General features: G+C 42.6%; 50 protein-coding genes and 2 tRNA genes (2 of these 52 running past the window's edge). 11 read left to right on the forward strand and 41 right to left on the reverse strand.

Translation table 11 applies throughout. The features are described 5' to 3' along the window. The 14 genes from pnp to rlmE form a co-directional block, all read right to left on the reverse strand. Positions 1 to 84, reverse strand: the 5' portion of a protein-coding gene (gene pnp, locus Q7657_RS20705; protein WP_008988411.1) for a polyribonucleotide nucleotidyltransferase. 2,043 nt of this gene lie to the left of the window's left edge; only the first 84 of its 2,127 coding nucleotides appear in the window; its start codon is at positions 82 to 84; its stop codon lies beyond the left edge, outside the window. Positions 85 to 476: 392 nt separating this feature from the next. Further along, positions 477 to 746, reverse strand: coding sequence for a 30S ribosomal protein S15 (gene rpsO, locus Q7657_RS20710; RefSeq protein ID WP_005301136.1), 270 nt, complete (start codon positions 744 to 746; stop codon positions 477 to 479). A 197-nt stretch (positions 747 to 943) separates the two neighbouring features. Beyond that, positions 944 to 1,894 carry a tRNA pseudouridine(55) synthase TruB gene (gene truB, locus Q7657_RS20715; protein ID WP_107166816.1) on the reverse strand — a complete coding sequence of 317 codons (951 nt, stop codon included), beginning with the start codon at positions 1,892 to 1,894 and terminating at the stop codon, positions 944 to 946. Between the two features lie 2 nt (positions 1,895 to 1,896). Beyond that, complete coding sequence (gene rbfA, locus Q7657_RS20720) at positions 1,897 to 2,295, reverse strand: 30S ribosome-binding factor RbfA (protein ID WP_008988413.1); 399 nt, start codon at positions 2,293 to 2,295, stop codon at positions 1,897 to 1,899. 92 nt (positions 2,296 to 2,387) lie between these two features. Continuing rightward, the gene (gene infB / locus Q7657_RS20725) at positions 2,388 to 5,114 is read right to left on the reverse strand and encodes a translation initiation factor IF-2 (RefSeq protein WP_107166817.1); all 2,727 of its coding nucleotides are present in this window, start codon (positions 5,112 to 5,114) and stop codon (positions 2,388 to 2,390) included. 26 nt (positions 5,115 to 5,140) lie between these two features. Then, entirely contained in the window at positions 5,141 to 6,628 is a 1,488-nt protein-coding gene (gene nusA, locus Q7657_RS20730; RefSeq protein ID WP_008988415.1) for a transcription termination factor NusA, read from the reverse strand. A 22-nt stretch (positions 6,629 to 6,650) separates the two neighbouring features. Next, positions 6,651 to 7,106 carry a ribosome maturation factor RimP gene (gene rimP / locus Q7657_RS20735; RefSeq protein ID WP_053987907.1) on the reverse strand — a complete coding sequence of 152 codons (456 nt, stop codon included), beginning with the start codon at positions 7,104 to 7,106 and terminating at the stop codon, positions 6,651 to 6,653. Positions 7,107 to 7,296: 190 nt separating this feature from the next. Then, a tRNA-Met gene (locus Q7657_RS20740) sits at positions 7,297 to 7,373 on the reverse strand. Between the two features lie 57 nt (positions 7,374 to 7,430). Then, a tRNA-Leu gene (locus Q7657_RS20745) sits at positions 7,431 to 7,515 on the reverse strand. 11 nt (positions 7,516 to 7,526) lie between these two features. Beyond that, positions 7,527 to 7,868 (reverse strand): preprotein translocase subunit SecG, encoded by a 342-nt coding sequence (gene secG / locus Q7657_RS20750; protein ID WP_008988417.1) that lies wholly within the window; start codon positions 7,866 to 7,868, stop codon positions 7,527 to 7,529. Between the two features lie 276 nt (positions 7,869 to 8,144). Then, a complete protein-coding gene (glmM, locus tag Q7657_RS20755) occupies positions 8,145 to 9,482 on the reverse strand; it encodes a phosphoglucosamine mutase (RefSeq protein WP_107166818.1) in 1,338 nt (445 codons plus the stop codon). A gap of 65 nt (positions 9,483 to 9,547) precedes the next feature. Beyond that, on the reverse strand, positions 9,548 to 10,381 hold the full coding sequence (folP, locus tag Q7657_RS20760) for a dihydropteroate synthase (RefSeq protein WP_107166819.1): 834 nt from the start codon (positions 10,379 to 10,381) through the stop codon (positions 9,548 to 9,550). Positions 10,382 to 10,448: 67 nt separating this feature from the next. After that, on the reverse strand, positions 10,449 to 12,404 hold the full coding sequence (gene ftsH, locus Q7657_RS20765) for an ATP-dependent zinc metalloprotease FtsH (protein WP_053987910.1): 1,956 nt from the start codon (positions 12,402 to 12,404) through the stop codon (positions 10,449 to 10,451). A gap of 49 nt (positions 12,405 to 12,453) precedes the next feature. Continuing rightward, positions 12,454 to 13,083, reverse strand: coding sequence for a 23S rRNA (uridine(2552)-2'-O)-methyltransferase RlmE (gene rlmE / locus Q7657_RS20770; RefSeq protein WP_053987911.1), 630 nt, complete (start codon positions 13,081 to 13,083; stop codon positions 12,454 to 12,456). Between the two features lie 212 nt (positions 13,084 to 13,295). On the opposite strand from rlmE, the gene yhbY reads away from it, so the two are divergent. Then, positions 13,296 to 13,592, forward strand: a complete 297-nt coding sequence (yhbY, locus tag Q7657_RS20775) for a ribosome assembly RNA-binding protein YhbY (RefSeq protein ID WP_008988422.1) — start codon at positions 13,296 to 13,298, stop codon at positions 13,590 to 13,592. Between the two features lie 129 nt (positions 13,593 to 13,721). On the opposite strand, the gene greA is transcribed toward yhbY, so the two are convergent. Then, a complete protein-coding gene (greA, locus tag Q7657_RS20780; RefSeq protein ID WP_008988423.1) occupies positions 13,722 to 14,195 on the reverse strand; it encodes a transcription elongation factor GreA in 474 nt (157 codons plus the stop codon). A 581-nt stretch (positions 14,196 to 14,776) separates the two neighbouring features. On the opposite strand from greA, the gene Q7657_RS20785 reads away from it, so the two are divergent. Then, complete coding sequence (locus Q7657_RS20785; RefSeq protein ID WP_053987912.1) at positions 14,777 to 15,829, forward strand: porin; 1,053 nt, start codon at positions 14,777 to 14,779, stop codon at positions 15,827 to 15,829. 160 nt (positions 15,830 to 15,989) lie between these two features. After that, positions 15,990 to 17,393 (forward strand): serine-type D-Ala-D-Ala carboxypeptidase, encoded by a 1,404-nt coding sequence (gene dacB / locus Q7657_RS20790; protein WP_107166820.1) that lies wholly within the window; start codon positions 15,990 to 15,992, stop codon positions 17,391 to 17,393. A gap of 67 nt (positions 17,394 to 17,460) precedes the next feature. Here the strand turns inward: dacB and Q7657_RS20795 are convergent, their stop codons facing one another. The 10 genes from Q7657_RS20795 to murJ all read right to left on the reverse strand — a co-directional run bounded on the left by Q7657_RS20795 (position 17,461) and on the right by murJ (position 32,277). Continuing rightward, positions 17,461 to 18,312, reverse strand: coding sequence for a magnesium transporter (locus Q7657_RS20795; RefSeq protein WP_107166821.1), 852 nt, complete (start codon positions 18,310 to 18,312; stop codon positions 17,461 to 17,463). Between the two features lie 441 nt (positions 18,313 to 18,753). After that, positions 18,754 to 21,972 carry a carbamoyl-phosphate synthase large subunit gene (gene carB, locus Q7657_RS20800; protein ID WP_008988427.1) on the reverse strand — a complete coding sequence of 1,073 codons (3,219 nt, stop codon included), beginning with the start codon at positions 21,970 to 21,972 and terminating at the stop codon, positions 18,754 to 18,756. Positions 21,973 to 21,989: 17 nt separating this feature from the next. Further along, on the reverse strand, positions 21,990 to 23,129 hold the full coding sequence (gene carA / locus Q7657_RS20805) for a glutamine-hydrolyzing carbamoyl-phosphate synthase small subunit (protein WP_107166822.1): 1,140 nt from the start codon (positions 23,127 to 23,129) through the stop codon (positions 21,990 to 21,992). 543 nt (positions 23,130 to 23,672) lie between these two features. Beyond that, complete coding sequence (gene dapB, locus Q7657_RS20810; protein WP_053987916.1) at positions 23,673 to 24,482, reverse strand: 4-hydroxy-tetrahydrodipicolinate reductase; 810 nt, start codon at positions 24,480 to 24,482, stop codon at positions 23,673 to 23,675. Between the two features lie 113 nt (positions 24,483 to 24,595). Then, positions 24,596 to 25,543 carry a 4-hydroxy-3-methylbut-2-enyl diphosphate reductase gene (ispH, locus tag Q7657_RS20815; RefSeq protein WP_107166823.1) on the reverse strand — a complete coding sequence of 316 codons (948 nt, stop codon included), beginning with the start codon at positions 25,541 to 25,543 and terminating at the stop codon, positions 24,596 to 24,598. A gap of 12 nt (positions 25,544 to 25,555) precedes the next feature. Then, on the reverse strand, positions 25,556 to 25,990 hold the full coding sequence (gene fkpB, locus Q7657_RS20820; protein ID WP_053987918.1) for an FKBP-type peptidyl-prolyl cis-trans isomerase: 435 nt from the start codon (positions 25,988 to 25,990) through the stop codon (positions 25,556 to 25,558). Between the two features lie 231 nt (positions 25,991 to 26,221). Further along, a complete protein-coding gene (gene lspA, locus Q7657_RS20825) occupies positions 26,222 to 26,749 on the reverse strand; it encodes a signal peptidase II (protein WP_107166824.1) in 528 nt (175 codons plus the stop codon). Further along, a complete protein-coding gene (gene ileS / locus Q7657_RS20830; RefSeq protein ID WP_107166825.1) occupies positions 26,749 to 29,589 on the reverse strand; it encodes an isoleucine--tRNA ligase in 2,841 nt (946 codons plus the stop codon). Before ileS ends, lspA begins: the two co-directional genes overlap by 1 nt. A 5-nt stretch (positions 29,590 to 29,594) precedes the next feature. Continuing rightward, the gene (ribF, locus tag Q7657_RS20835) at positions 29,595 to 30,557 is read right to left on the reverse strand and encodes a bifunctional riboflavin kinase/FAD synthetase (protein WP_053987921.1); all 963 of its coding nucleotides are present in this window, start codon (positions 30,555 to 30,557) and stop codon (positions 29,595 to 29,597) included. A 160-nt stretch (positions 30,558 to 30,717) separates the two neighbouring features. Further along, positions 30,718 to 32,277 (reverse strand): murein biosynthesis integral membrane protein MurJ, encoded by a 1,560-nt coding sequence (gene murJ, locus Q7657_RS20840; protein WP_053987922.1) that lies wholly within the window; start codon positions 32,275 to 32,277, stop codon positions 30,718 to 30,720. Between the two features lie 208 nt (positions 32,278 to 32,485). On the opposite strand from murJ, the gene rpsT reads away from it, so the two are divergent. Further along, positions 32,486 to 32,746: a 30S ribosomal protein S20 gene (gene rpsT, locus Q7657_RS20845; protein WP_008988436.1), complete on the forward strand. Its 261-nt coding sequence runs from the start codon at positions 32,486 to 32,488 to the stop codon at positions 32,744 to 32,746. 141 nt (positions 32,747 to 32,887) lie between these two features. Further along, positions 32,888 to 33,517, forward strand: coding sequence for a DUF502 domain-containing protein (locus tag Q7657_RS20850; RefSeq protein ID WP_107166826.1), 630 nt, complete (start codon positions 32,888 to 32,890; stop codon positions 33,515 to 33,517). A 57-nt stretch (positions 33,518 to 33,574) separates the two neighbouring features. On the opposite strand, the gene nhaR is transcribed toward Q7657_RS20850, so the two are convergent. From nhaR to nhaA, 3 genes are all read right to left on the reverse strand, one after another. After that, positions 33,575 to 34,462 (reverse strand): transcriptional activator NhaR, encoded by an 888-nt coding sequence (nhaR, locus tag Q7657_RS20855; RefSeq protein WP_107166827.1) that lies wholly within the window; start codon positions 34,460 to 34,462, stop codon positions 33,575 to 33,577. A gap of 108 nt (positions 34,463 to 34,570) precedes the next feature. Continuing rightward, the gene (locus Q7657_RS20860) at positions 34,571 to 34,825 is read right to left on the reverse strand and encodes a hypothetical protein (RefSeq protein ID WP_008988439.1); all 255 of its coding nucleotides are present in this window, start codon (positions 34,823 to 34,825) and stop codon (positions 34,571 to 34,573) included. A gap of 1 nt (position 34,826) precedes the next feature. Further along, the gene (gene nhaA, locus Q7657_RS20865) at positions 34,827 to 35,996 is read right to left on the reverse strand and encodes a Na+/H+ antiporter NhaA (RefSeq protein WP_008988440.1); all 1,170 of its coding nucleotides are present in this window, start codon (positions 35,994 to 35,996) and stop codon (positions 34,827 to 34,829) included. 522 nt (positions 35,997 to 36,518) lie between these two features. On the opposite strand from nhaA, the gene Q7657_RS20870 reads away from it, so the two are divergent. Continuing rightward, positions 36,519 to 37,661 carry a Na/Pi symporter gene (locus Q7657_RS20870; RefSeq protein ID WP_061014876.1) on the forward strand — a complete coding sequence of 381 codons (1,143 nt, stop codon included), beginning with the start codon at positions 36,519 to 36,521 and terminating at the stop codon, positions 37,659 to 37,661. A 76-nt stretch (positions 37,662 to 37,737) separates the two neighbouring features. Here Q7657_RS20870 and Q7657_RS20875 read toward each other — a convergent pair whose 3' ends face one another. The 4 genes from Q7657_RS20875 to rppH all read right to left on the reverse strand — a co-directional run bounded on the left by Q7657_RS20875 (position 37,738) and on the right by rppH (position 42,340). Then, positions 37,738 to 38,589 (reverse strand): thymidylate synthase, encoded by an 852-nt coding sequence (locus tag Q7657_RS20875; RefSeq protein ID WP_053987925.1) that lies wholly within the window; start codon positions 38,587 to 38,589, stop codon positions 37,738 to 37,740. A 105-nt stretch (positions 38,590 to 38,694) separates the two neighbouring features. Beyond that, positions 38,695 to 39,498 carry a sulfite exporter TauE/SafE family protein gene (locus tag Q7657_RS20880; RefSeq protein ID WP_053987926.1) on the reverse strand — a complete coding sequence of 268 codons (804 nt, stop codon included), beginning with the start codon at positions 39,496 to 39,498 and terminating at the stop codon, positions 38,695 to 38,697. Between the two features lie 25 nt (positions 39,499 to 39,523). After that, positions 39,524 to 41,770, reverse strand: a complete 2,247-nt coding sequence (gene ptsP, locus Q7657_RS20885; RefSeq protein ID WP_107166828.1) for a phosphoenolpyruvate--protein phosphotransferase — start codon at positions 41,768 to 41,770, stop codon at positions 39,524 to 39,526. A 42-nt stretch (positions 41,771 to 41,812) separates the two neighbouring features. Next, positions 41,813 to 42,340 carry an RNA pyrophosphohydrolase gene (gene rppH, locus Q7657_RS20890; RefSeq protein ID WP_008988445.1) on the reverse strand — a complete coding sequence of 176 codons (528 nt, stop codon included), beginning with the start codon at positions 42,338 to 42,340 and terminating at the stop codon, positions 41,813 to 41,815. 624 nt (positions 42,341 to 42,964) lie between these two features. Between rppH and mutH the strand changes: the two genes are divergently transcribed. Further along, positions 42,965 to 43,645, forward strand: a complete 681-nt coding sequence (gene mutH, locus Q7657_RS20895) for a DNA mismatch repair endonuclease MutH (RefSeq protein ID WP_023930997.1) — start codon at positions 42,965 to 42,967, stop codon at positions 43,643 to 43,645. An 18-nt stretch (positions 43,646 to 43,663) separates the two neighbouring features. Here the strand turns inward: mutH and Q7657_RS20900 are convergent, their stop codons facing one another. Beyond that, positions 43,664 to 43,966 (reverse strand): DUF6482 family protein, encoded by a 303-nt coding sequence (locus Q7657_RS20900; protein WP_045068878.1) that lies wholly within the window; start codon positions 43,964 to 43,966, stop codon positions 43,664 to 43,666. A 164-nt stretch (positions 43,967 to 44,130) separates the two neighbouring features. Between Q7657_RS20900 and Q7657_RS20905 the strand changes: the two genes are divergently transcribed. Continuing rightward, on the forward strand, positions 44,131 to 45,165 hold the full coding sequence (locus tag Q7657_RS20905; RefSeq protein WP_107166829.1) for an NADP(H)-dependent aldo-keto reductase: 1,035 nt from the start codon (positions 44,131 to 44,133) through the stop codon (positions 45,163 to 45,165). Positions 45,166 to 45,220: 55 nt separating this feature from the next. On the opposite strand, the gene Q7657_RS20910 is transcribed toward Q7657_RS20905, so the two are convergent. From Q7657_RS20910 to xerD, 7 genes are all read right to left on the reverse strand, one after another. Further along, positions 45,221 to 45,463 carry a hypothetical protein gene (locus Q7657_RS20910; RefSeq protein WP_107166830.1) on the reverse strand — a complete coding sequence of 81 codons (243 nt, stop codon included), beginning with the start codon at positions 45,461 to 45,463 and terminating at the stop codon, positions 45,221 to 45,223. A 274-nt stretch (positions 45,464 to 45,737) separates the two neighbouring features. Then, complete coding sequence (locus tag Q7657_RS20915; protein ID WP_107166831.1) at positions 45,738 to 47,057, reverse strand: sigma-54-dependent transcriptional regulator; 1,320 nt, start codon at positions 47,055 to 47,057, stop codon at positions 45,738 to 45,740. A 342-nt stretch (positions 47,058 to 47,399) separates the two neighbouring features. Next, entirely contained in the window at positions 47,400 to 48,908 is a 1,509-nt protein-coding gene (gene lysS, locus Q7657_RS20920; protein ID WP_008988451.1) for a lysine--tRNA ligase, read from the reverse strand. Between the two features lie 32 nt (positions 48,909 to 48,940). Further along, positions 48,941 to 50,039 (reverse strand): peptide chain release factor 2 gene (gene prfB, locus Q7657_RS20925; RefSeq protein WP_107166832.1). Its coding sequence is split into 2 segments (ribosomal slippage): positions 48,941 to 49,963 and positions 49,965 to 50,039, totalling 1,098 coding nucleotides; the frame shifts between segments, so codons are not numbered across the junction. A gap of 177 nt (positions 50,040 to 50,216) precedes the next feature. Continuing rightward, entirely contained in the window at positions 50,217 to 51,941 is a 1,725-nt protein-coding gene (gene recJ, locus Q7657_RS20930) for a single-stranded-DNA-specific exonuclease RecJ (RefSeq protein ID WP_107166833.1), read from the reverse strand. Between the two features lie 114 nt (positions 51,942 to 52,055). Further along, positions 52,056 to 52,784, reverse strand: a complete 729-nt coding sequence (gene dsbC / locus Q7657_RS20935; protein WP_107166834.1) for a bifunctional protein-disulfide isomerase/oxidoreductase DsbC — start codon at positions 52,782 to 52,784, stop codon at positions 52,056 to 52,058. 160 nt (positions 52,785 to 52,944) lie between these two features. After that, positions 52,945 to 53,841, reverse strand: coding sequence for a site-specific tyrosine recombinase XerD (gene xerD / locus Q7657_RS20940; protein WP_008988455.1), 897 nt, complete (start codon positions 53,839 to 53,841; stop codon positions 52,945 to 52,947). A 213-nt stretch (positions 53,842 to 54,054) separates the two neighbouring features. On the opposite strand from xerD, the gene fldB reads away from it, so the two are divergent. Beyond that, the gene (gene fldB, locus Q7657_RS20945; protein WP_107166835.1) at positions 54,055 to 54,576 is read left to right on the forward strand and encodes a flavodoxin FldB; all 522 of its coding nucleotides are present in this window, start codon (positions 54,055 to 54,057) and stop codon (positions 54,574 to 54,576) included. A 65-nt stretch (positions 54,577 to 54,641) separates the two neighbouring features. Here the strand turns inward: fldB and brnQ are convergent, their stop codons facing one another. After that, complete coding sequence (gene brnQ, locus Q7657_RS20950; protein ID WP_107166836.1) at positions 54,642 to 55,958, reverse strand: branched-chain amino acid transport system II carrier protein; 1,317 nt, start codon at positions 55,956 to 55,958, stop codon at positions 54,642 to 54,644. A gap of 392 nt (positions 55,959 to 56,350) precedes the next feature. On the opposite strand from brnQ, the gene Q7657_RS20955 reads away from it, so the two are divergent. Both Q7657_RS20955 and srmB read left to right on the forward strand, forming a co-directional pair. Further along, the gene (locus Q7657_RS20955) at positions 56,351 to 57,061 is read left to right on the forward strand and encodes a tRNA1(Val) (adenine(37)-N6)-methyltransferase (RefSeq protein ID WP_107166837.1); all 711 of its coding nucleotides are present in this window, start codon (positions 56,351 to 56,353) and stop codon (positions 57,059 to 57,061) included. Positions 57,062 to 57,257: 196 nt separating this feature from the next. Next, positions 57,258 to 57,671 carry the start of an ATP-dependent RNA helicase SrmB gene (gene srmB / locus Q7657_RS20960; RefSeq protein ID WP_053987938.1) on the forward strand. The gene runs 822 nt beyond the window's last position, so the window shows 414 of its 1,236 coding nt (coding positions 1-414); it begins with the start codon at positions 57,258 to 57,260; the stop codon falls past the right edge of the window.

Genomic DNA, 57,671 nt, shown 5'->3' on the forward strand with positions numbered 1-57,671 from the left:
AGCCGTCGCTTGACGTGCCATAACACCAGTCTCAAGAGTAACCGTGTGGTTACCGTACTGGAAAGTCTTTACGATAGGATTCACGTGAATTTCCTTAATTTATTCCGCTTTCTATTTGCTCGCTAATTATAACGGAGACAAACAACAGCGTCATGTGATGATACCCACTTTCATGACATTTCACGTATCGCGACTAAGGAAATAATTCATAACAATGAAGCATTTCATTAGCCGCGACCTAAAGGTCGACGAAAACGACTCGTGATGTACAAAAATGAGATAACTAACAAACAGTTTGTATCTTTATCTATTATATTCCAGCTTTAGCCTGCATATAACAAACATCAGATTAATTTCGGTACAGATAGTAGCCGAAATTGAGGAAAAGAACAGGGGAAAAAATATAAACTGCGGGGCGTCTTATCTTTTTAAAACAAAAAGAAAGGAGCCATAAGGCTCCTTTCTAAAAAGCAATCTTAGCGACGTAGGCCTAGACGCTTGATTAGGTCTTGGTAACGATCTAGGTTCTTACCTTTTAGGTAGTCTAGAAGCTTACGACGACGAGAAACCATACGTAGAAGACCGCGACGGCTGTGGTGGTCGTGCTTGTGGTTAGCAAAGTGACCTTGAAGGTGGTTGATTTGTGCTGTTAGTAGCGCAACCTGAACTTCAGGAGAACCAGTGTCGTTTTGACCTTGTGCGTATTCTGCAACGATTGCTGCTTTAGTTTCTGCATTCAGAGACATAACTCATTCCTAATACAAAGATGTTTTAATTTGTGTCAGCCAATCTCTGATTCAGCCGACACCCGAGCCGCGGATTATACTGGTCGATATAGATAACTACAAGCGAATAATTAATAACCACGGCGATAATTAAGCGATTAACCGAGCGATAAATCATATTGATGTCACCATCGATGATTTATCACTTCAAATTGCGCTTAATCTTGTTGATGCTCGTTCGCCATCACACGTTTTGGTGCCAACATGCCTTTTGCATCAATCACACCAACACCGATGAACTCACGCTCTTGACCCACAGTAATACGCACTAGCGTACCTTCGGCAGGCACTCGGCCCGCTTGAACAGGATTACCATTAAGCACATGCACAGCAATAGCTGGCAGGATATTCACTTCTGGTAAGTCTTGTACCGCAGTATCTGTTGGCAGCAATAATGGATCTAATACCGTTCCCGGCTCTACATCATTGGCTTTAGCGTCATCAAGCATTGCTTGAAGTTGCTCAATTGTCACCATACGTTCGTAAGGGAAATTCGAGACTCCTGTACGACGTAGCATGATCACGTGAGCGCCACAGCCCAGCATTTCGCCAAGATCATCAACGATGGTGCGAATGTAAGTACCTTTTGAAACATGAAGCTCCATTTCCACTTCATTATTTTCAAAACGCAGTAAATCAACAGAGTAAACGGTGATTTTACGAGACTCACGAGGAACTTCAACACCTTCACGAGCATATTCGTAAAGCTTACGACCTTGGTACTTCAGTGCAGAGTACATCGATGGAATTTGATCTGTTGTACCACGGAATTTCGCAATACAACGCTCAAGTTGACCTCGATCCACTTTCACTTCGCGTGTTTCAACCACTTCACCATCAGAGTCAGAGGTATCAGTACGCTCACCGAGTTTTGCGATCACACGGTAGCGTTTATCTGAATCCAATAAGAACTGTGAGAACTTAGTCGCTTCACCAAAACAAATCGGCAGCATACCCGTCGCCAAAGGATCGAGCGCACCGGTATGGCCCGCCTTTTGTGCAAAGAAGATACGCTTTACTTTTTGCAGCGTATCGTTTGAGCTAATGCCTGTCGGTTTATCGACTAAAATCACACCGTTAATCGGACGACCTTTACGACGACGTGCCATGCTTATTCCTCGTCTTTCGCTTCGTCTTCGTCACCACGACGCTCTTCGTCAGAACGTACTGCATTGGTCACAAGGTTTGAAATACGCATACCTTCAGTTAGAGACTGATCGAAAATAAAGTTCAGCTCTGGTGTTACACGTAGACGAATTTGCTTACCCAATAGTGAGCGAATGTATGGTGCTTTTTCACGAAGAATAGCTAGGCTTTCTTCTTCCGTTTGATCACCAATCGTTAGGAACGTGATGTATACCTTTGCGTAACCCATATCACGAGATACGTCTACGCTAGAGATAGTCGTCATTGCTAGACGAGGCTCTTTTAATTCGCGTTGTAGGATCAACGCTAATTCTTTTTGTAGCTGCTGAGCTACACGCTGTGTACGGCTAAATTCTTTTGCCATTTTTTTGCTCTCTCTAAGAATTAGGCTCTTGAAAGAATGGGGAGCCGAAGCTCCCCATAATCATTTTGCTTAATAGTTAGCGACTTTGATGATTAATCAAGAGTACGCTTAACTTCAACAATTTCGTAAACTTCGATTTGGTCACCAACGCGAACATCGTTGTAGTTCTTAACGCCGATACCACATTCGTAGCCGTTCTTCACTTCGTTTACGTCATCTTTAAAGCGACGTAGTGACTCAAGCTCACCTTCGTAGATTACTACGTTATCACGTAGAACACGGATAGGGTTATTACGCTTGATAGTACCTTCAGTTACTAAACAGCCTGCAATTGCACCTAGTTTCGGTGACTTAAACACGTCACGAACTTCTGCAAGACCGCTGATCTCTTGCTTAAACTCAGGAGCAAGCATACCACCCATCGCAGCTTTAACTTCATCAATTAGCTGGTAGATGATTGAGTAGTAACGTAAGTCTAGGTTTTCAGTTTCAATAGTACGACGCGCAGAAGCATCAGCACGAACGTTGAAACCAAGAATGATAGCGTTAGACGCTGCTGCAAGTACTGCATCAGTTTCAGTAATACCACCAACACCAGAACCTACAATGTTCACTTTAACTTCATCAGTTGAAAGTTTACGTAGAGAATCTGCAATCGCTTCTACAGAACCTTGAACGTCAGCCTTAAGCACAACGTTTAGCTCTGCAACTTCACCTGCAGTCATGTTAGAGAACATGTTCTCAAGTTTCGCTTTCTGCTGGCGAGCAAGTTTAACATCACGGAATTTACCTTGACGGTAAAGTGCAACTTCACGTGCTTTACGCTCATCACGTACAACAGTCGCTTCGTCACCAGATGCTGGTACGCCTGAAAGACCTAAGATCTCTACAGGAATAGATGGACCTGCTTCTTCGATCTCTTGACCAATTTCGTTACGCATCGCACGAACACGACCGTACTCTAGACCACAAAGAACGATGTCGCCCTTACGTAGCGTACCTTCTTGAACTAGTACAGTTGCAACCGGACCACGACCTTTATCAAGACGAGATTCAACTACCACACCTTTCGCCATGCCTTCTGCAGCAGCAGTTAGCTCAAGCACTTCTGATTGAAGTAGGATTGCTTCTAGAAGACCATCGATGTTTGTACCCTGTTTTGCAGAGATGTGAACGAACATGTTCTCACCGCCCCACTCTTCAGGGATTACGTCGTATTGAGCTAGCTCATTCTTAACGTTGTCTGGGTTTGCGTCTTCTTTATCGATCTTGTTCACAGCAACAATCAGAGGAACACCTGCCGCTTTCGCGTGCTGGATCGCTTCGATTGTTTGAGGCATTACGCCATCGTCTGCAGCAACAACAAGAACAACGATATCTGTCGCTTGAGCACCACGAGCACGCATTGCAGTAAATGCTGCGTGTCCAGGAGTATCAAGGAAAGTGATCATGCCGTTTTCAGTTTCAACGTGGTAAGCACCGATATGCTGTGTAATACCACCAGCTTCACCTGAAGCAACGTGCGCTTTACGGATGTAGTCAAGTGTTGACGTTTTACCGTGGTCAACGTGACCCATGATTGTTACAACTGGAGCACGAGAAACTTTAGCAAGGTCATCTGAGTTACGATCAGAAAGTACCGCTTCTTCAAGCTCGTTTTCTTTACGTAGGATAACTTTGTGACCCATTTCTTCAGCAACAAGTGCAGCTGTTTCTTGGTCGATAACTTGGTTGATAGTCGCCATTGCGCCCATCTTCATCATCACCTTGATAACTTCAACGCCTTTTACAGACATCTTGTTAGCAAGTTCAGAAACAACAATTGTTTCGCCGATAACAACGTCTTGCTTAGCAACTTGCGCTGTTTTATCGAAACCATGCTGCATTGAGCTTGGCTTGTTAACTTGTTGCTTACCGCGACCACGTTGGTTACGACCACCGCGAGCACCGCGTTCATCTTGCTTCGCAGCAGGCTTTTTCTTCTTACGACGGCGAGAAGATTCTTCTTTACGGTCTTGTTCATCTTCTGCAGCACGTGCGTAAGTTGATGTCGTCGTATGGTAATCAGATTTTTCCATACTTTGATCAGGGCTAATCCCTTGATTTTGGTTCTTTTCTGCCATCTTGCGAGCCTCTTCTAGCTGACGCTGACTTTCTTCTTCGGCTTTTCGCTTGGCTTCCTCTTCCAGACGACGCTGTAGTGCCTCAGCATCTAGTTTAGCCTGTTTGTCAGCGACGGCGCGCAAAGCTTTCTCTTCAGCCTTACGCTTATCCTGTTCGATACGCTTCGCTTTTTCCTCAGCGTCACGCTTTGCTTTTTCTTCCGCTTCTCGTTTTGCAGTTTCAGCTGCTTTACTTTGCTCTTCTGCGGCACGCTTAGCTGCTTCTTCAGCTTCACGTTTAGCGGCTTCTTCAGCCGCTTTTTGGGCAATTGCATCTGCTTCGCGTTTCGCTGCTTCTTCCGCTTCACGCTTCACAGCTTCTTCTGCTGCGCGTTGTTCTTCTTCTAAAGCTGAACGCTTAACGTAAGTGCGTTTTTTTCGCACTTCAACTTGAACATTTTTGTTCTTGCCACCGCTACCAGACACGCTAAGCGTACTGCGTGTCTTGCGTTGCAGAGTAAGACGAGTTGGAGCTCCGTCAGTATTGCTGCTACCTCCATGCTCCTTTTGGAGATGGTTTAGTAACGCCTGCTTTTCGGTTTGGCTTACATTTTCATCAGCTTTCTTCGCAATACCTGCTTCAGAAAATTGCTGAAGTAAACGGTCAATTGGCGTACCAATTTCTTCCGCCAATGTTTTAACGGTAACCTCTGACATAATGCTCCTCCCTTGCTTTATATTGATTACGCTTCGTCGCTGAACCAGCAAATGTTACGTGCAGCCATGATTAGCTCACCCGCTTTTGCGTCGTCTACGCCTTCGATATCGGTCAAGTCATCAGTTCCCTGATCAGCAAGATCCTCAAGCGTACAAATACCTTTTGCTGCTAGTTTAAATGCTAACTCGCGCTCAAGGCCTTCAAGACCTAATAGGTCTTCAGCTGGCTCAGCACCGTCAAGCGATTCTTCTTTAGCAAGCGCAAGTGTCGTTAATGCAGCTTTTGCACGACTACGTAATTGTTCAATTAGGTCTTCATCAAGACCTTCAACTTCCATTAGCTCACTTACTGGAACGTAAGCAATTTCTTCTAATGTAGTGAAACCTTCTTCAACCAATACCGTTGCGAACTCTTCATCAATATCAAGGTGCTTAGTAAACACTTCAATTGACTCTTTCGCTTCTTCTTGGTGTTTCTTCTGAAGATCTTCAACAGTCATTACATTTAGTTCCCAACCAGTAAGTTGAGATGCTAGACGTACGTTTTGACCGCTACGACCGATTGCTTGTGCAAGGTTATCTTTTTGCACAGCGATATCCATCGTGTGGTTATCTTCATCAACGATGATTGAATCAACTTCTGCAGGTGCCATCGCATTGATAACGTATTGCGCAGGATTCTCATCCCAAAGCACGATATCAATACGCTCGCCACCAAGCTCACCAGAAACCGCTTGAACACGTGCGCCACGCATACCAACACACGCACCCACTGGGTCAATACGCTTATCGTTAGTTTTTACTGCGATTTTTGCACGAGAACCAGGATCGCGTGCTGCGCCCATTAGCTCAATTAGCTCTTCGCCCATTTCTGGCACTTCAATACGGAATAGCTCAGAAAGCATTTCTGGCTTAGAACGTGTCATGAATAACTGGAAGCCACGCGCTTCTGGCGCAACTTTGTATAGTAGACCACGTACACGGTCACCCGGACGGAAGTTTTCACGTGGTAACTGGTCATCACGTTGGATAACAGCTTCTGCATTGTTACCAAGATCGATGATCACAGCATCACGGTTTACTTTCTTAACGATACCAGTGATCAGCTCACCTTCGTTATCGATAAATTGCTCAACGATTTGTGCACGTTCAGCTTCACGTACTTTTTGTACGATCACTTGCTTCGCTGTTTGCGTAGTGATGCGATCGAATGTTACTGATTCGATTTCATCTTCTACGTAATCACCTTCAACAAGCTCAGGATTTTCAAACTGCGCAGCTTCTAGCGTGATTTCTAGCGTAGGTTGAGTCACTTCTTCTACAGCTTTCCAACGACGGAAAGTTTCGAACTCACCTGTTTTACGATCGATCGTAACACGTACATCGATTTCTGCTTCATGCTTTTTCTTAGTCGCTGTTGCAAGTGCAATTTCTAATGCTTCAAAAATACGCTCACGAGGAACAGCTTTTTCGTTGGATACCGCTTCTACGACAGCCAAAATTTCTTTGTTCATTTCTAATGCCCCAATTTAGCGGTTAGAATTTTGGAACCAGGTTGGCCTTGGAGATATTGCTCAGTGCAAAGGACTCTTCATTGCCATCTACGTTAAGAGTGATCAATTCGCCATCTACAGCGACAATGTCACCTTTCCACTTACGACGGTTACCCATCGCCATTTTTAGCACTATGCTAGCTTCATGGCCAACAAACTGCTCATAATGTGCTGCTTTGAATAGTGGTCTTTCCAATCCAGGGGAAGATACTTCCAAGTTATAAGCAACAGTAATTGGATCTTCAACGTCCATTACTGCACTAATTTGGCGACTAACTTCAGCGCAATCTTCTACATTGATACCATTTTCATGGTCAATAAATACGCGAAGTGTGGAGTGCTCACCAGCACGAATGAACTCTAAACCAACGAGTTCATAGCCTAAAGCAAGAACCGATGGCTCAAGCATTTCGGTTAATTGTGTCTCTAAAGCTGTCAAAACAACCCCCCTGGAAACAAAAAAAGGGCATTAAAGCCCAGTAGATACCTGAATGGTCATGTTTCAGATAATAAAAAACCCCGAATTACGGGGTTTTTTATTACTGGACCCTGATTACTGTGACGCATAAATTGCTGTCTCAGTAAGAAAACAGACATTCGCATTTAAGAGTAGTCTATTTTCGGGAAAGTGGTTGCGGGGGCCGGATTTGAACCAACGACCTTCGGGTTATGAGCCCGACGAGCTACCAAGCTGCTCCACCCCGCGTCCGAATTCAAACGAATTATATCGTTAGGGCGTTACTATTTCAAGTAACCAGTATAATGGTGCCGAGAAGGGGACTTGAACCCCTACACCTTGCGGCACTAGCACCTCATGCTAGCGTGTCTACCAATTTCACCATCTCGGCTAAATCTTTAATTACTGAGGGATCTCATCGTGTGATGGTGCTTTCTCAGTATTTGTTTTTTCAACAACTGGCTGTGTTGTTGCAGGTGCTGTTAGGTTTTCCCAACCACTGCCCTCTGTTGCTTGCTTAGCACTCATGTTGCCAAGAACAAGACTGATCACAAAGAAAATTGCAGCCAAAAGTGTTGTCATACGGGTTAAAAAGTTTCCAGAGCCGCTAGAGCCAAACAATGTGCCTGATGCTCCAGCCCCGAAAGAGGCTCCCATATCTGCGCCTTTACCTTGCTGTACCAAAACTAGGCCAATTACACCAAGCGCGGCGACAAGATAAATCACAAGTAGAATTTCGTACATGGCTTCCACCTATGGTTAAATTGCTATGCCAGCTTTGCTCTAGGCAGGGCCAGCGCACTCCACATTCCAAGGAGCGAATGCATACTAGCGAAACCCTATCGTAGTGACAAGCAATATTTAATGAAAAAAGCTTTCACCAGCATCACTTGCACAACATTTAGCCAAAACAAACTGAACACAAAAATATAGGCAGAGTATCGTACTACTCTGCCTTCTACATGAAGCGATAAATATATTTCAAAAACAGACAAATATATATTTATCACATTTTGCAAATTAACAGTTTTCTTTTACTGCTTTTGCAATATCAAGCGCATACTGCTGAACAGCAGCCGCATCTTGACCTTCAACCATAACACGAATGAGTGGCTCGGTGCCTGATTTACGCAATAATACGCGACCATTATCACCTAATTTTTCTTCAACTAATTTCGTTGCACTAGTCACTGCTTCAGATTGAAGTGGATCAGACTCACCTTTAAAACGTACATTTTCCAGTACCTGTGGGAACATCGTCATGCCGTCACACAGCTCTTTTAGGCTCATCTTGCTCGCTACAATTGATGCCATTACTTGAAGACCAGCAACAATACCGTCACCTGTTGTTACCTTATCTAGCAAAATAACGTGACCTGAGTTTTCTGCACCAATTAACCAATCGTGCTTTTGAAGCTCTTCCATTACGTAGCGATCGCCAACTTTAGCGCGCACAAATGGAATACCTAAGTTTTTCAGTGCAACTTCCATACCCATATTTGTCATTAGGGTACCGACTACACCCCCTTTCAATTCACCACGGCGTAGAGCATCACGGGCAATGATGTAAGCAATTTGATCACCATCAACTTTGTTTCCTAGCTCATCAACCATGATCACACGGTCGCCATCACCATCTAGCGCAATACCAAAGTCAGCTTTCTCTTCTAGTACTTTAGCTTGAAGAGCTGCAACATTTGTTGCGCCTACTTTATCATTGATATTCACACCATTCGGTTCACAACCAATGGCAATCACTTCAGCACCAAGCTCTGCAAATACTTTCGGTGCAATGTGGTAAGTTGCGCCGTGAGCACAATCAACAACAATTTTAAAACCTTCTAGGCTTAAGTGTGTTGGGAATGTACCTTTACAGAACTCAATGTAACGGCCTGCAGCGTCATCAATACGGTAAGCTTTACCTAATAATGCTGACTCAACACATGTTAACGGCTTTTCCATTTCAGCTTCAATCGCAAGCTCAATCTCATCTGGTAATTTAGTACCTTGAGCTGAGAAGAATTTAATACCATTGTCGTAATAAGGATTATGAGAAGCAGAAATAACAATACCAGCCTCAGCTCGGAAAGTGCGAGTAAGGTAAGCAACGGCTGGTGTTGGCATTGGCCCCGTAAATGCAGCTTTTAAACCTGCTGCTGCTAAACCTGCTTCAAGCGCAGATTCCAACATATAACCTGAAATACGTGTATCTTTGCCGATAAGTACTTTTTTAGTACCTGTTTGCGATAATACTCGACCAGCAGCCCAACCTAGCTTCATTACAAAGTCAGGTGTAATTGGTGATTCACCAACGAAACCACGGATACCATCAGTACCAAAGAACTTACGTTCAGTCATATCTTGCTCCTAGCAATTTTGAATACTACTGCGACTTTTTCGTTAATTAATAGCCACAATTCTTTTTACTTAGATTGTTGCAACACCATATTACAGACTTTCATCACTTCGACTGTTTCTTTGGCGTCATGAACTCTAATAATTTGTGCGCCTTTCATTGCGGCAATAGTAGCACAAGCTAAACTACCTGCGAGACACTCTGAAGGTTGCTTACCTAACAGATTAAATATCATTGATTTGCGAGACATACCAGCGAGAACGGGTAAGCCCAACTGATGAAAATGCTCAAGATGAGCAAGCATTTCATAGTTATGCTCTAAGGTTTTACCAAAGCCAAAACCTGGGTCGAGAATTAACTGTTGGCGCTCAATACCAACCGCTTGACATGCCTTAATACGTTCATCAAGAAAAACAGAAACATCTTCAAGCAGATTTTTGTAATTAGGTTTATGCTGCATTGTACGCGGTTGCCCCTGCATATGCATCAAGCAGATAGGCACATTAGCATTCGCAGCTACCATTAATGCATTAGGCTCTTGTAATGCGCGAACGTCATTAATTAAATCGGCACCGGCATTAACCGCTTCATACATCACATCCGCTTTACTGGTATCAATTGAGATCCAGCAATCAAACCGCTGACGTATGGCTTCAATCACAGGGACAACACGCTCGAGTTCTTCATGTAGTGCAACATCTTTAGCACCTGGACGGGTAGACTCACCACCAATATCAATAATTGCAGTACCCGCAGCAAGCATGCTTTCGACGTGATATAAGGCATGATCAATACGATTAAACTTGCCACCATCTGAAAAAGAATCCGGTGTTACATTTAAAATACCCATCACTTGCGGTGTCGATAAATCTAACGTTTTATTACGACTGGTTAATTGCATTCTCGTTCCATTTTATTCAGATAATAAAAAGCCCCGACCGAGGCCAGGGCTTTTCTTTAGCGTGATATTAAGCCTGAGGTTTAGTATCAGTATCGTCTTCTTTCGTTAACGCATCGATACCATCGCCAATCGGCTCTTCAGGCGCAATCTCAGTTTCAGGTGCTTCTTTCGCTGATGACTTAATTGTATCGTCTTCATCCGCCCAACCTTTCGGTGCGCGAATTTCAGCTTTACGCTCCATCAAGTCATCAATCTGACCTGCATCGATTGTCTCATACTTCATCAATGCATCTTTCATTGCATGCATGATATCCATGTTATCTTCAAGGATTTGACGAGCTCGCGCATAGTTACGATCAATAATTTCACGCACTTCATTATCGATAAGCTTCGCAGTGTCATCTGACATGTGTTTACTTTGTGTCACAGAGCGACCAAGGAACACTTCACCTTCATCTTCTGCGTATAGCAAAGGACCTAGCTTGTCAGAGAAACCCCATTGCGTCACCATCTTACGTGCGATATCTGTTGCACGTTCGATATCGTTCGATGCACCTGTCGATACTTTATCGCGACCGTAAATTAGCTCTTCAGCTAGACGACCACCGTAAAGGCTAGAAATCATCGACTCCAAGAACTCACGTGAATGACTTACACGATCTTGCTCTGGTAGATACATAGTCACACCTAACGCACGACCACGTGGAATGATTGACACTTTGTAGACTGGATCATGATCCGGTACTAAGCGACCAATAATTGCGTGACCTGCTTCATGGTATGCTGTTGATTCTTTTTGATCTTCAGACATAACCATTGATTTACGCTCTGCGCCCATCATGATTTTGTCTTTCGCTAGTTCAAATTCAACCATTGAAACTGTACGCTTGTTACCACGAGCTGCAAACAATGCCGCTTCGTTTACAAGGTTTGCCAAATCAGCACCAGAGAAGCCCGGTGTACCACGAGCGATTAACGATGCATTCACATCACCATCAAGCGGTACTTTACGCATGTGAACTTTAAGGATCTGCTCACGACCACGTACATCAGGTAAACCAACCACTACTTGACGGTCAAAACGACCTGGACGAAGTAATGCAGGGTCTAATACGTCAGGACGGTTGGTTGCAGCGATAACGATGATACCTTCGTTACCTTCAAAACCATCCATTTCAACTAGCATTTGGTTAAGTGTTTGCTCACGCTCATCGTGACCACCACCAACACCAGCACCACGTTGACGACCAACAGCATCGATTTCATCGATAAAAATGATACAAGGCGCAGCTTTTTTCGCTTGTTCGAACATGTCACGGACACGAGAAGCACCCACACCCACGAACATTTCAACGAAGTCAGAACCTGAAATCGTAAAGAACGGTACTTTTGCTTCACCAGCAATTGCTTTTGCTAGCAATGTCTTACCTGTACCAGGAGGACCAACCATTAATACACCAGTTGGGATTTTACCACCTAGCTTTTGGAAACGGCTTGGATCACGTAGGTAATCAACCAGTTCTTTAACGTCTTCTTTCGCCTCATCACAACCTGCAACGTCTGCAAATGTTGTTTTGATTTGGTCTTCGCTCATCATACGCGCTTTAGACTTGCCGAACGACATGGCACCTTTGCCACCGCCGCCCTGCATTTGGCGCATAAAGAAAATCCAAACACCAATAAGTAGAAGCATTGGGAACCAAGAAATGAAGATAGAAGCCAGTAAGCTTGGCTCTTCAGGTGGTGTACCTTCAACAGCTACGTTAGCGTTAATTAAATCGTCTAACAGTTTAGGATCATTTGCGACAGGTAAGTATGTTACGTAGCTCGCATTATCACGTTTGGTTACAGTGATTTCACGATCATTGAATCGCACTTCCTTTATCTGATCCTGACCGATTTGACGGACAAATGTCGTATAGTCTACTTGACCACTTGCCTTACCACTGTTAGTACCAAAACTTTGGAATACAGACATAAGAACAACGGCAATGACTAACCATAAAATCAAGTTTTTTGCCATGTCACTCAAGGTGTTAACCTCGCGATAACTAAAAGATGAATGTAGATTACTACAGTTTGTAACCTGTAGCCACAATATAGACTTCACGCGAACGATCTCGCGATGAATCTGGTTTACGAATTTTAACCACTTTGAACATACTACGAACTTCAGCTAAGTATTGGTCAAAGCCTTCGCCTTGGAAAACTTTTACCGCAAAGCTACCGTTCGGTGCAAGTACTTGTCGACACATATCAAGTGCTAGCTCAACAAGGTACATCGCTCTCGGTTGGTCGGATGCAAGATTACCACTCATATTAGGAGCCATATCAGACATTACAACATCAACCATATCAGGTTGAATACGTGCTAATAGAGCCTCTAATACTGCCTCTTCACGGAAATCACCCTGCAGGAAACTAACACCTGGAAGTGAATCCATTGGCAAAATATCACAAGCAATGACCTGTCCTTCATCACCTACAACTTCTGCCGCATATTGTGACCAACCACCTGGTGCAGCACCAAGGTCAACCACTGTCATGCCCGGTTTTAATAATTTATCTTTGTTCTGAATTTCTTCAATTTTAAAGAAAGCGCGAGAACGATAACCACGTTTTTGGGCTTCTAAAACGTATTTATCATCAAAGTGCTCTTTCAGCCAACGGCCAGAACTGCCGGATTGTTTTTTTCTACTCATGCCTAACCTAATGAGTTGAGATACTTGTTAAGTATACGTCTGCCAAAGGCTTTATCGCATCTAATTCATTAAAATCTACAATTAAAATGTGCAGTACAACTCAAACACCGCAAATTTTCATGCTGCCATAACGCAAACAAATTAGTCTTCTAGTCTAGATGGCGGTAGAATGTCACGTTTTCAACCCTAGTAACCAAAAAAATAGAGTCATCATGAATCTAAGCACCAAACAAAAGCAATTCCTAAAAGGTCTTGCTCACAACCTAAAACCTGTTGTTCTTATGGGTGCAAACGGCCTAACTGAAGCTGTTTTAGCAGAAATTGAAATTGCACTTAACCATCATGAATTGATCAAAGTTAAGGTTGCTTCTGAAGAACGTGAAACTAAAGTTTTAATCGTCGATGCTATTGTTCGCGAAACTAAAGCTGAAAAAGTGCAGGTTATCGGTAAAACACTGGTTCTTTACCGCCAAAGCGAAGATCGCAAAATCGAGCTTCCTCGCAAATAAAAAAGGCCGCCTAGCGGCCTTTTTTGTATTAGCTATTAAGACAAAATATTTGACTCATAGCTAATCGGTGATACCTATTTTAATCATCGGTTTCATTGATAAACACAACATCAAAATAAGTTTGAAGCCTTAGATGTATTGCACTTCTAAAATTTCAAATTCTTTCTGACCACCCGGCGTTGAAATAGCAACTTCATCACCTTCCATTTTACCAATCAAGCCACGTGCAATTGGTGAGTTAACTGAAATTAAGTTTTGCTTAATATCGGCTTCATCATCACCCACAATGCAATACGTCACTTCTTTGTCTGTATCTAAGTCCAATAGTGTAATTGTAGTACCAAAAATCACTTTGCCAGTATTTGGCATTGTTGTTACATCAATAATTTGAGCTACAGACAATTTGTATTCAATATCACGAATTTGCGCTTCACAAATACCTTGCTCTTCACGCGCAGCATGGTATTCCGCATTTTCTTTTAAGTCACCAAGCTCACGAGCTTCAGCAATCGCCTGTGAAATCAGAGGGCGACGCTTTAACAACACATCAAGTTCACTACGTAGCTTTTGCTCGCCACGTACAGTCATTGGCACTTTTTCCATAAATAAATTACCTCAATAACCTGATAGCGAACGCCAATTTCAGGTAATAAAAAAGTTAGTCCAACAAAAGTTGGACTAACGGTATATATAAACGATTAGGATCATTTTAAACAAAGATGGCGCAGAGATCATCATTGTTACGTCATTATCAAGCTGAATCTGATATTAGCATTTTGCAATAGAGCACAAATAACAGACCATTTGTTTCATACCGTTAAGCAATAAAAAGGTTAGTAACACCAAATTATTCACCACAAATATAGGTAATAGCCTTAGCATTATTTTCTTATTCACAAAAGCTATAGCATCACAATTCAACAACATTTATACAAATATTCACACGCACTTTTTGACGCTATTATCTAAATACAACTAAAACTTAAAACCTATCGAGAACTTTTAGTGATTTAACTAACACATTGAATAATAACAATATAAAAACTAAAAAAACAAAAAAACGAATACTCATGAGGTATTTTTCAGTTTTTTTTACTAACATAAACCGACAGACACAAGTAAAAAGAACAGCATGCATTTGGCATAGAAATGCAACACATAAAAATTTTAAAAAGGATTCGGCAATGAACAAGCACCTTATTGCTTTAGCAGTAGCAGCAGCAACTCTATCTGGCGCAGCATCAGCAGCACAAGTTTACTCAGATGACTCATCTTCTCTTGCTATCGGCGGTCGTGTAGAAGCGCGTGCTCTTCTTTCAGAACAAGCTGACAACGAAAATGTACCAGCTAAACTACAAACAACTGATAACGAAGTAACTGACATTTCACGTGTGCGTGTAAACATCGATGCGAAAACACAAATCGCTGATGGCGTTCAAGGTATTGGTTTCTTCGAGCGCGAGTTCAAAGACGACAACTCTAACGACGAAAACCGTTACATGTACGCTGGTGTAAACAGCGACCAATACGGCCAAATTGTTTACGGTAAAGCTGACGGCTCTCTAGGTATGCTAACTGATTTCACTGATATCATGGCATACGCAGGTTCTGTTGTTGGTGGTACTAAGCTAGCAGTAGCTGACCGCACAACTAACAACCTAGCATACGCAGGTACTTTCGGTGATCTAACATTCAAAGCTAACTACGTATTCGCTGGTGCTGACTACGATAAGAATGGCAATAAGACAGACGTTCACGGCTTCTCAACAGCAGCTAAGTACAACGTTGCTGACACAGGTCTAGCTCTAGGTCTTGGTTACGGCGAACAACGCGATCAAAACGGTGTTAACACTCACAAAGCACGTTCTGAGCAGACTTTCGCAGTAGCATCTTACACAGTTGGTGACCTATACTTCGGTGGTCTATACAAGTACGGTCGTCGCGATGGTCAAAACCTTGTAACTGACAAAGTAACAGATACTCAAGGTTACGAATTCGCTGCAGCGTACACAGCTGGTAAAGCAGTATTCACAACTACTTACGGCTTCATGAAAGATGAAAAAGCTCACAACGTATATGATGAGCTAGCAAACGCTGTATCTGTTGACGGTACTTACTACTTCAACAGCAACTTCCGTACTTACGCTTCTTACACATTCAACATGCTTGATAAGAACGAAGTAGGTAAAGTTGCAGCATCTGACCAATTCGTTCTAGGTGCACGTTACGACTTCTAATCCTTGCGATTAAAGTAGAACAGATGAAGCGTCGACTTAGGTCGGCGCTTTTTTATTAGTTTTGTGTCATTTTTTAATCTTTATTCTTTATCTTTTTTTACCCTCTCTCATATAAACGTTATGATTAAGGTCTATCTCTTAACCAAAACTATGCCTTGATATGTTTAAAAAACTGCTTTGCTCTGCATTAATGGCAACGAGCTTCTCCTCTTTTGCTGCGTTTTCTCCCCAGCAAGCAATCAACCAACTGCCCAAAGGTAGTAATGTCGCGCTTCTCATCGTTAACCCTGCCACCAACAAAGTGATATACGATAAACGCGCAGCCGAATTACAAGCACCAGCAAGTACACAGAAAACAATCACTGCGCTTGCTGCAAAGCTATATCTTGGTAATAACTTCCGTTTTGATACTTACCTTGAGACCAAAGGTAATGACGTCATTTTAAAATTTAATGGTGACCCAACACTTAAGCGCAGCGATATTGCGAATTTGCTTCGCCAGCTAAAACAGCAAGGCATAACGACAATTAAAGGTAATCTGTACTTAAATGGCGGACATTTTACTGGCTATGAACGTGCTATTGGTTGGCCTTGGGATATTTTAGGATCTTGTTACAGTGCACCATCAAGTAGTATCAGCTTAGAGCACAACTGTGTTCAAGGTGCGCTATACAGTAATAAATCTTTTGGTGATGTCACACGTGTAAATGTGCCTAGCCACCAGCCAATTAAGGCACAAACATCAGCCATTGTGGTTTCCAAAGCGCAGCAAAAAGAGCAACACTGTCAGCTATCAATGACCTCCAATGATCGTAACATGTACCAAATCAGTGGGTGTATACAGCCTCGTAAAGAGCCTCTACCACTTAAATTTGCAGTGCAAAACACCACCTTGTATTCAACCGCGATTATTCAACAAGAGCTTAAGCGCGCAGGTATTAAGTTAAACGGTAAGGTACTTCGTAACGATAAAATTAACGGAAAAATTATCGCAACACACCGTTCAGCACCACTATCAACGCTACTTGATATTATGTTGAAGCGCTCTGATAACTTATTTGCCGATAATATTGCCAAAACGATTGGTGCAAAATATTACAACCAAGCCGGTAGTTACAGTAACGGCATTGAAGCAATCAAAGCGATACTCAAAGATAAAGCAGGAATCGATCTTTCTGATACCGTAATGGTGGATGGCTCAGGCTTATCGCGTAATAACCGCTTAACAGCAAATGACTTAATGAAAGTGGTGACTTACATTTATCGTCATCCACAGCTTGGTTTAATGAATGATCTACCTGTATCAGGGAAAAGTGGCACGTTACAGTACCGTCGCAGTATTCGTGATGTTCCGCTAAAAGGTAAGATTATTGCTAAAAGTGGCTCTTTATTTGGTACCTATAACTTGGCGGGTGTGATTAATACCCAAAATGGCAAACCACTCCTCTTTGTACAGTTAGTGACTAATTACTATCCACACATGCATGACGGTGAAAAAGCAGCATTGCCACCGATTTACCAATTTGAAAAACAGCTTTATAACTCTCTTTATAAAAGCTACTAAATAGCGCGTTCAATAAAACAAAAGCCACTATAGCTAACCTATAGTGGCTTTTTTATAACAATGTTTATCAATGCCCTAATCCAAGCATCCAATTAACAGTCGTGAAATAAATCATCATCCCAGTAATATCAACCATAGAAGCTAAGACAGGACTCACAAGTACCGCGGGATCCAAATTAAAAGCCCTTGCGATCATAGGTAATACTCCCCCTATGGTGGTTGAGATGACAACTTGGATCGAAATCGCAATACCTATCGCAAGAGCAATAGAATCAAGTGTCATTCCTACAGGTAACACTACATCACCGCTAAAGAAAATAACTCGCCCGATGATCACAGCAGCAAGGCAGATAGCAATAACCATCGCAACACGAAACTCTTTCCACAAAACGGCTAACCAGTCCCGTGATTTTATTTCTTCCATTGCCAAAGCTCGCACTACCAAAGTCGCAGCTTGTGAACCTGTATTCCCTCCAGCAGCTGCAATGACAGGCATATAGATAGCAAGTAACACTAATTGACTTAACGTATCTTCATAATGGGAAATAATTAAGCCTGAGACGATTCCCATTAGTGCCAAACCGACAATCCAACCTATGCGCTCTTTCACATGATTGAAGACACTATTTTCTAGGTAATCTCCAGTAGGCTCGACTTCCGAGCTAATGAGTCCTAATCCACTAGCTAACTGACGGGCTCTGACTTCCTGTTTTAATTCATCTAATCTATCTAATAATATTTGTACATGTCGCAATGGACATTCATGTAGCATAGCTAACGCATCTGGTACCGGCATTTTTACTAGTAACTGTGCTTGCTCATCCAAATCATATTTTAGAAATGCATTACGTACTGCAAGTGCATCTTTGTGTGCTATTTGTGTTGTTGCAGCGAAAACTGCATCATTCATTACCGCCATGGCGAATCTCCCGATTGGCTGACTCTCTAAAAGAGATGGTAACGACCACCGACATAACATTACGTATTATCAGCAACAACTATCGCCAATGCTGAATAATTAATGCTATGAATTAAGATAGGAAATGGAAAATCAAAGGAAAGCTGTCGTGAAAGTGCATTACTAAAAAGGAAGGTTAGACATACTATTCCGCACATAGTCGTACGGAGGAAACAATGGATACCGTAAACTAAGCGAGATTTTCCTGCTTCATACTTGGGGGATGGTCGGTATCGTTCATTATTGTCTCCAAAAACATGTATCGCTTACTGCGACGCCTGCATTCTAAATAAACCAACCTGTATAGAAACTGATTATCAAAGTTTATTTATTTCAATTAATTATAAAAATAAAAAAACCGAGCATCATAGCTCGGCTTTTCTGTTTCAATTCACGTTACACTTACTTAATACGTGCGTGTAGCTCTTGAATTGAGGTCACTGTATTGCGGTCATCTGCGGTATGCGCCATACAGGTTGCAAATGCAGCATTTAGCGTTGTGGTGTAGTTCACCTTCTCAGCTAGTGCACCACGACGAAGCACTTTTGAATCTTCAATCGCTTGACGACCAGCAGCAGTGTTAACAATGTAGGTGTATTCATTGTTCTTGATACGGTCAAGAATATGAGGGCGACCTTCATGTACTTTGTTAACTAGACGAGGGTTAATACCCGCTTCACCAAGAATCACAGCTGTACCGTGAGTTGCATCTAACTGGTAACCCAACTTAGTTAGCTTAGAAGCAAGATCAACCACACGTTGCTTATCACCTTCACGAACAGATAGTAGTGCACGACCACCTTCTGGGTACTCTTTACCACAACCTAATTCCGCTTTTGCGAATGCTTCAGCAAACGTATTACCGATACCCATTACCTCACCTGTTGAGCGCATTTCAGGGCCTAACAGTGGGTCAACACCTGGGAACTTGTTAAACGGTAGCACCACTTCTTTCACAGAGTAATACGGTGGAATGATTTCCTTAGTAAAGCCTTGTGATTCAAGTGATTGACCTGCCATAACACGCGCTGCAATCTTAGCTAGTGGTGCACCTGTCGCTTTAGAAACAAACGGTACGGTACGTGCTGCACGAGGGTTAACTTCGATTAGGTACACTTGACCATCTTTGACTGCGAACTGAGTGTTCATTAGGCCACGAACACCTAATTCAAACGCAAGGTTCTTAACTTGCTCACGCATCACATCTTGGATTTCTTGGCTTAAGGTGTACGCTGGCAGTGAACATGCAGAGTCACCTGAGTGAACACCCGCTTGCTCGATATGCTCCATAATACCGCCAATCACCACTTGCTCACCATCACAAATCGCATCAACGTCAACTTCAACCGCATCATCTAGGAAACGATCTAGTAGTACTGGTGATTCATTTGAAACGCTAACTGCTTCATTGAAGTAGCGACGCAAGTCTTGCTCATCGTAAACAATTTCCATTGCACGACCACCAAGCACGTAAGAAGGACGTACAACCAGAGGGAAACCAATTTCACGCGACTTCTCAACCGCTTGCTCCATCGTCGTCACTGTTGCGTTTTCAGGTTGTAGTAAACCTAAACGGTCAACCGCTTGTTGGAAACGCTCACGGTCTTCTGCACGGTCAATCGCATCAGGGCTTGTACCGATGATTGGCACGCCTGCTGCTTCTAGTGCGCGTGCCAGTTTAAGTGGTGTTTGACCACCGTACTGAACAATAACGCCTTTTGGTTTTTCAACGCGTGCGATAGCCAGTACATCTTCCAGAGTTACTGGTTCAAAGTACAAGCGATCTGATGTGTCGTAATCCGTTGATACTGTCTCAGGGTTACAGTTAACCATAATAGTTTCGTAGCCGTCTTCACGCAGTGCTAATGATGCATGTACACAGCAGTAGTCAAATTCGATACCTTGACCGATACGGTTTGGACCACCGCCCAATACCATGATCTTATCTTTGTCTGTTGGATTTGCCTCACACTCTTCATCGTATGATGAGTACATGTAAGCTGTATCTGATGAGAACTCAGCCGCACACGTATCTACACGTTTGTAGACTGGGTGAATGTCGAACTGATCGCGTAGTTTGCGAATTTCACCTTCACCAATGCCAAGTAGTTTAGCAAGACGCGCATCAGCAAAACCTTTACGCTTAAGTTTGCGTAATACTTCTGCATTTAGGCCAGCAAAGCCTGCCGCTTTCACTTGCTCTTCAAGCTTGATGATTTCTTCAATTTGAACCAAGAACCAACGGTCGATGTTAGTAAGGTTAAAGATACCGTCAACCGACATACCAGCACGGAACGCATCACCGATGTACCAAATACGCTCTGCGCCTGCTTCTTTCAGTTCATGACGGATCTTGCTCATCGCGTTTGGATCGTCAAGGTCAACCATTTCATCAAAACCCATCGCGCCAACTTCTAGGCCACGTAGTGCTTTGTGTAGTGATTCTTGTTGGTTACGACCAATCGCCATAACCTCACCAACCGACTTCATCTGTGTCGTTAGACGATCGTTAGCGCCAGCAAATTTCTCGAAGTTAAAGCGAGGGATCTTCGTTACTACGTAATCGATAGTAGGTTCAAATGATGCAGGTGTTGCGCCACCTGTGATGTCATTCATTAGTTCATCAAGGGTGAAACCAATTGCCAGTTTTGCCGCGATTTTTGCAATCGGAAAACCTGTCGCTTTTGATGCCAGTGCTGATGAGCGAGATACACGTGGGTTCATCTCGATGATAACCATACGGCCATCTTTCGGGTTGATACCAAACTGTACGTTTGAACCACCTGTTTCAACACCAATTTCACGCAGTACTGCAAGCGATGCATTACGCATTAATTGGTATTCTTTGTCTGTTAGGGTTTGTGCTGGTGCAACAGTGATTGAGTCACCGGTGTGGATACCCATTGGGTCAAAGTTTTCAATCGCACACACAATGATACAGTTGTCATTCTTATCGCGAACCACTTCCATTTCATATTCTTTCCAACCAATTAATGACTCATCAATCAGAAGCTCATTAGTTGGTGAAAGATCAAGACCGCGAGAACAGATCTCTTCGAATTCTTCTTTGTTGTAAGCAATACCGCCACCCGTACCACCCATAGTAAATGATGGGCGAATGATACATGGGAAACCAACCATATCGAGCACTTTGTAAGCTTCTTCCATGGTTTTCGCAGTATCAGCGCGAGGACACTCTAAGCCGATAGATTTCATTGCTTTATCGAAGCGAGAGCGGTCTTCTGCTTTATCGATAGCATCAGCTGTTGCACCGATCATCTCAACGCCGAACTCTTCTAGTACGCCGTGACGCTCAAGATCAAGTGCACAGTTTAGTGCTGTTTGACCGCCCATGGTTGGTAGTACCGCATCAGGACGCTCTTTAGCAATGATATTACGTACCACTTCCCAGTGAATTGGCTCGATGTAAGTTGCATCCGCCATTTCTGGATCAGTCATGATAGTGGCAGGGTTAGAGTTTACCAGAATAACGCGGTAACCCTCTTCACGAAGTGCTTTACAAGCTTGTGCACCTGAGTAATCGAACTCACATGCTTGACCGATAACGATTGGTCCTGCACCTAGAATTAGTACACTTTTTATGTCAGTACGTTTTGGCATTTCTTACTACTCCCGGCTTAGGCGCTGTGTTTCTTAATTAATTCGATAAAGTGATCAAATAATGGTGCTGCATCGTGTGGACCAGGGCTTGCTTCTGGGTGGCCTTGGAAACTGAATGCAGGCTTATCGGTACGATGAATACCTTGTAGCGAGCCATCAAACAGGGATTTGTGTGTCGCACGTAAGTTTTCAGGTAACGTTGCTTCATCAGCAGCAAAACCGTGGTTCTGGCTGGTGATCATCACAACATCACGATCTAAATCTTTAACTGGGTGGTTAGCACCGTGGTGACCAAACTTCATTTTCACCGTTTTTGCACCGCTTGCTAGGGCAAGAATTTGGTGACCTAAACAGATACCGAAGATTGGAATATTTTTATCAAGGAATGTTTTAGTAGCTTCAATAGCGTAAGTACATGGCTCTGGATCACCTGGACCATTTGATAGGAAAACACCATCTGGGTTTAGTGCAAGTACATCTTCTGCCGATGTTTGTGCTGGCACAACTGTTAAACGACAGCCACGATCAACCAACATACGTAAGATATTGCGTTTAGCACCAAAATCATAAGCCACTACGTGGTATGGTAGCTCACTATCTTCCTGTGCTTCTGGTAAGCCGTTCTCTAGTGTCCAAGAACCTTGCTTCCAGCTATATGTCTCGCTTGTTGTCACTTCTTTTGCTAAATCCATGCCTTTAAGACCAGGGAAAGCTTTCGCTTGCTCTAGTGCAAAGGCTTCGTCGAGGTTATTGCCTGCGATAATACAACCGTTTTGCGCACCCTTTTCACGAAGAATTCGAGTTAGCTTACGAGTATCAATATCGGCGATACCAACGACGTTTTGTGATTTTAAATAATCAGAAAGAGATTGTTCAGAGCGGAAGTTTGAAGCGATAAGAGGAAGATCACGAATAACCAGACCTTGTGCATGAATAGCGGTAGATTCTTCGTCTTCGGTATTAGTACCGGTATTGCCAATGTGGGGATAAGTAAGAGTAACGATCTGTTGTGAATAAGAAGGGTCGGTGAGAATTTCCTGATACCCCGTCATCGAGGTGTTAAAAACGACTTCACCAACGGCCGAACCATCTGCCCCAATGGACACACCGCGGAACACTGTCCCATCTTCCAGGACTAACAGCGCAGATTTGCTCAAGACAACCTCCAATTAAATAAAAATGCAATTAAAACAGATAAAGTTGCAATTACCCATTCCTTTAAACGCCAAAAACCATGCCTTGCTGATTTTTGACAAATTTCGCAAATTCTATTGATCAGTTAGCATTCTGTCAACATCACAAAGAAAATAAAGTTAGAAAAAGACTCCTTTACATCACTTTTAGCACCAACAAGCAAAAACAATACATTTAGTTACAGTAAAAAGCATCAAGCACAACAAATAAAAAGATTTAATCGTTTGCTTTTTTCACAAACACATTAACAAAATTTAATTCAGTAAAAAAACCAAAAAGAAGAAAGGTTTTAACGTAAAAACAGACAACACAAAAGAAAAAACACATCAAACACAAATTTAACCAACAAAACATTGCGTAAAAGGTATATTTATTACACTCACGAACGCTATTCCTAACAATCTTACTGAATAACGGAATTTATTCACTTTAGCGATATCGAGTTAGCTTTATGTAGGTATAAAAAAACCTGCTACATAGCAGGTTTTTTGTTTAAATCTATCAACTCACAATGAATCAAGCCCAAGAACATCTTCCATGGTATAAAAACCTGGTGCTTTATCATTAAGCCACACTGCCGCACGAACTGCGCCATTGGCAAATGTCATGCGATCCGTTGCCTTGTGGGTAATTTCTACACGCTCACCAATGTCAGCAAACATAGCGGTATGTTCACCAACAATGTCACCAGCACGGATTGTTGCAAAGCCAATTTCATCACGAGTACGTTCACCAGTGATCCCTTCACGAGCATAAACGGCAACATCACTCAGCTTATTACCCATCGCACCCGCAATCGCTTCACCCATACCAATAGCTGTACCCGATGGCGCATCCACTTTATGACGGTGGTGTGCTTCAACGATTTCGATATCGCAATAATCACCCATCACTTTTGCTGCTTTTTCTAACAACTTAAATACTAGGTTTACACCCACACTATAATTAGGTGCCATTACTACAGGGATCTCTGCAGCCGCTGCATCAATCAGCTCACGTTCTTGCTCAGTAAACCCTGTGGTACCAATCACGATCTTTTTATTATGTTGCTTACAAAACTCAATGTTTGCCAAGGTTGCAACAGGTGCAGTAAAGTCAATCAATACATCAAAATCATCAAGAGCCTTGCTAAGATCATCCACAATGATCACGTTCGCAATACCCGTACCAGCTAACTCTCCCGCATCAACGCCGACTAACGTCGAACCTGCACGTTCAGTTGCTGCACCTAGCTCTGCTTTTTCTGATAGTTGTGTGGCTTTTAATAGCTGACGACCCATTCGGCCAGCGGCTCCGGCTATCGCAATTCTTACCATTGCGTGCTTCTCCCTTGATGAATATATAATTATCTCAACACTGTAGCGGTTTTACAGATGATAAAAAAGCCCCAGCTTTCACTGAGGCTTATTCTGCACAAATCAATATGCTATTAGATATTCTTTACTTGAAGCTCTTTTGGCACTTCAAAGAACATATTCTCTTCTCGACCAGATAATTCTTCCACTTCAGAGCCTGTTAACTTTTGGATCTGCTGGATAATTTGATTAACAAGCTCTTCTGGCGCTGAAGCCCCAGCAGTCACACCGACTGTAGATTTATTATCAAACCAAGAAGCATCGATATCTTCAACACAATCGGTTAAATAGCCAGGTGTACCTAACTTTTCAGCCAGCTCTCGTAAACGGTTGGAGTTAGATGAATTTTTAGAGCCAACCACAATCATCACATCAACAGATTCTGCCATTTCACGTACTGCATCTTGGCGATTCTGGGTTGCGTAACAAATATCGTCTTTACGTGGACCTTGGATATCTGGGAATACTTGGCGTAAGCGATCAATGACATCCGCAGTTTCATCCACAGATAATGTCGTCTGGCTGACATAGTGAAGATTAGTTGGATCTTTAACGACAGTGGTTAGCTTATCGACATCCTCTGGTGTTTCAACAAGGTACATGCCACCATCTTGGTTTGCATATTGCCCCATTGTACCCTCAACTTCAGGGTGACCAGCATGACCGATCAGCACAACTTCCATCGCTTTACGGCTTGCACGTGCAACTTCCATGTGAACTTTAGTTACTAATGGACACGTTGCATCAAATACGGTTAATTGACGTTGTTTAGATTCGTTACGTACCGCTTGAGACACACCATGAGCTGAGAATATAACGATATTGTCATCAGGCACTTCGCTCAGCTCTTCAACAAAAATCGCCCCTCGCTGTTTTAGCCCTTCAACAACAAAACGGTTATGTACGACTTCGTGGCGAACATAAATAGGCGGTTGGTACATTTCCAATGCACGCTCTACAATGCTGATCGCACGATCAACACCAGCACAAAAACCTCGTGGGTTTGCGAGTAAGATTTTCATCAACGATTGCTCTTAACTTTCAATGGAGACAACCTCAACCTCGAAGGTCACGGCTTGTCCTGCAAGTGGATGATTAAAGTCTACGGTAACTGAATCACCCACAACGGCTGTAATTATACCTGGAATGTCATGACCATCAGGACCTGCAAAAGCAATGATATTGCCCACTTCAGCAGGCGCATCAGCACCAAATTTCGCCAGATCAAGATGGTGTATATTATCAGGATTCGGCATACCAAAAGCATCTTCTGGTGCTAATTCAAATGAATCTTTCGCACCTTCATTTAATCCTAATAAACACTTTTCAAAATTGTCAGTTAAGCTGCCATCGCCCATACGAAATAATGCAGGTTTGCCCATCGCATAGGTCGATTCCGCAACCGATCCATCTTCAAGTTTAATAGCAAAGTGCATCAACACTTCACTGTTATCTTTAATCACTGACATACCACTTCCTTTTGCTTAAACCATAGCGGCATTAATACCTTTACGGCTCATCTAATTTAATCTGTCCATTTAACAATAAAGCACTACGGGTATCAACGTGCTGATACCAAGGTTTTAGTGTTTCACTTTAATATTTTCTTCACTATCACAGTCACAGCCATTGTTTCGATATAAAAAAACGCAGCTCAATGAATGAACTGCGTTTATCTAAGATTAGTTTATTATGTGAACTTATTGCTGCTCTTTGGCTGCTTTATCTGATTTAAAACCATCTAAAATCAATAACGCGGCACCAATACAGATTGCACTATCGGCAATATTAAATGCCGGGAAGTGGTAGTCACCATAGAAAAAGTCGAGAAAATCGACCACAAAACCATGGTACATACGATCAAATAAGTTACCAAATGCTCCGCCAATAATTAGTGCATAAGCACAATTAGCGATTTTATTCGTCGCAGGCGTACGGCGCATCCAGTACATCAATAAACCACAGACACCAAAAGCAATTGCTGCAAACAACCAACGCTGCCAACCACTTGCATCACTTAAAAAGCTAAATGCGGCACCTGTATTGTGCACATATAGCAAATTAAAAAATGGTAGTACTTCGATTCGGTTTGGCCAGCCATAGCCCATTGTGTCCATCACTAACAGTTTAGTACCGTTATCGATGATAAATACCAGTACCGCTAGCCATAGCCAGCGAATACCTGATTCTTTAAGTGATAGCGATTGCTTCAGTGCTGTACTAGTCATTATGCAAACTTTCTCTCTTCGCCGTCGCCATCGATGTTAGTTGCACAGCGACCACAAATCTCTTCATGACCTGCAATTGTGCCAACATCAGCAACATGGTGCCAACAACGCTCACACTTCGCCGCTTCTGATGCTTTAACTGACACATATAGACCTTCGATATCAGTCTCTTGTGCATCAGCTGGTTTGCTATCAGCAACGACTACTTGTGCTTTCGATGTTAGTAGAACGAAACGAAGCTCGTCTTCTAGCTTGTTTAGCTTAGCGGCTAAATCAGCATTTGCAGCAAGTGTTACTTCTGCTTGTAGAGAACCACCGATCACTTTTTCGTTACGTGCAGCTTCTAATAGCTTGTTCACTGAACCACGTACTTTCTGGATTTCAGCCCAGAACTCGTTGTTTAGCTCTTCACCTTCAGCAAGACCAAATAGACCTTCGAACCACTCACCTGTGAATACGAACTTGTCACGTTGACCAGGCATTTCATTCCAGATTTCATCAGCTGTGAACGACATAATAGGTGCCATCCAACGCACTAGTGCTTCAAGAATGTAGTAAAGCGCAGTCTGACAGCTACGTTGAGCATGACCACCACGTTTCGCTGTGTATTGACGGTCTTTAATTACGTCTAGGTAGAATGAACCCATTTCAACAGAACAGAACTGCATTAGGCGTTGTGTTACTGCGTGTAGGTTGTACGCTTCGTAGTCTTTAACGATTTCAGCTTGTGCTGCCATTGCACGACCTACTGCCCAACGATCCAGTGCAACCATCTCTTCTGCTGGTACACAATCTGTTTCTGGGTTGAAACCGTGAAGGTTAGCAAGGAAGAAACGTGCTGTGTTACGAATACGGCGGTATGCATCTGCAGAGCGCTTTAAGATCTCGTCAGATACTGCTACTTCGCCAGTGTAATCAGTAGATGCAACCCATAGACGTAGGATATCTGCACCAAGCTTGTTCGTTACATCTTTAGGAGCAACGACGTTACCGATAGATTTAGACATCTTACGGCCTTGACCATCAACTACGAAGCCGTGTGTTAACACTTGCTTGTACGGTGCTTTATCTTTCATTGCTACTGATGAGATCAATGAAGACTGGAACCAACCACGGTGCTGATCTGAACCTTCAAGGTATAGATCAGGTTCATTACCATTAAACTCAGGACGGTTATCAACCACAGCGTAGTGAGTCACACCTGAATCAAACCATACATCAAGAGTATCAAGTACTTTTTCGTAATTTGCTGCATCTTCAGCGCTCATTACGTCAGTCAGATCGAGATCCCACCACGCTTGAATGCCTTTTTGCTCAACAAGCTGTGCTACTTTTTCAATTAGCTCAGATGTTTGCGGGTGAAGCTCTTGGGTTTCTTTATGAATAAACAGTGCAATTGGCACCCCCCAAGTACGCTGACGAGAGATACACCACTCAGGACGACCTTCGATCATACCTTCGATACGGCTTTGACCCCACTCAGGCATCCATTGAACGTTCTTGATTTCACCCAATGCTTTCGCACGTAGACCCGCTTTGTCCATTGAGATGAACCATTGCGGCGTTGCGCGGAAGATAATTGGAGTCTTGTGACGCCAACAGTGTGGATAGCTGTGCGTGATTTTTGAGAAGTTCAGTAGTGAACCGTGCTCACGTAGTACTTCAACAACCGCTTCGTTTGCTTTTAATACGTGTTGACCTGCAAAGATCTCAGTATCAGGTAGGTAAACACCGTTACTACCTACAGGGTTTGCAATTTCAAGGTTGTATTTTTGACCAACCACGAAGTCTTCTTGACCGTGGCCAGGTGCGGTGTGTACACAACCAGTACCTGATTCAGTCGTTACGTGATCGCCTAAGATAACTGGCACATCAAAGCTGTAGAACGGATGGTTAAAGCGAAGTAGTTCAAGCTCTTCACCTTTACAGAAACCTAGGATTTCTGATTCTTCAAAACCAACACGTGCCATTACATCTTTAACAAGCTCTGCTGCAACGATTAAACGCTGAGGTGCAGGGTGCGCTTCAGTAGCAGGTGTTTGTACTAATGCGTACTCAAGATCTGCACTGATCGCAACAGCACGGTTAGCTGGCATAGTCCAAGGTGTTGTTGTCCAGATAACGATAGACACATCGCCTTCGCCTTTATCTGCGTCACAACCGAATTTAGCCAATACTGCTGCTTCATCTACCGCTTTGAATTTAACATCGATAGATAGAGAAACTTTATCTTGGTATTCTACTTCTGCTTCTGCCAGTGCTGAACCACAGTCAGTACACCAGTGAACAGGTTTGAAACCTTTAAGTAGGTGGTTGTTGTCAGCAATTTTACCTAGCGCGCGAATGATGTTTGCTTCTGTCGCAAAATCCATAGTGCGGTAAGGCTTATCCCACTCACCTAGCACACCTAGACGAATGAAACTTTCTTTTTGGCCTTCAACTTGGCCTGCCGCGTATTCACGACATTTTTCACGAAATTCTGCAGCCGTTACTTTCTGACCCGGCTTACCCACTTTCTTTTCTACCATTAATTCGATAGGTAGACCGTGACAGTCCCAACCAGGAATGTACGGTGAGTCAAAACCAGACAGAGTCTTTGACTTAATAATAATGTCTTTAAGAATCTTGTTTAGTGCGTGACCAATGTGAATATCACCGTTAGCGTATGGAGGGCCATCGTGTAATACGAAAGATTTCTTACCTTTCTTTGCTTTACGGATCTCACCGTAAAGATCTTCATCATACCAACGCTTAAGCATTGCAGGCTCACGCTGAGCTAGGTTGCCTCGCATCGGAAACCCTGTTTCAGGCAGGTTCAGGGTATCTTTATAGTCGCTCATTGATTCTAGATTCCGTTACTTGGGCGAAGTTGGACATTATTACGCTCAGACAGCCACACCCGTGCTGTTTGAGCATCTCGCTCGATTTGACATTTAAGCGCATCGAATGATTCAAATTTCTTTTCGTCACGCAACTTATGGCGTAACACGACTTCAAGCTGACGTCCGTAGAGATCAGCTTTAAAATCAAATAAATGTACTTCTAATTGTCGACGTACACCTTTTACTGTTGGTCGATTACCAACATTAGCAACCCCCATAATAGGGCCGCTAGCTGCACCATACACTTCAACAGCATAAACACCAGAAACCGGTGTTACGCGTCGTTTTAACGGTATATTGGCGGTAGGGAAATCAATGGTTCGACCTAACTTTCGACCGTGAGAAACACGACCTGTAATACTGTAAGGCCGACCAAGCATCATCTCCGCTTGTTCAAGGTCGTCATTCGCTAATGCTTGGCGAATAGCAGTGCTACTTACACGCTGCTCAGAAACACAAAAGCTTTGGGTGCTCACCACCTCAAAGCCATGTTTTAGGCCAGCAGCAACTAACATATCAAAACTGCCACTGCGATCTTTACCAAAGCGAAAATCATCGCCGATCACCAGAAACTTAACACCCAATTGCTTAACCAACAAGCGTTCGACGAAATCTTCCGCACTCATGTTAGCAAAATGGTGATTAAAACTAATACACAACAGACGATCAATACCGACCTTTTTTAGCTGTAAGTATTTGTCTCTAAATCGTGTTAAGCGTGCTGGCGCGTTATCACCAGCAAACAATTCTAACGGCTGAGGCTCAAAAGTCATAACCGTAGCAGGTAATTGCATTGCATGGGCTTTCGCGACTACTTGTTGTAGTAACGTTTGATGTCCTAAGTGAACACCATCAAAGTTGCCGATAGTCAACACACAGCCATGATGCTGGGGTTGAATATTATGTGTGCCTCGAATTAATTCCATGCGCCCTGTTACTTATCACTCATCTCATTTCACCCAGTATCAGACCTGAGTGAATAATCAAAATCGACCTTTAAGCGAAAAATTCCGCCGCTATTATTGCTGAAAATATCGTAATTTCGCAGTAAAAGCTGGCGGATTATATACTACTCAACGCTTGCAATCAGCTATCAGTGCGCAGATGACGTGGACGAATGCCTAAAATCATCGCAATTACTAAATAAACACTGGCACCAATCGCAATTAAACCAAACAACCAACCGACACGCTCAAGCAAGTGGAAGCTTAGCCATTGTTCTATTGTTGGACTAAACCATAGCAAGCTAGACACCATCGCTACGCCAGCTATTGCCAAACGTAAAACAAAGAATAGTGTTTGGCGACTAATACGGTAAATATTTTCAATATGTAGGCCACGGTATAGCAAAGCTGCATTCAACAGTGCAGATAACACACTTGCAATAGATAAACCGACATAACCATAAAACGGTGCGAAAATGCCGTTAAACACCATATTGCTAACCATCGCAATAATACCAATTTTTACCGGTGTTTTGGTATCTTGGCGTGCATAATAACCAGGAGCAAAAATCTTAATTAACATGTAATTAAGTAAACCAGCCGATACCACCCAGAGTGAAACAGCAGTTTGGTTCACATCATACACACTAAATTCACCACGCATGAACATTACCATCAGCATAGGTTTAGCTAAGGTGATCATACCAAGCATCGCAGGAATACCCAGCAGCAACACCATTCGCACCCCCCAGTCCATGGTTTGTGCAAATTGCTCAGGGGATTTATCAACATGCTTACGAGAAAGCGCCGGCAAGATCACCGTTGCAATCGCAATACCAAACAAACCTAATGGGAATTCCAATAGACGATCTGAGTAATACAGCCAGCTGATCGAGCCTGTCATTAAGAAACTGGCAATGAAGGTATCAAGCAATAAGTTGATTTGGGTAACAGAGACACCAAACAACGCAGGCAGCATGAGTTTGCGAATTTTTACCACGCCAGGATCGTTCCAGCCCCATTGCGGGCGCACCAAATAGCCTTCGCGGTATAAAAACGGCAGTTGGAAACTAAATTGGATCAAGCCACCTAAAAAGACACCGATAGCTAAGCCAATTTCAGGTTGCGCTAAATGCGGTGACACAAACCATGCACAGCCAATGATCGCAATATTTAAAAATACTGGCGTAAATGACGAAATCGCAAATTTACCCAAGGTGTTTAAGATTGCCCCAGACAATGCAACAAAGGTGATAAACCATAAATACGGGAAAGTAATTTTTAGCAGTAAACTCGCTAATTCAAATTTTTCCGCATCTGCACCACCGTGAAGCCAGTCCCAAAACCAACCAAAACCAAACAATGCCGTTACTGCACCTGAGCCTAATACCCCGAGTAAAGTCACAATGGTTACAATACCACCAAGGGTACCGGCAGCTTTTGCTATCAGCTGTCGAGTGCGATCAACATCGCCAGCCGCATGGTATTCCGTCAATACAGGAACAAATGCTTGCGAAAATGCGCCCTCTGCAAATAGACGGCGTAAAAAGTTAGGGATTTTATTGGCAAAGAAAAAAACATCGGCCGCAGCCCCTGCTCCCATCAGGTTAGCAACCACCACATCTCGCACTAAACCAAGCACGCGAGAGACCAAAGTCATGGCGCTAACTATCATTCCAGAGCGTAAAAGACGCTTACTCACAAAAAAACCTCATAAAAGATGGTTCAGAAAGGTGACTTCTGATTCCAAATGCTGGTAAAATCTGCCGCCATATTAACCGTGTTAATCCGCAAGTGCCAACTAGATTGGTCTGGCGGTTATTCGCACAAATCATTTGACAATAGATAAGAACCAAGGCATAGTCCTCGGCCTTAAATTGTCACCGTACCAAGATTTGGGAGTTACACCCTTGGCAAATATCAAATCTGCTAAGAAACGTGCACTAACTTCAGAAAAACGTCGCCAGCACAACGCTAGCCGTCGTTCTATGATGCGCACTTTCTTCAAAAAAGTTATTGCTGCTATTGAAGCTGGCAACAAAGAAGCTGCAACACAAGCTTTCGCTGAAATGCAACCTGTTATGGATCGCATGGCTACTAAAGGCCTGATCCACAAAAACAAAGCTGCACGTCATAAAGCTCGTCTAGCTGCTAAAATCAAAGCTCTTTAATTTTTAATTATTGAGTTACGATTTGAAAAAACCGACCTTGGGTCGGTTTTTTTATACCTAAAATTCATATTCCCCTGACTCTTTACTTCCCTTTTTGTGGCACACTCCATCCACTTTTTCTCTATCGGCTAAGCACCCAAAATGAAAAAAACACTATTACGAGGTTTGCTTAACGTCTTACCTTTGGTCTTAAGCATCTGGCTTTTTTGGTCATTATTTGAGTCATTAGACAAAGTTGGCAACTTTTTATTCGGTTTATTCCACATAGGTGAGCTATTCAAAGGTGCCGGTTTCTTATTGATCCTGACTTTGCTTTTTGTCGCAGGCTTACTGTTTTCTGTTAGTCCTATCGCATGGCTGTATGATTTCATCATTCGTCAATTAATGCGCTTTCCGTTCTTTAAAACGGTTTATAGCAGCATTAACGACATTGCTTCTCTTATCAGCAGCGATAATAAAAATAAAGGTCAGCAAACCGTATTGGTTCGTCAAGCAAATGATAGTTACGTGATTGGCTTTATTATGTCAGATGATATGCCTGCACCACTGACAGCCGCATTACCTGACGGTGATTGGGTACCCGTGCTTTTTCCGCTAAGTTACCAAATTGCAGGTGTAACAACGCTGGTAAAACGAGAAGACTTAACGGTTGTTGATTGGTCGTTTGAAGAGGCAATGAAATACAACCTCACAGCGGGTATTTCAACGCCTAAAAATAATAACGATAAAACACAGAAAGAAACGGATGATACAGCGGATAAGCCTGTGTAATTATCGCTGTATCAACCTTTAGGCAACGTTAGCCCCATCATTTATGGTTGGGGCTGATTAAACAAATAAACTGCTAAAATCAGCCTCACAGATGCGTGTAACCGATGGGTGCATGATCATTCGTTCTGCAAAAATCACAAAGTACTCTTCTGAAATATCATTCATTCGTTTGACTTCGTAAACGTTGCATGTCTCTTTCAGCTCTTTGGCATAAATCGATGGTGCGATAAACATGGATTTTTGATAAGCCGAAAAAGCCTTAATTAAGGCAGAATCGTCAAATTCGCCCAAAATATTAGGGGTGATCCCTTGCTGATCAAACCACTGATGAAGCTTGCGTCCCATTGCTGAACGTTTACTTGGTACCAGCAACTTATAATTTTCAATACAAGCTGGAAATTCTGATTCATCTAATCGTTCTGAGCAGAAGAAGCTCATACCAGACTCACCCAGTTTTTTACTGTATAGACCAGGGCTTTGAGTGGAATCAACGGGGCAATCAGATAAGATCATATCAAGCTTGTGCTGAGATAACTGCTCCAACAGCATTTCGTGGGTTGATTCAAAACAACTAAAATGAATACGCTGATCTTCTGGCATCCCTTCAAGCAGTACCTGACTCACTAACCGCTTAGATAAGGCGTCAGCTACCCCTACTTCAAACAATTGATTGTCACGTTGGGTATAGTTAATGCGATCTAACATTTGATAGCTTAAATCAAACATCTTATCAGCGTACTTAAATACCATTTGTCCTAGCTCTGTTGGCTCTATTTGACGCCCAACTCGCTTTGTGAGCTTTCCTTTCAAACGATCTTCTAGTGCGCGGATCTGTCCTGTTACCGTCTGAGGAGCTAAGAATAAAGCATCCGCCGCCTTAGTCACTGAACCTTGTTTGCAGACCATCCAGAAATAATACAAATGATTATAATTTAGGTGAGACATACTCAATATTTAGCCAATAAAAAACCCCAACGACAAAGCTTACGCAGTGCCACTGGGGTCTTCAATCTTTATCTTATTATTTATCTAATAAGTATGTGCTAAAACCTATTAGCCCGCTTGCTGACGATTAAATCGATCTTGCTTACGGTATCGCTCACCGCTACGTTGCTCAAGGGCGCGTTCTTGAAAAGAAGATTTTGAAGATATCACTTTCGTTTCTTCTTTCTTCCCATCACTTAATCCCTGTAAGTACGCTTGGCAAACATCTGAGCGATCAGCCGATGTACAATGTTGGTATTTCGTTGATGCAACACTTGTTGTTGCGAACGTTAAAAACAGTACAGCTAATAGGTATTTATACATATTACGCCTCTACTTTTTGAGCTTCCTTCGGAAGAGAACGACTCAGTAGCACATAACCTACAACCGCCGCTACCGTTGAGCCTAACAAGATCCCTAGTCGTGAGTAGGTTGCGAAGCTTTCATCCGCCCCAACAAACGCCAGTGATGAAATAAAGATCGACATGGTAAAGCCAATACCACACAGTACCGATACCGCGAAGATATGCTTAAATCCGATGTCATCAGGTAATTTCGCAAAGCCACACTTCACAGCAATAACACAAGCAGTAAAGATACCCAGCGGCTTACCAATAAACAGACCAGCAGCAATACCTACAGGCAACATAGCCGATAAACTTTCTAACGACACACCATCTAATGAGATACCTGCATTTGCAAATGCAAAAATAGGTAAGATAGCGAAGGCTACATATGGGTGTAATACATGCTCAAGATGCTTTAATGGTGAGTGGGTATCAGAGCGCCCATCTTTACCTGTTAGTGGGATAATGAAACCAAGAACAACACCTGCTAATGTTGCATGCACACCTGACTTCAATACGCTAACCCACAGCACAGCACCAACAATTAAGTACCAAGAGATCTTAGTTACGTTCTTGAGGTTCATCCAGAACAGTACTGCCGTTGAAGCAAATGCAACAGCCAGTGCTACTGTTGATAGATCTGAGCTATAGAACAGCGCAATGATCACAATCACACCAAGATCATCAATAATTGCCAGTGCTAGTAGGAAGACTTTCAGACTAACTGGAACGCGATTACCCAGTAGTGCCATTACACCTAATGCAAAAGCAATATCGGTTGCAGCAGGAATAGCCCAACCTTTAATTGCCATTGGATCGCTGTAATTAAACGCAACATAAATCAGTGCTGGCGCAACCATACCACCAACAGCTGCAATCGCTGGGAAGATGGCTTTTTCTTTTGTATTTAATGCACCTTCAATCAGTTCACGTTTTACTTCCAAACCAATTAATAAGAAGAAAACAGCCATTAGGCCATCATTGATCCAATGTGACACTGATAGGCCTGCAACATAGCTATGCAGTGTATCGTTGTACACTGAAGCCAACGGTGAATTGGCAATGATCATCGCAATCAGCGCTGCAATGATTAAAATAATTCCACCAGCGGATTCTAATTTGAGAAACTTACGAATAGCATCGGTCATCGACCGTCACTCCTATAAAAAACAATCTGAAATAATCAATTAAATGCAGTTTAAACGCCAATCTCAGCAATTGTGAAATCGGTTGTTTAGATATAATTACTCGATAATTCCGAATAATTAGACCTTTAACAATACAATAACCGTACTGTACTAACGAACATCTGACATTTATGCGCATTTTCCCTGTCATGTGTTTCCCTATAACTATAGGCAAACTGTCATAATTGACCGATTTTTGAGGCCTTATCGGACAAAAAGACAATTTTTTGCTTCACTCCTTTAAAAAACATTCAAATTCCCTCTGCTTCATTAAATACACAAATATTTTATATATTACAAATAGTTAAAAACAAAAACACAGAATCCAGTTACTGCTATTTAATCGCTTGCTATCACAAAAAAGCGACAAACTGCCTTTATGACAATGAGTGTAATATTTCTGAAATATAAGCCATCTACTATTCACGCAGATTTCAACAAAATGACACTCAAACGACATACTATTGTCATGGAGAAATGATTATGACTACCCAAGCCACTACTGCTGTATCTAAGTTCAGCTCTATGCGTTGGGTCCGCTGGGCTAACCTAGCGTTCATGCTTTATCTTTTACTTGTTGCTGTATCTATGGTCAGCAGCGGTTTTAAATGGTCTGTTGGCGAACAAGCTAAGACCTTATTCGAATTTGCCTCTCATCCTGTAGCAGGATTAATGATTGGCTTAATCGCAACAGCATTAATTCAGTCATCAAGTACTGTAACGTCAATCATTGTTGGTCTTGTTGCCGGTGGTTTACCAGTAGAAACAGCAATCCCAATGGTCATGGGTGCAAATATTGGTACTACGCTAACGAATACGTTAGTTAGCTTAGGACATGCGCGTTGTAAGGATGAATTCCGTCGTGCATTCGCTAGTGCAACTGTCCATGACTTCTTCAACCTTCTAGCAGTAGCAATTTTCTTGCCACTAGAAATGATGTTTGGTCTGCTAGGTAAACTATCTAGCTGGTTAGTGTCTCCGTTCTTAAGTGCTGGCGATATGAGCATGAAGGGAATGGACTTTATGAAGCCATTAACGCAACCAGCCGTTAACCTTGTAAAAGGTCCTCTAGAAGCATTTGGCAACATGGGTGGCGCAGCATTAATCTTTATCGGTATTGCATTGATTTTCGTAGCAATCACGATTATGGGTAAACTAATGCGTAACCTAATGGTTGGCCGTGCTCGTGACATCCTTAAGAGTGCTATCGGTCGCGGTCCACTACACGGTATTGCATCTGGTACAGCGGTTACAATTTTGGTTCAATCATCATCAACAACAACAAGTTTGATGGTTCCACTAGTAGGTACAGGTGTTCTTAAAGTACGTGATGTATACCCATTCACCCTAGGTGCAAACATCGGTACATGTATCACGGCACTACTAGCAGCAACAGCAGTATCTGGCGATAACGCAGTATTCGCACTACAAATCGCTCTAGTACACCTATGTTTCAACGTGCTAGCAACAGTGTTGATTTACGGCGTTCCATTCCTACGTGAAATTCCGTTGAAGTGCGCTTTCTACTTAAGCGACCTTGCAACAAAGAACAAAGCAGCAGTAGCAGGTTACCTAGGTCTAGTATTCCTAGCTATCCCAGGCTCAATCCTAGCCTTCACTGCTTAATAAAACGAAACATGAAAAAGCCCAGCAGATGCTGGGCTTTTTGTTATCTAAAAATCAATCAGTTACTAACACATTCTTATACTGAGAATGGGTATTGAATCGCATCGTGGTGCTCGTAACCAATCACTTCAAAATCATCTAATGTTACCCATGTTTCTAAATCTTCTAACGATTTGATCTTAGGGTTAATCTTCAGCTGTGGTGAAGCAAATGGTTCACGCTTTAACTGCACATCACGCATAAGCTCTAGCTGATCTTCATAGATATGTGCGTTGATAATTTTGTGATATGCCTGACCCGCTTTATGACCCGTGATTTGCGCCATTAATGCAAGTAAAGTAAACACTTGAACTTGATTGAAATTCAAACCTAAAGGCACATCACACGAACGCTGGTAACTGGTTAAATAAAGCGTGTCACCAAGTAGTGAGAAAGTATGAGTGTGCATACATGGACGCAAACAACCCATATCAAACTCACCTGGGTTATAAAACGTCAAGATCTCACCACGATCATCAATTCCTTTCGTTAGGTCATCAACAATCTTCTTAAGCTGATCAATCGGAGTACCGTCAGGCTTTTGCCAGCGACGACCTTGCACACCGTAAACTCGCCCCATGTCATCTTCACCTTTACGATGAGGATTATTCAGCCATGCTTGGTTATCATTGGCATTAGCATTCCACGTATTACAGCCAATTGCGCGAAACTGTGCTGCATTATCATAACCGCGTAAGTAACCGAGAAGCTCTGCAATTGCAGCTTTCCAGAAACTTTTACGAGTAGTGATCAACGGAAACTGATTATTAGCAACATCATAAGTCAGATCTGCATTGATAACCGTTAAACAACGCTTACCTGTACGTTCATTTTCAATCCACACACCTTCATCAACGATGCGTTGGCATAAGGCTAAATATTGTTTCATAGTCCTACTCGTAAATTGAATACGCCCAGCAAAAGCCAGGCGCGAAAAAAGATTAGTGAATATTCTATCAGAAGCTAGTGTACTCTGCCTTAGCAGTCCCCTTCATTAGCTTAAAAACATCTTAATACTGATCACCAGTAGCAATATCGCAAATAAGCGCTTTAAGGTCGATGTAGGGAGCTTGCTGACTAACGCTGCACCATAACGTGTAGCTATCATCGAGGTTGCAGCAATACCGACCAAGGCAGGTAAATAGACATAGCCAACACTGTATTTAGGTAATGCCTCACTTCCTACACCTGCGTAGATAAACCCTATCATGCCAGAAATGGCAATCAACAGCCCAACTAGCGATGAAGTACCGATCGCTCGGCGCATTTCAACCCCAAAATAACTTAGGTATGGCACCGTTAACGAGCCACCACCAATACCAGCAAGGCTCGATACTAAGCCAATAACACCACCACTTATAGCGCATACTGGTGAGCTTGGTAATGGCTTATCATTGACAACTTTCATTGATAGCAGCATTTGAATTGCTAAGCACAATACAATCACAGCAAAGACTTTAGGTAAGTAATGGGAAGGAATAACCTCTGCTACCACACTGCCACTAAGACCACCAGCAATGATCCCTGGCGCTAAAAATTTCACCACAGAAAAATCAATATTACCGAGTTTAAAGTGATTGCGTGCAGAAGCCATTGAGGTCATGACAATGCTGGCTAAAGATGTTGCAAGTGCAATATGCATCACAAGATGCGACGCAATTCCGGCTTTAGGTAATAGCCACACTAAAGCAGGCACAACTAATAGCCCACCACCTATACCTAATAGACCTGCCAGTAACCCGACAACAGAGCCAAGTAGCAAACACATGCCAAATAGCCAAAGGGTTGTTTCATACATAGTTGTAACCAATTAAAAAGATGTTTTACTTACCTGCGCGGATAAATCCACCCAACCCATGATGCTCAACAAATAAGGTGGTTTTATCCCTTACTTCTGCAGATAAATGTGCAGCAAGCACATCATCAGCAAGTTGTGCCATGTCATTAGCTGAAACATGGCGAAGAATATACTTTATTTTGGCTACATTACGGGTATTCATACTTAAAGATCGATACCCCATTCCGACTAATAAAATTGCACCAATCGGATCACCTGCCAGTTCACCACACACACATACCGGGAGTTGGTAGCGCTCTGCACTATCAATGATATGTTTTAACGCATTTAATACCGCAGGATGCAGTGCATCATACACACTCGCCACCCGTGAATTATTACGATCAACAGCAAGCAGATATTGCGTTAAATCGTTACTTCCCACAGAGATAAAATCGACTTTATCTGCCAGCGCATGCAGTTGATATAACATCGACGGCACTTCAATCATAATGCCTAATCGTGGCTTACGAAGCTCCCCATCATACTCTTTGGCGACTTCCTGATAGGCGCGATCAACCAAGCTTTTTGCCTCATCAAGTTCAGCAATACCAGAGATCATAGGCAGTAAGATATCCATGTTATTCAGCCCAATACTTGCTCGAAGCATGGCTCGAACTTGGATCAAGAAAATCTCAGGATGATCTAAAGTAAAGCGAATACCTCGCCAACCTAAGAAAGGATTATCTTCTTCAATGGTTAAATACGGCAGAGGTTTATCACCACCGATATCCAAGGTACGCATCACGACACTTTGCTCGGGATAGGTTTGTAATATCGAGCGATACTGATTGATCTGTTCATCTTCTGAAGGAAAACTGCGTTGCAATAAAAAAGGCACTTCAGTTCGATACAAACCCACGCCATCAACACCTTTATTGACAGCAATGCTCGTATCAGCACTTAACCCTGCATTAAGGTGGATCATGATCCGCTGACTATCTTTGGTGTATGCCTGCTTATAAAGATCATCTTCAACAGTTTTGGCAAGCTCTTGTTCTTCACGCAATAGACGGCGATATTCAACCAACACATGACGATTAGGATTAACTAAAAAGTCCCCCCGGTAACCATCCACTACAACCAAATTGTTGTGCACCATATGAGGGACAAAATCGACACCCATGATCGCTGGAATACCTAATGCGCGGGATAAAATAGCCGCATGTGAGTTTGCAGCCCCTTCTTGAGAAACAACTGCGGCAAGCTTACCTAACGGCACAGTAGCCAACATTGCAGCAGTTAGCTCACGCGTGAGTAATACTACAGGCTCATCCCACTGCTGCTCATCGACTTCTTCATCGCGAAGAAAGAATAATAAGCGTTGACCAAGCTCACGAATATCTTGTGCACGCTCTTTAAGATACTGATCTTTCATATTGGCAAAGCGCGCAGAATAGGCTTCAACTACCTGACGAATAGCCCACTCGGCCTGATCACCACAAGCAATACGCGCCTTAAGATCCTTGCGTAACATAGGATCATTTAGCAGATGACTGAAAAGATCGAAAATTGCTAAGGTTTCTTTTTGAAGTTCACTATCAAAGCGTTTTCTTAACCGACGAAACTCTGCACTGGCCGCTTCAATGGCAATCGTTAAACGCTCTTGCTCAAAATTGACATCTAAACAAGACGTTGGCGCAACATGTTCTAACAGCGGCTGAGTATCATCCCACCAGGCTTTAGCCACAGCGACCCCAGCAGAAGCTGCAGAGCCTGTTAAATGCAGTTTATTACCTTGTTCAAACCACATTCCTTGGGCTTTAGCATGAGCTAAAATGCCGGAAAGTTGGGCTGCAAGCGTGACAAGAAAAGACTCTTCACTTTCATCGAACTCACGCTGCTCGCGCTGCTGAACAACCAGCACACCAAGGACTTGGCGTTGGTGAATAATAGGCGTGCCAAAAAAAGATCGGAATGATTCTTCTCCAATCCCTGGCAAATGTTTGAAATGAGGGTGAATACGGGCATCGGCAACATTAACAGGTTCAGCACTTCGACCAACCAGCCCCACTAGACCTTGATTAAAACGCAAACTCACTCGACGATGAGATTTATGTAAACCTTGCGTCGCCATCAGGGTATAGATCTGACGCTCATGATTCGCAATATAAACTGAACAACAGTCTGTTTTCATTGCCTGACAAGTGCTCATCACTAATTGATCGAGCGCTTCTATCAAGGTTTGAGCGCTGACCACCTTGTCAACTATCTCTCTAAGCTGTGTCAGCATAACAAGCCTTATAATCCTTCTATATTGCCGATTGCCTCTATATTACATATGTTTATTTTTGCTATTACGCTTGAATTTTCGCTCTTTCCATTCCTTAAAAGGCATAGCGACAGGCGCAAATTCTTTTAATGCTCGACGGTAAACATCACGCTTAAAAGACACCACCTGTCGAACTGGGTACCAGTAACTTACCCATCGCCACCCGTCAAATTCAGGAGTAGCACCTCGCTGCATATTGACCTTGGACTCATCGCATTCCAAGCTCAGCAAAAACCACTTTTGTTTTTGCCCGATACAAACAGGTTTCGAATCCCACCGTACTAAACGTTTAGGTAATTTATAACGTAGCCAATGACGGCTTGACGCAATTATCCTGACATCTTTTTTGGTTAATCCTACTTCTTCGTACAATTCACGGTACATGGCTTGTTCCGGAGTTTCTCCATCATCAATACCACCTTGCGGAAACTGCCAAGAATGTTGTCCATATCGTCGAGCCCAAAATACCTGGCCATGGCTATTGCAGATAACGATCCCTACATTAGGGCGGTATCCATCGCCATCAATCACTGGACGACCTCAAGTATAAATATCTATTAATAGTGATTTTTTCATAGTAGAAGAGATCGGTAAACAAAGTTTCGATCAGATCGTGATATTTTCCCACCTTCAACACAAATTCTGGATAACTTTGCCTTTGCTATAAGGTTATAAACAATCAAATGAGACCTATCCCACATTTATTCACTCTTTCTGTGGATAGATTTGTGCAGAAAATAAAAAAACGCTTTTTTTATAGCTAATAAAGCCCCAAAAAAAACACCGACCCACACAACTAATAAACAATATAATCAATAAAAATCATAAAGATAAAAAACAAAACCTTATATAATAAATTTAAATAAATATGATATTCACACCTCAAAAAAACGATCGGTCAAAGATCAACCAATTATCTATTTATCCACATCAGATAAAAATTTAGATTGCATACTCGCGCAGCAGGGTGTTGAAAATAGCGTCACACAACTGTTCATTCAAACAGTTAGCGGAAAATAAAATATTTCTTAAAAAATTTCTGTGGATATCTTTTTAAAGGATCTTTTTCTCTTTTTTTAGCCATAAAACTCCCTTATAGCTATGATATGATCCTTGTTCCTATTCTTTTTCCAATAGATGATCATTAGTCTCACCATGCCAGCGATCCCTCAGCCATCAACACCGACAACAGAACAAGAACTACTTGAAAGAGCTCAACAACTTGCCGGATTAACACTGGGGGAGTTAGCCGATCTTGCAGGGATCATCCCACCGCCCGATCTAAAACGCGATAAAGGCTGGGTTGGACAATTACTTGAATGGCATTTAGGTGCTACCGCAGGCAGCAAGCCTGTACCGGATTTTATCGAACTGGGCATTGAGCTAAAAACCATTCCCATTGGTTATAACGGTAAGCCATTAGAAACCACATTTGTTTGTGTAGCCCCTTTGATTGGTGTGCAAGGCTTACGCTGGGAAACTAGCCATATTCGTCACAAATTATCACATGTGTTATGGATCCCTGTTGAAGGAGAGCGCGACATTCCACTAGCTGATCGTCATGTGGGATCTCCCTTACTTTGGCGACCGTCACCAGATGAAGAAGCTCAGCTGAAACAAGATTGGGAAGAGTTAATGGATATGATCGTCCTTGGTCACGTTGAGCAAATCACTGCGCGCCATGGTGAAGTATTACAATTGCGACCGAAAGCAGCCAACAGCAAAGCATTAACAGAAGCTTATGGTGCCAACGGGCAACCCATCAAAACACTGCCTCGTGGTTTTTATTTAAAGACAAATTTTACAGCAGATCTGCTCTCTCGTTATTTTATTTAACGATGGCTATTGTTGTTGCTAAAAGTGCAACACAATATCTTCTTCGCATTGCGATACTTTACCATCAGCAGAAAACTCATCATAAGGATCAGTAAGGCGTAAGGTCATATTGCTGATCCCTACTGATTTTAATAAGGTTTGTGCCTGCTCTATATTTTGAAAATGCAGTAGATTATCTTTTTCATCTTTCAGAGGATGAAGCTGATGTTTATATTCTACTTCCATCAAATAATCTGAACATCCCGCATAGCAACTCAGCACACAATGGGGAATTTTATTCGGTGATGCTTTTAACCAAGGCTTTAACTGAGATAACTTCATTGTTACTCCACGCAAGATAATGAAACACCTAACATTAACTATGTGTCAGTTTTCGCTAACCAGCAAGTCTGGAACATAATATCGATTTGGTATTGAATCTCGCTTCTCAGCGTTAGCGCTTCGGGCTATAGTCAAATAAAAGATCTTAATAGCAAGGATAGCGAATGAAATATCATACGATCCCGCATTCAAGTTTAGACGTCAGTAAAATATGTTTAGGTACCATGACCTTCGGGGCTCAAAATAATGAAGCCGAAGCACATAGCCAGCTAGATTTAGCCATCGAACATGGCGTGAATTTTATTGATACCGCAGAAATGTATCCTGTTCCTCCTAACAAAGAGACTCAGGGACTCACTGAAAGCTATATTGGTAATTGGTTAGAGAAATCAGGATCACGCGACAAGCTGATCATCGCAACCAAGGTAGCAGGTCCACGTAATGTGCCATATATCCGCGATAATATGTCACTCAACCGTCGTCATATTCATGATGCGGTGAATGATAGTCTTGAGCGTCTAAAAACCGATTATATCGATCTTTATCAAGTTCATTGGCCACAACGACAAACTAACTGCTTTGGTAAACTCAATTATCACTACGAAGAAGATCACTCTGGTGTCACACTCATAGAAACCCTAGAAGCGCTTGGTGAATTGGTCAAAGCAGGAAAAGTGCGTTATATCGGGGTATCAAATGAAACACCTTGGGGAGTGATGTCATATTTAAAGCTTGCTGATAAACACGATTTACCTCGTATTGTTTCAATCCAAAACCCATATAACTTACTTAATCGTAGCTTTGAGGTAGGTCTTTCTGAGATCAGCCATCATGAAGGTGTTGAGCTACTCGCCTATTCACCTCTCGCCTTTGGTACGCTGAGTGGCAAATACCTTAATAACGCAAAGCCTAAAGGTGCACGCTGTACTGAATTTCCACGTTTTTCTCGCTACTTTAATCAACAAGGTATTCAGGCAACTCAATCCTATATCAATGTGGCGCATAAACATGGTTTGGATCCAGCACAAATGGCATTAGCCTTTGTAAATCAGCGCCCTTTTGTTGCAGCAAACATTATCGGTGCAACAACCCTTGAGCAGTTAGAAACAAATATCCAGAGTATTGATTTGGTGCTTTCTGAAGAAGTGATGCAAGATTTAGAGCAAGTCGGTATTCAATACTCAAATCCTTGTCCTTAGTGTTTTAGTATCACGTAAATGTTGGCCAGTAAGAGTATCTTACTGGCCTTTCTCTTTACGTGTTATGTCTCAACCGCAGCGTTCGCCTCAAATGACGTACTTTACGTTCAGCATGAACAAGATGGCTTACAGCGATACGACCATCACTTTCCACGCCCACGTCTCGCAGTAAATGTGCTGAATGATAAGGCAGGTAAACACGAACTCGTCGCTGTTGATGCCGCCACAGTGCATCTTCACGTTTAACATCTTGCTGGATAAGAAAAATAGCAAATCGGATATAGATAGACTGGCGCATAATATTCTCCTTGGTTTTCAGTTAAGTTAGATATACCAAAAACAAATATTAACCAATCATTAACACTTAACAAGACTATTTATACTATCCGATTAACTACATGTTTTTATGCTACAAGATCTTATTTTGTTTATATATTAACCAAGATTAAACCGATAACTATATTTCATATCAGCATAAAAAATTAACGACTATTGATAGAGTTAATTCTATTGCGTTCTCAAACAAAAACAGCCACCTTTCGGTAGCTGTTAAGTAAGAGTATCCAACTGAATTAGCCTTGTCGGAAACAACGTGGCGGTGGGATCAAGTCATGTTTATTCAAGAGTCGATACATGGTTGCTCTTGATACCCCCAACTCTCTAGCGGCTGCTGAGATCTGCCCTTTATTGTTTTCTAACACAGTAAGTAGTGCCGTACGCTCCGACTCTTCTCGGATTTTTTTCAGGCTTTGTTTATCTTCAGTGATCCGTGGTATATCGAGTTGTTCAGCTTCAATACATTTGTTTTCAGCCAAGAGTACCGCTCGTTTAATTTGGCTAATTAACTCTCGTATATTCCCCGGCCATTGATATTGCAGCAACATTGCTTGTGCTTGTTCTGAAAATGACTTAGCCACACTATTATATTGTCTGGCGTACTTAAGCAGTAAAAACTCGGCAAGTAACACAATATCACTGCCGCGCTCTCGCAATGCAGGTACCGATAATGAAATCACGTTAAGTCTAAAGTACAAATCACGGGTTAGAGTATCGAGCTCCGACAGATCATCAAAATTATGGCTACTGGTAGCAATAATACGAATATCAACAGTAAGAATGCTGCCATCAGGACGGTAATAAGTTCCATCACTGAGGATTTTTAAGATCTCTTTTTTTCTTTCATCGGCTAACAGCGTGAACTCATCTAATAAAAGCACACCATTATTGGCATAATCGAGATAAGACTGTTGCTCAACATCATCGATCCACCCAGCTTGAACCGTTTCACAATTCACTCGCGCAAATGGCTTTTTAGCGCGAATCGATGCCTGATGTAAGGCTTCTGCGACAACTAATTTACCAGTACCAATCTCACCATTGATCAACACAGGCACGTCACTTAACGCAACACGCTTTACCTGATCACGTAGCTTTTTCATGATCGGCGTATTGCCTTGTAGCCCTTGCTGACCAAATTGTCCTAATTGCGGCCATACTTGTCGTTCAAGTGCTAACATCCCACTTTGGTGACCAATAGTCTGTTTTAAACGCTCACAAGGGACTGGCGTAGAAAAATAGTCTAAACAGAAATTCACAATAAATTGGCTGATCGCTTCATTATTTAATTGCTCATCACGAACGATGGCGATCCAACGTACTTGCTTATTGCGGTTAACCAACGCAGCTAAGCTATGTAAACTAAAATCATCGTTACTTAAATCAACAACCCCGATACAGGGACCCATTTCTAACAACAGTGACTCTGCTGCTCGCAAATCATAACAACGATGACACGACCATCCCGCCGATTCCATTGACGGTAACCACTTTTGATTGACTCCACCAAAGACAACGATGGAATTAGCTGCCCCAATCTTATTTCGTTTATCCATTCCCTAATCGCCCTTGATCACGTTATCACGTAGCACGACTGTCGTTGTAATGTGTATCAATAATAACCGCACCAAAACTGTCACAATCATATCCAGATAAGACACAAATGCGCAACATGTTTACTATTAGTTTAAAACCGAACCAGTTATTTTCATAACAAAAATCATAGATTGTCGGAAGAAGTCACAATCCAGATAAGCAACAAAAGAATTAACATTCATTTTTGATACAACAATGAATCATATGACAACTATCACACAACTAACTGCATATTACTTTTCAGCTCAGACAAAAAAGCCACCGATAAACGGTGGCTTTTATATCATCAAATCAAACAAGTATTAGTTGTTAGATTGAGGACGCATTGCAGGGAATAGGATAACGTCACGAATAGTGTGCGTGTTAGTTAACAGCATAACTAGACGGTCGATACCAATACCTTGACCCGCTGTTGGCGGTAAGCCGTGCTCTAGTGCAGTAATGTAGTCTGCATCGTAGTACATTGCTTCGTCATCACCAGCATCTTTCGCGTCAACCTGCGCTTTAAAACGTTGGTCTTGATCTTGTGCATCGTTAAGCTCAGAGAAGCCATTCGCAACTTCACGACCACCGATGAAGAATTCAAAACGGTCTGTGATGAATGGGTTTTCATCGTTACGACGAGCAAGCGGAGAAATATCTGCTGGGTACTCAGTGATGAACGTTGGTTGCATTAGTTGAGGTTCAGCAGTTTCACCGAAGATCTCTTCAAGTAGCTGACCACAAGTCCAGAAGTCTTCAACATCAACGTGTACAGATTTCGCAATCTTAACCATAAGTTCACGATCAGCAACGCCTTCGTAAGTTAGCGCTTGGATTTCTGCGTGATCTGGGTTGTACTTCTTAATTGCATCTAGCATGCTCATGCGAGCGTAAGGGCCTGCAAATTCAACTTCGTATTCACCGTATGGCATCTTAGAAGAACCTAGAACATCCATTGCGATGCTGCTTAGCATTTCTTCTGTTAGATCCATTAGATCATTGTAATCAGCGTACGCCATGTAGAATTCCATCATCGTGAATTCTGGGTTGTGACGTGGCGATAGACCTTCGTTACGGAAGTTACGGTTGATTTCGAATACACGCTCAAAACCACCAACCACTAGACGCTTAAGGTATAGCTCAGGCGCAACACGTAGGTACATGTCGATATCTAGTGCGTTGTGGTGAGTGATGAATGGACGTGCTGTTGCACCACCAGGGATCACGTGCATCATTGGCGTTTCCACTTCCATGAAGCCTTTGCTTACCATGAAGTTACGGATAGCCGATACCACTTTTGAACGAACAACGAATGCATGACGTGAATCGTCATTTACGATTAGGTCAACGTAACGCTGACGGTAACGCATTTCTTGGTCAGTTAGACCGTGGAATTTTTCTGGTAGAGGACGTAGTGCTTTGGTTAGCAGCTCGTACTCATCCATGTTCACGTAAAGATCACCTTTACCTGACTTATGAAGCGCACCTTTAATACCGATGATGTCACCGATATCTAGACCTGAATATTTTTCTTTCAGCTCTTTTTGAACATCTTTTGATGCGTAAGCTTGAATACGACCAGATACATCTTGAATAGCAAGGAAAGGACCACGCTTAGCCATAATACGACCAGCGATAGCAAATACGTGACCCGCTTCTTCAAGCTCTTCTTTGGTCATTTCACCGTATTTTGCTTCTAGATCTGCCGCTAAACTATCGCGACGAAAATCATTTGGGTGGCCATTTGCTTTGCAGTTTTCGCGGATCATATCTAATTTAGCGCGACGCTCAGCAATCAGCTTATTCTCATCTTGTAATTGATCAGTCATGGGGTAACCCTTAAATTTTTACCGAAATTCGGTTAAAGACCTGATTTCAGGCTTGCTTCAATAAAACGGTCTAAATCGCCGTCCAGTACTGCTTGGGTGTTACGATTTTCCACCCCAGTACGTAAATCTTTAATGCGAGAATCATCCAGAACGTAAGAACGGATCTGGCTGCCCCAGCCAATGTCAGACTTAGAGTCTTCATTTGCTTGTTTCTCGGCATTTTGTTTTTGCAGTTCAAATTCAAACAATTTTGCTTTTAACTGCTTCATTGCCTGATCTTTGTTCTTATGCTGAGAACGGTCGTTCTGACACTGCACCACAATGTTAGTTGGAATGTGGGTAATACGTACCGCAGATTCCGTGGTGTTTACGTGCTGACCACCCGCACCTGATGCACGGTATACGTCGATACGTAAATCAGATGGGTTAATATCGATCGCGATATTGTCATCAATTTCAGGGTAAACAAACGCCGAAGCAAAAGAGGTATGACGACGACCGCCTGAATCAAATGGCGACTTACGAACTAAACGGTGAACGCCCGTTTCTGTACGTAACCAGCCATAAGCATACTCACCGCTTACACGGATCGTTGCTGATTTAAGACCGGCAACATCACCTTCTGACACTTCAATTACTTCAGTTTTGAAGCCTTTCGCATCAGCCCAACGCAAGTACATGCGTAGCATCATGGATGTCCAGTCTTGTGCTTCTGTACCGCCAGAGCCTGCTTGCAGGTCAACGTAACAGTCAGAAGGATCGTGATCGCCTGCGAACATACGACGGAACTCAAGTTTTGCTAGCTTTTCTTCAAGCTCTGCTAACTCAGGTTCGATCTCGTCAAACGTTTCCTGATCTTCTTCTTCTACCGCAAGCTCAAGTAGACCTTCAACGTCTTCAACGCCTTGATCTAACAGGTCGATAGTCTCTACAACCGCTTCTAGTGATGCACGCTCTTTACCTAACGCTTGTGCGCGCTCAGGTTCGTTCCATACATCAGGTTGCTCTAATTCTGCATTGACTTCTTCTAGACGCTCTTTCTTAGCATCATAGTCAAAGGTACCCCCTAAGGACATCAGTACGAGCTGATACGTCCGCTAGGCGGTTTTTAATTGGATTAATCTCGAACATTGCCACTCTTCATAGCCGAAATGGACATAACCGATGGATTCTATCGAATTGTAGATAGAATATACAGAGGGAGAGAAAGGTTATAAGAAAATTTAATAGAAAATGGCGAGATTCTGGACGTAAACAACCGTCAAAACCTCGCCATCCATAAAATCACTGCACAAATCGCCGATAACACTATTTTGCGTTTAAGTGCTCTACCATCAATTGCACACTACGATTACCACGGTATTCATTCACATCTAAACGATACACAAGTTCGATTTGTTGTACTGATGCATCAGGCCAACGTTTCACGTCAACGTTAAAGGCAATCGCATCTATCACACTGCCACCATTAAGGGGTTCAACCATCATCTTAAGATGTTTTCCTCCCACTAACTTTTGATGTAATAAGCGGAAAGTACCGTCAAAACTTGGCTCTGGAAATTGCTGTCCCCAAGGGCCACCAGCACGAAGAATTTCAGCCACTTCAAGGTTTAACTCTTGACTACCAAGTTCGCCATCTGTCAGCAATACACCTTTTAAGGCATCTTCATCCAGTACACTACGTACCACGGCATCAAAGGCTTTACTAAATGCATCCAGTTTATCTTCTGGAATAGTTAAACCAGCAGCCATTGCGTGACCGCCAAACTTTAAGATCATACCCGGATTTTGAGTATCAACGAGATCTAATGCATCACGCATGTGCAAGCCTGCAATAGAGCGACAAGAGCCTTTAATTTCACCGTTACCAGCATCGGCAAACGCAATCACGGGGCGGTGATATTTATCTTTAATGCGTGAGGCTAAAATACCAATCACACCTTGGTGCCAATCACGTTGGAACAACACTAAACCGTAAGGCATATTTTGCTGATTGAACTTTAAACGCTCACAAATCGCCAAGGCTTCATCTTTCATACCTTGCTCAATTTCCTTGCGGGTTTGGTTTAACCCATCTAGCTCAGATGCCATGCGGCGTGCAGCTTGAATATTATCGCAAAGCAACAACTCAACCCCGAATGACATATCATCTAAACGCCCAGCAGCATTAATACGCGGCCCTAATGCAAACCCCAAATCACTGGTGACTAAACGAGAAGGATCGCGATTAGCCACTTCAATTAGCGCTTGAATACCCGGGCGACATTTACCCGCACGAATACGCTGTAAACCTTGGTGAACCAAAATACGATTATTACCATCAAGGGCAACCACATCGGCAACTGTACCTAATGCAACCAAGTCCAGTAACTCAGCAAGGTTTGGCATCGCAATACCTTGTTGCTCAAACCAGCCGTTATTACGCAGCTCTGCACGCAGTGCCAACATCAAATAAAAAGCAACACCAACCCCACATAAGGCTTTTGAAGGGAAACCACATTCATTAAGGTTTGGGTTAACAATGGCATCAGCGATTGGCAGCGTATCACCCGGCAAGTGATGGTCAGTAACAAGTACTTTGATGCCTTTTTCTTTTGCTGCAGCAACACCAGAGATTGAAGAAACGCCGTTATCAACCGTCATGATAAGCTCTGCGCCACGGGCTTGTGCTTGCTCAACCACTTCTGGGCTTAAGCCATAACCATCATCAAAACGGTTAGGTACAAGGTAATCAACGTTTTGACATCCCAGCATGCGCAGCGCTAAAACCGATAACGCAGAGCTGGTTGCACCATCGGCATCAAAGTCACCGACAATGATAATGCGAGTATTATTGGCAAGCGCATCACTGAGCAATTGCACTGCCGCTTCCATACCGTAGAGCTGATTATAATTAAGTAACCCTTTTGCTCCGCGCTCTAATTCAGCATCATTATTGATCCCACGGCTGGCATAAATCCGCTGTAAAATAGGTGGGATTGCATCGGAAAAACCATCCGTATTCGCTAGAGGTCGACGTTTAATTTCAATCATAATCAGGCTTCTTATCAGTATTATTATTTTTTCATAGTAACCAAATCGCAGATAACAAAAAAGCCTGAACATCATGCTCAGGCTTTTCATCATTTAATCATTCACAAAGCTAAATTAGCTTTTTGGTTGGCTATCAAGTAGCTGACGTAGTGCTGCTGGCGGCTGGTAGCCAGGGATCATAGTGCCATCAGCCAATACGATTGCAGGCGTACCGTTTACACCCATTGCAACACCTAGCTCGTATTGTGCTCGAACTAGATCAGGGCGTGGCGTGATCTTACTTTCATCAAAGTTACCGCTCTTAGCATCATCCATCGCTTTAGCACGATCTTTGGCACCCCAAATCGCACTCATTTGGTTAAAGTTACCAGAACGCTCACCACCACGAGGGAATGCTAGGTAGCGCACAGTGATACCTTCATCGTTGTAGCCTTTGATCTCGTTATGCAGTTTACGACAGTAACCACAGCTGGTGTCGGTGAACACGGTAACAACGTATTTTTCGTTCTTTGCAGGATAGACAATCATGTCTTTTTCCATCGCTGCAATTTTGTCCTTGTTCATTTTAGCCATTTTTTGCTCTGTTAAATTAACAGGCTGCGCACCGCTATTTTCATATAAATGACCAACGACGAAATATTTACCATCATCAGTTGTATAAATAACACCACGCTCAGTCACAACTTCATTCAATCCTGGGATTGGTGATGACGCAATCGATGATGGCGTTAAACCAACTTTTTCCAATTGCTGACTGATCGCTGCTTCATTTGGCTTCGCTACCGCAGAAAAAGCCGTTAACGCAACAGCGGTTGCAACAAGAGTTCGACTGATAAAGTGCATTTAATTTATCCTTAATTAATGATGAAGATCTCAATGCTTAATAAGACCCGATTCACCGTAAAATAGTTTCACATTTCACTACGTGCTTGTTAGGCAAGCATAAGTAAACTTAAACATAACGCAAACTCGATACGTTAATTTGCCCAGCACTCTCTCATAATTATGCGCGAGGATGGTGAGTTTGGTGTAATTGTTTTAGTCTTTCTGTCGCAACATGAGTATAAATTTGTGTTGTCGACAAGTCACTATGTCCAAGCAACATCTGTACCACACGTAGATCGGCACCGTAATTAAGCAAGTGTGTCGCAAACGCATGGCGCATCACATGGGGTGATAAGGTTTCCGCATCAATACCCGCTAATACCGCATAATGTTTAATGCGATGCCAAAACGTTTGGCGCGTCATTTGCCTTGCGCGACGACTGGGGAATAACACATCAGAGCTTTTTTCACCTAACAGTTGTGGTCGTCCGGTTTCAATGAACTGCTCAATCCAATCAATAGCGTTTTCTCCCATCGGTACTAAACGCTCTTTGTCACCTTTACCGGTAATACGCACCACACCTTGACGCAAGCTGATGTTTTCCATTGTCAACGTCACTAATTCAGTAACACGTAAACCTGTCGCATAAAGTAGCTCAAGCATAGCTTTATCACGCAGTTCAATCGGATCGTTAACGTCTGGCGCATCAAGCAAGGCATCCACTTGTGCTTCGCTTAAATCTTTCGGTAAACGCTTAGGTAATTTTGGCGTTACCAACATTGCGCTCGGATCATCATCACGCATCTTTTCTCGATGTAAATATTGGAAAAGACGACGGATCGCAGACACCATACGCGCACGTGATGTTTGCTTATAGTCTTTATCAAATAGCCACTGCTGATAACGTTGTAGATCATCAACCGACACATTAATCACATTGCGTGATTCTTGTTTCAGCCAATTTAATAATTTCATTAGATCATTACGATAAGAAGCCAAGGTGTTTTCAGACAATCCTCGCTCCATCCACATAGCATCTAGAAAACGTTCGATAATAACGTCATCGTTTTCCATTTTTCACTCCACTACCTGTGCTAGTACAAGCTAAACACATGGATAAATACACAGTACTTTCTTCATCATAGGGTATTTTTAGCAAAAAGTAACGAGCCTTGTGACAGGGGATCATCAAGTTAAATTTTTCAGCTTGTTTTGCTCACTTTATTGAGCTTGTCAGCGGATAACGGGTACACTGAGCAAATAAGTAAAATAACTAGGATACTCAGCATGAAAATCGGTTTGTTTTATGGCTCAACCACCTGTTATACCGAAATGGCGGCAGAAAAAATCCGCGATTGTATTGGTGCTGAATTAATTGAGCTGCGTAACATTAAAGAAGCAGATATCAGTGAAATGAACCAATTTAATATGTTGATTTTAGGTATTTCAACATGGGATTTTGGTGAGCTACAAGAAGATTGGGAAGCTGTTTGGCAACAACTTGATGGCTTAACTCTGACCAATAAAACCGTTGCATTATTTGGCCTCGGCGATCAAGAAGGCTATACCGAATGGTTCCTTGATGCGATGGGTATGCTGCATGACAAATTACTCGAAGCTGGCGTGCAATTTATCGGTTACTGGCCTAACGATGACAGCTACCAATTTGAAGCATCAAAGGCGCTTACTGAAGACAAGCAATTCTTTGTCGGCCTAGCCCTTGATGAAGACTCGCAATACGAGCACTCCGATCAACGTATCACTCAGTGGTGCGAACAGATCATGCTTGAGTATGCAGAAACGCTATAACCGCAATACAAATGCCTAATAAAAAAGGGATGCACATGGCATCCCTTTTCTCTATCTATCACATATTACGCAAGTTTATCTTGGTGTGAGCCCATCGCTTTACCACCAATAAAGCGTGTGATCACCAATGCAACCAATGTTGGTAGTACCCAAGCCATGCCATAGTTAAATAACGGTAGGCTGCTAAACATCGACACATCGAATTTTAAGTACTTAGCCACATCAATCATACTGAAGATGAAAGAAACCAAAAGTACTACACGGTAAGCCAAACGAGGATTCGGTAACCATTTGCGAACCAATGTGAGTGCAACCAACGCAATCGCCACAGGATATAGTGCAAATAATACTGGCACCGATAGCGCAATCAGCTGATTTAGACCAACGTTCGCCACAACAGCACAGATCACCGCTAACACCACCGCCCACTTTTTGTAAGACATCGGGGTTAATGAACTAAAGTAATCGGCACATGCACTGATCAAGCCAATCGCTGTCGTTAAACATGCCAGTAGCACGATAGCAGATAAGATCACCTGACCTGGCGCACCAAACAGTGCCATTACGTAACCCGTTAGGATCACACCACCATTGCCCGCATTCGGAGCAATCGTTGAACTAGTTGCCCCCAAGTAGAACAGTGAAATATAAACAAATGCTAAACCTGCAGCAGCAATCAAACCTGCGTAGATCAGGTAAGTACACGTTGTTTTCTCATCGCTGATCCCTTTACTGCGGATCACATCAACAATCAACATACCAAACATCAGTGCCGCAAAAGTATCCATGGTGTTATAACCTTCAAGGAAACCTTTGGTAAACGCTTGTGTTGCGTATTCACCTTGTGCCGCTACGATACTTGCTTGCGGATTGATAAATACCGCAACCGCTAATACTGCAAGCACGATAAATAAAGCAGGAGTTAAAAACTTACCAATCATGTCGATAAGCTTACCGCGAGACCAAGCAAAAAAGAGAGCAATCGCGAAAAAGATCACTGAAAAAGTCGTTAAACTTGCTTGACCAGCATCTGCTGATAAAAACGGTTTCACTGCCATTTCATAAGCCACTAACCCTGTACGAGGTGCAGCAAATGCAGGACCGATAATAATAAAGATCAACACTGCCATTAATGTGGCAACTTTTGACGGTAAATCGCGGGTTAAGCCCTGCCAACCACCACCAGCCATGGCTACAGCAATAATACCAACTAAAGGTAAACCTACTGCGGTTACCAAAAATCCTGACATGGCAGAAAGCATATTTTCACCGGCTAGCTGCCCTGCTAGTGGTGGAAAGATAATATTACCTGCGCCTAGAAAGAACGCGAAAGTCATAAAGCCTAACGCTATAATGTCTGTTACTTTGAGTGTCTTTTTCAAACTGCACCTTCCACTCGTTTATGGGTTATGTATTGTGTCTGCTTTTTTTATAATTCTCTGTATTGGTTACACACAGCAAAAGATATAACCAACAAAAGCATAATGGATAAAAACTACACCCTTGGCAATAGCGTAGAAATAAACACCATATAATCCATAAACAGAGCGTAAAATGTAGAATATAAAACCAATTAAATAAAAATAATTGGAATATAAAATCAATCCATTACCAAAGATTAAAATATAAACCAAAAACCAAACAAATAGAACAACATTTTAGCAACAATAAAAACACCGTAATGAAACATCACTTGCAATTATGGTTATATAGAAATCGCTCAATCATTCAATCTGCTTATAATGCTTTGTTTGGTAAAGAAAAAGGATCGGGAATGTCTCGCGGCTTTAGCTTTAAACAATTTCACGTTAATGATCACGGCTGCGGTATGCCTGTTAGCACCGACGGCGTATTACTCGGCGCATGGGCTGCGCTACCACAACAAGGAAAATTGCTTGATATCGGAACAGGGAGCGGCTTGCTAGCATTAATTGCAGCACAAAGAGCCCCCATGCTATCTATTGAAGCGATTGAAATTGATCCACAAGCTGCCAATGCTGCTCGACAGAACTTTGCCGCCTCGCCTTGGCATGAACGCTTACATTGTATTGAACAAGACATCACTTTATGGCTGCAAGACCAACCAAGTAACAGTGTCGATGGGATCATTTGTAACCCACCCTATTTCAACTTTGGTCAACAAGCAGAATCGCAACATCGTGCTACCGCGCGTCATACTGATACCTTTACCCATCAACAGTTATTACACACCCTTGAATATCTATTAACCGAGCAAGGGGTTGCAAATATTATTCTGCCAACTTACGAAGGCGAATGCTTAATTGAAGCGGCGAAAGCGTTTAACCTTCATTGTATTGCAAGGTGTGATGTGCAAACGACTGAGAAAAAAACACCGATTCGATTACTTCTACAATTAAGTAAAATGCAGCAAACATGCCTTTCGCAGCATATTTGCATCCATAAAGATGGTGATTACTCAAAAGAATTCAAAGTGTTAACGAAAGACTTCTACCTTAAAATGTAAGCGACTAAGGTATTTTTACAGATTAAGAACGCAGGAATAATCATCAAGTTTTGAAGTTTTTATGTTTTAATCGGTGTCACTTACGGCAAGAGTGGCTATAATGCCGCCCCTTAAATATTTAATACCCTTGTTGTTATCCTTTGCATTAGCATAGTGATAACCACATACATAGCATTTGTCTTGGGAGAGATAACTGGTGAAAGACTTTTCCGAATTAGAGTTAGATAGCGAACTGTTACAAGCGATTGAAGAAATCGGCTACAGCCGCCCAACCGTGGTGCAGGCGCAAGCTATCCCTCATGCCCTAGACGGTAAAGATGTAATGGCTTCTGCGCCAACAGGGACCGGAAAAACAGCAGCCTTTCTTCTACCGATGATCCAACACTTGCTGGACTTCCCGCGTAAAAAGCCGGGACCTGCACGTGTATTAGTATTAACACCAACCCGTGAGCTTGCGATCCAAGTTGCCGATCAAGCACGTGCTTTAGCAAAACACACCATGCTAAAAGTCTTCACTATCACGGGCGGTATTTCATACGACGAGCATGCTGAGCTATTGGGTAAAACCCAAGATATCGTGGTTGCGACACCTGGTCGTTTAATGGAATAC

It is taken from the genome of Candidatus Photobacterium acropomis (genome assembly GCF_030685555.1).
GTDB lineage: Bacteria > Pseudomonadota > Gammaproteobacteria > Enterobacterales > Vibrionaceae > Photobacterium > Photobacterium lucens.

Excerpts from the sequence above, each read along its gene's own strand:
- dacB (WP_107166820.1), top strand. The coding sequence starts at position 15,990 with ATGTTTAAAAAACTGCTTTGCTCTGCATTAATGGCAACGAGCTTCTCC.
- secG (WP_008988417.1), bottom strand. The coding sequence starts at position 7,868 with ATGTACGAAATTCTACTTGTGATTTATCTTGTCGCCGCGCTTGGTGTA.
- Q7657_RS20860 (WP_008988439.1), bottom strand. The coding sequence starts at position 34,825 with ATGTATAAATACCTATTAGCTGTACTGTTTTTAACGTTCGCAACAACA.
- yhbY (WP_008988422.1), top strand. The coding sequence starts at position 13,296 with ATGAATCTAAGCACCAAACAAAAGCAATTCCTAAAAGGTCTTGCTCAC.
- Q7657_RS20785 (WP_053987912.1), top strand. The coding sequence starts at position 14,777 with ATGAACAAGCACCTTATTGCTTTAGCAGTAGCAGCAGCAACTCTATCT.
- Q7657_RS20795 (WP_107166821.1), bottom strand. The coding sequence starts at position 18,312 with ATGGCGGTAATGAATGATGCAGTTTTCGCTGCAACAACACAAATAGCA.
- fkpB (WP_053987918.1), bottom strand. The coding sequence starts at position 25,990 with ATGTCAGTGATTAAAGATAACAGTGAAGTGTTGATGCACTTTGCTATT.
- Q7657_RS20875 (WP_053987925.1), bottom strand. The coding sequence starts at position 38,589 with ATGAAACAATATTTAGCCTTATGCCAACGCATCGTTGATGAAGGTGTG.
- ispH (WP_107166823.1), bottom strand. The coding sequence starts at position 25,543 with ATGAAAATCTTACTCGCAAACCCACGAGGTTTTTGTGCTGGTGTTGAT.
- Q7657_RS20910 (WP_107166830.1), bottom strand. The coding sequence starts at position 45,463 with ATGCGCCAGTCTATCTATATCCGATTTGCTATTTTTCTTATCCAGCAA.
- greA (WP_008988423.1), bottom strand. The coding sequence starts at position 14,195 with ATGGAAAAAGTGCCAATGACTGTACGTGGCGAGCAAAAGCTACGTAGT.
- nhaA (WP_008988440.1), bottom strand. The coding sequence starts at position 35,996 with ATGACCGATGCTATTCGTAAGTTTCTCAAATTAGAATCCGCTGGTGGA.
- infB (WP_107166817.1), bottom strand. The coding sequence starts at position 5,114 with ATGTCAGAGGTTACCGTTAAAACATTGGCGGAAGAAATTGGTACGCCA.
- Q7657_RS20850 (WP_107166826.1), top strand. The coding sequence starts at position 32,888 with ATGAAAAAAACACTATTACGAGGTTTGCTTAACGTCTTACCTTTGGTC.
- ftsH (WP_053987910.1), bottom strand. The coding sequence starts at position 12,404 with ATGGCAAAAAACTTGATTTTATGGTTAGTCATTGCCGTTGTTCTTATG.
- Q7657_RS20900 (WP_045068878.1), bottom strand. The coding sequence starts at position 43,966 with ATGAAGTTATCTCAGTTAAAGCCTTGGTTAAAAGCATCACCGAATAAA.
- ribF (WP_053987921.1), bottom strand. The coding sequence starts at position 30,557 with ATGGAATTAATTCGAGGCACACATAATATTCAACCCCAGCATCATGGC.
- xerD (WP_008988455.1), bottom strand. The coding sequence starts at position 53,841 with ATGGAAAACGATGACGTTATTATCGAACGTTTTCTAGATGCTATGTGG.
- glmM (WP_107166818.1), bottom strand. The coding sequence starts at position 9,482 with ATGACTGAACGTAAGTTCTTTGGTACTGATGGTATCCGTGGTTTCGTT.
- carB (WP_008988427.1), bottom strand. The coding sequence starts at position 21,972 with ATGCCAAAACGTACTGACATAAAAAGTGTACTAATTCTAGGTGCAGGA.
- lspA (WP_107166824.1), bottom strand. The coding sequence starts at position 26,749 with ATGACTAGTACAGCACTGAAGCAATCGCTATCACTTAAAGAATCAGGT.
- dapB (WP_053987916.1), bottom strand. The coding sequence starts at position 24,482 with ATGGTAAGAATTGCGATAGCCGGAGCCGCTGGCCGAATGGGTCGTCAG.
- rlmE (WP_053987911.1), bottom strand. The coding sequence starts at position 13,083 with ATGAGTAGAAAAAAACAATCCGGCAGTTCTGGCCGTTGGCTGAAAGAG.
- folP (WP_107166819.1), bottom strand. The coding sequence starts at position 10,381 with ATGCAATTAACCAGTCGTAATAAAACGTTAGATTTATCGACACCGCAA.
- recJ (WP_107166833.1), bottom strand. The coding sequence starts at position 51,941 with ATGATTGAAATTAAACGTCGACCTCTAGCGAATACGGATGGTTTTTCC.
- dsbC (WP_107166834.1), bottom strand. The coding sequence starts at position 52,784 with ATGCACTTTATCAGTCGAACTCTTGTTGCAACCGCTGTTGCGTTAACG.
- ptsP (WP_107166828.1), bottom strand. The coding sequence starts at position 41,770 with ATGCTGACACAGCTTAGAGAGATAGTTGACAAGGTGGTCAGCGCTCAA.
- Q7657_RS20955 (WP_107166837.1), top strand. The coding sequence starts at position 56,351 with ATGTCTCGCGGCTTTAGCTTTAAACAATTTCACGTTAATGATCACGGC.
- Q7657_RS20905 (WP_107166829.1), top strand. The coding sequence starts at position 44,131 with ATGAAATATCATACGATCCCGCATTCAAGTTTAGACGTCAGTAAAATA.
- rbfA (WP_008988413.1), bottom strand. The coding sequence starts at position 2,295 with ATGGCAAAAGAATTTAGCCGTACACAGCGTGTAGCTCAGCAGCTACAA.
- ileS (WP_107166825.1), bottom strand. The coding sequence starts at position 29,589 with ATGAGCGACTATAAAGATACCCTGAACCTGCCTGAAACAGGGTTTCCG.
- lysS (WP_008988451.1), bottom strand. The coding sequence starts at position 48,908 with ATGACTGATCAATTACAAGATGAGAATAAGCTGATTGCTGAGCGTCGC.
- rpsO (WP_005301136.1), bottom strand. The coding sequence starts at position 746 with ATGTCTCTGAATGCAGAAACTAAAGCAGCAATCGTTGCAGAATACGCA.
- nusA (WP_008988415.1), bottom strand. The coding sequence starts at position 6,628 with ATGAACAAAGAAATTTTGGCTGTCGTAGAAGCGGTATCCAACGAAAAA.
- nhaR (WP_107166827.1), bottom strand. The coding sequence starts at position 34,462 with ATGTCTCACCTAAATTATAATCATTTGTATTATTTCTGGATGGTCTGC.
- mutH (WP_023930997.1), top strand. The coding sequence starts at position 42,965 with ATGCCAGCGATCCCTCAGCCATCAACACCGACAACAGAACAAGAACTA.
- Q7657_RS20870 (WP_061014876.1), top strand. The coding sequence starts at position 36,519 with ATGACTACCCAAGCCACTACTGCTGTATCTAAGTTCAGCTCTATGCGT.
- Q7657_RS20880 (WP_053987926.1), bottom strand. The coding sequence starts at position 39,498 with ATGTATGAAACAACCCTTTGGCTATTTGGCATGTGTTTGCTACTTGGC.
- truB (WP_107166816.1), bottom strand. The coding sequence starts at position 1,894 with ATGGCACGTCGTCGTAAAGGTCGTCCGATTAACGGTGTGATTTTAGTC.
- Q7657_RS20915 (WP_107166831.1), bottom strand. The coding sequence starts at position 47,057 with ATGGATAAACGAAATAAGATTGGGGCAGCTAATTCCATCGTTGTCTTT.
- fldB (WP_107166835.1), top strand. The coding sequence starts at position 54,055 with ATGAAAATCGGTTTGTTTTATGGCTCAACCACCTGTTATACCGAAATG.